Raw genomic sequence first — 56,843 nt, forward strand, 5'->3', positions numbered from 1 at the left:
GCGCCCTCGAACCACTGGGACAGGGTGGCCATGGAGTTCTGGGGGAGCCCTTCTAGAGCTTGCGGAGGAAGTCGGGGTCGTCGTCGGGGCCACGGGGCCCGGGCGGGCGGCCCGGCCCGCGCGGCGCGGGACCGCCCCGCGCGTCGGTGCGACCGGCCACCAGCCAGAAGATCGGCCCGATGACGGGCACGAGGACGGCGAGGAGCCACACGGGCTTCGGCATGATGCGCACGAGTCGCCGGTCGGTCTGCACGCAGTCGACGAACGCGTAGATCGTCGCGAAGACCACCAGGGCGGCGAACACGACGCGCAGCACGGCGGTCTCCTTGTCGGCGACGGGACGGGACACCCCTATCTTGCCACCGCTCAGCCGAGGCCCTGCACCGCTCTGCGGATCGCCGCCCGGTCGGGTTTGCCCGGCCCGCGCTGCGGGATCGCGGTGAGGACGAGCACCCGCCGGGGCAGTGCCGCGTCGGGAAGGATGCCGCGCAGCCGGTCGCGCACCTCGCGGGTGGTCAGGTGGCCGGCCGGGTCGACGAGCGTGACTGCGGCACAGACGGCCTCGCCCCACTCTGGGTCGGGCAGTCCGAGCACGACGACGTCGAGGACGTCGTCGAGATGGCGGGTCAGGGCGTCCTCGACGACGCCGGGGTTGATCTTGAGGCCGCCGCTGTTGATGACGTCGTCGGCGCGGCCGTCGATGACCAGCAGGCCGTCGTCGTCGAAGTGGCCGAGGTCGTCGGTGCGGAACCACCGCACGCCGTCAGGGTCGACGCTGAAGGCGTCGCGGCTCGGCGCCGTCTCGCCGAGGTAGCCATGGGCGACGGTGTCGCCGCCGAGGACGACGTGCCGGTCGTTGTCGACGTGGACCCGGCTCACGGGCAGCGGGACGCCGTCGTAGACGCAACCACCGGCCGTCTCGCTCATGCCGTACGTCAGGCTCAGCCGGACACCGAGGTCGAGGGCCCGCTCGACGAGCGCGGGTGGCGTCGCGGCGCCCCCCACGAGCACGCCGTCGAAGCCGAGCAGGGCCTCTCGTCCGAGGGCGTCGTCCACGAGGCGCGCGAGCTGGGTCGGCACGATCGCCGTGTAGCGGCGCGGTGCTGCGCTGCTCGTGCGCACCATCGCGGAGGCCGCGGCGAACGCCTCGGCGCTGAAGCCGTCGCGCAGGTCGAGCACCGCGGGCGTGACGCCGGAGGCGAGCGAACGCACCAGCACCTGCAGACCGGCGATGTGGTGGGCCGGCATCGCGAGCAGCCACCCGCCGCTCCCGCCGAGCACCTGGTGCGTCGCCCACGCGGACCGCTCGAGCGCCTCGGCCGTGAGCAGCGCCCGCTTGGGACGGCCCGTGGAGCCGGACGTGCCGATGACGAGGGCGAGCCCGTCGGGCAGGCCGTCGGGGTCGTGGGACGGCACCGACGGCTCCGGGTCGCCGGCGGCATACGGCAGCACGGGCGCGCGCCCGGACAGCGCCGCCTCCAGGGCGGGCAGGACGTCGAGCACCGCAGGCCCGGCCGGCACGGCGAGCGGCCGAGGGGACGTCCCACTCATGCGGCCCGCCTCGGGCTCGGTGCCGGAACGGCACGTCGGCGGTGGCGGGCCGCCATGACGACGGTCCACACGAGCGCGACGGCGCACACGGGAAAGCCGATGTAGGGGTTGAGCGGCAGGACGATGCCCAGTGCGCCGCCGACGACCCACAGCACCTGGAGCATCGTCTCGGACCACGCGAACACCGACGTGCGGACGTTCTCCGGGACCTCCCGCTGCACCAGGGCGTCGAAGCACAGTTTGGCGAGCTGCGCCGACATGCCCTGCACGAGACCGAGCAGCACGAGGGTCCACACGCCGTACCAGATCCCCGTCGCGATGCAGCACAGCGTGGCGGCGAGCACCGACACCATCGCGATGCGCTCGGGCCGCTGGTCGCGCACGACGTTGCCCGCGATGCTGCCCAGGCCGTTGCCGACGCCGATGCCCACAGCGATGAAGGCCAGGACGAGCTCGCCGCGCAGGCCGTCGATGGGGTGCTCCTTGGCGAGGAACGCCATGAACATGATGAGGAAGCCGGTCAGCACCCGCGTGCCGCCCGTCGACCACATCGCGTGCATCACCGGCCACGGGATGGCCTGCCGCCTCCGACGGAAGCGACCGAGCGGGCCCGACGAGTCGACGGTGAGGGCCTCACTGCCTGAAGGCGTATGCCGGGGCACCGGCCCAGCGGTCCAGCCGCGTTGGGTGCCGCGCAGCGAGGACGCCCGCACCGGACGCTCGCCGCGCCCCCGGTCACCCGCAGTCGGGTCAGTGCCGCTCGTGCCGCCCGTGCCGCCCCTGCCTCCCGTGCCGCCAGCGCCCGCGTTGCGGGCGCCGCGGACCGTGATGGGACTCGTGTCCTCGATCGACACCTCGCCCGCCGATGAGTCCACTCGCGACGGCAGCCGGATCGCCTGGACGGTGCCGAAGACGAAGACGACGAAGGCGACGCGCAGGGCCCACGACGGCCCGGCGAGCATGGCGACGCCGCCGAGGATCCCGCCGAGGACCGCCCCCACGATGCCCGCCATCGAGACACGGGAGTTCGCCCTGACGAGGGTCGTGCGGGGTGGCAGGAGGCGAGGCACGGCAGCCGCGCGGGTGATCGTGTAGGCGCGGGAGGCCACGAGGCAGCCGAGGGCTGCCGGGAAGAGCCAGCTGCTCTCGGTGTTGATCGCCTCGCCGAGGACCCAGCAGAGGAACCCGCGCAGCGCGAGGGTCGTGCCGATGGCCCAGCGGCGGCCGTGGGAGAACCGGTCGAGCAGCGGCCCGATGAGCGGCGCGACGAGGACGAACGGGACCATCGTCAGCAGCAGGAAGGTCGCGACGGCACTGCGCGCCTGGGCGGTCTGCGGGTTGAAGAAGAGGGTGCCGGCGAGGGCCAGCGTCATGATCGTGTCGCCGGCGGTGTGGCTCGCGTGCAGCTCGGTGACACGGGCCAGCCCCGTCTCGCCGGCGCCACCGGAGTGGGTGTACGCGTGGGCCTTCGCTGCGGCGAAGCGGCCGGTGCGCGTGGTCAGCCGGGCCGTGCCGGACGCGACCCGCCCGAGGCCGCGTCCCAGGGCCCGCGCCCCGTTCGCCGCCGTCGTCCGCGGCGGCTGCCGGTAGCCGGCGGGGCGACCACCCTCGGGCACGCCGGACGTGTCCGGCTCGGTGGTCCCGGGCGCAGGACGGCCGGCACTGCTGCGGCGGTCGTCGCTCGGGTCCACCCCATCATCCTGCACTGTCCGGGTGACGCGCGTGCGTGCGGCGCCGGGACGGTGGGGCAGTCCTCTGGGCGGTGCGGTCGGAAGTACGGCCCGGGTCAGAAGTACCAGGGGAACGGTGACCAGTCCGGGTCGCGCTTCTCGAGGAACTGGTCGCGCCCCTCGACGGCCTCGTCGGTCATGTAGGCCAGGCGTGTCGCCTCGCCGGCGAAGACCTGCTGGCCCATGAGGCCGTCGTCCGTGAGGTTGAAGGCGAACTTCAGCATCCGCTGCGCCTGCGGGCTCTTGCCCATGATCTCCGACGCGACCTGAAGCGCCTCCTTCTCCAGGTCCGCGTGGTCGGCGACGATGTTGACCGCGCCCATCCGGTGCATGTCCTCGGCGGAGTAGGTGCGGCCGAGGAAGAAGATCTCGCGTGCGAACTTCTGCCCGACCATCTTGGCGAGGTAGGCGCTGCCGTAGCCGGCGTCGAACGAGCCCACGTCGGCGTCGGTCTGCTTGAAGCGGGCGTGCTCACGGCTCGCGATGGTCAGGTCGCACACGACGTGGAGCGAGTGACCGCCACCTGCCGCCCAGCCGTTCACGACGGCCACGACGATCTTGGGCATCGTCCGGATGAGCCGCTGCACCTCGAGGATGTGCAGGCGCCCGCCCTGGGCCTTGACCCGCGCCTCGTCGACCGTCTCGGCGGTCTCGCCGACGGCGTACTGGTAGCCCGAGCGGCCGCGGATGCGCTGGTCCCCGCCCGAGCAGAAGGCCCACTTGCCGTCCTTGGGGCTCGGGCCGTTGCCGGTGAGGAGCACGACACCCACGTCAGGGGTCATGCGGGCGTGGTCGAGGGCGCGGTAGAGCTCGTCGACCGTGTGCGGCCGGAAGGCGTTGAGCACCTCGGGCCGGTCGAACGCGATGCGCACGACGCCCGACTCGGCGTGGGCTCGACCGGGCACCGGCCGGCGGCGGTGGTAGGTGAGGTCGGTGAGCTCGAAGCCCTCGACCGCCTCCCACTGGCTCGGGTCGAAGACCTCGGACACGGCGCCAGGACTGGTCTCGCTGCTCACGAGCCCGACCCTATCGGCGGGGTTAGGGTCGGCCGTATGCCGATCCCTCCCTACGTCGCCCACCTGCGTTCGATGGTGGGTCGTGAGCTGCTGTGGATGCCGGGCGTCACGGCGGTCGTGCTGCGTCCGGGGGCCGCGGGCGCTGACGAGGTGCTGCTGGTCAAGCGCTCCGACAACGGGGCATGGACGCCGGTGACCGGGATCGTCGACCCCGGGGAGCACCCGCACGTGACGGCCGTGCGCGAGGTCGAGGAGGAGGCCAGCGTCGTCGCCGAGGTCGAGCGGCTCGTGTGGGTGAGTGCCACGGGCGTCGTCACGCACACCAACGGTGACCTCGCGCAGTACCTCGACCACACGTTCCGGTGCCGCTGGGTGTCGGGCAGCCCGCGGCCCGGTGACGACGAGTCGACGGACGCGGGGTGGTTCCCGCTCGACGGGCTGCCGGAGATGTCGCAGCTGCATCGCGACCGAATCGCGGCCGCGGTGGACAACCCCGGCGACGTCCGCCTCGGCCGGTGACCGCGCCCATGACCGCGCCAGTGACTGTGCCCATGACATCTGTCAGGGGCAGGTCCTGACAGAGGTCGGGGCGGGCGGACGCGCCGGCGGCCTACCGTCGAGGGGACGGGACCGACCGGTCCCCCGACGGAGGAGATCGACGTGTTCTCGCCTCGCACCTTCATCATCGCCGGCGTCGTGCTCATCGCGATCGCCCTCGGTTCGGCGGGCCACGGCTTCTGGTGGCTCTTCGCCCTCCTGTGGGTGCTGCCGCACTCCGGTCGCCGCACGGTCGGCTGCCACGGTCGCACTCGTGACGACCGACGTCACCAGCCGGGTGCGGTCAGCACCCCACCGGTCACGTCCCAGCCCGACCCGACACGTGACCGCCACGAGGCCTTCCCCGTTCGCTGACCGACGTCGGTGATGATGGGGGTATGACGCCCCTGCCCAGCGCCGACGAGCTGCTCGACCGGGCGCATGTCGTCGCGTTGCCCATGCGGGTGCGGTTCCGCGGGGTCGACGTGCGTGAGGTCCTGCTCCTCGACGGCCCTTCGGGCTGGGGGGAGTTCGCACCCTTCGTCGAGTACGCCGACGACGAGTCCGCGCGTTGGCTGGACGCCGCGATCGAGGCCGCGTATGCCGCCTGGCCGGCTCCCGTGCGCGACGCCGTCCCCGTGAACGCCACGGTCCCGGCCGTCCCGGTCGGGCGGGTGCCGGACGTCCTGGCCCGGTTCGACGGCTGCACCACGGCCAAGGTCAAGGTCGCGGAGCGCGGGCAGACGCTCCGTGACGACATCGACCGCGTCGCCGCCGTCCGCGCCGCCATGGGGCCGTCCGCCCGCGTCCGGGTCGATGCCAACGGTGCGTGGGACGTGGAGTCCGCCGCCGACGCGCTGACGCTGCTCGCGGCCTACGACCTCGAGTACGCCGAGCAGCCCTGCGCCACGGTCGAGGAGCTCGTCGAGCTGCGAACGTCCCTCGTACGCAGGGGCACTGACGTCCTCATCGCGGCCGACGAGTCGATCCGCAAGGCGGAAGACCCGCTCCGGGTGGCGCGCCTCGGGGCGGCTGACGTCGTCGTCGTCAAGGTGGCACCTCTCGGGGGCGTGGCGCGCGCCCTCGAGATCGTCGAGGCGTGTGGTCTCCCGGCCGTCGTGTCGTCCGCCCTCGACACGAGCGTCGGCATCGCTGCCGGGGTCGCTCTCGCCGCAGCCCTGCCGACCCTGGACCACGCGTGCGGTCTGGGCACGGTCGGCCTCTTCGAGCGCGACGTCTCGGCGACCCCCCTGCGCCCGACGGCGGGCCTGCTGCCGATCGGGCGGGCCGCGCCCGACCCGGAGGCACTCGCTGCCCTGGCCGCCCCGGCCGACCGCCGGCAGTGGTGGCGCGACCGGCTCGTCCGCTGCCACGCGCTGCTCGCGAGCGGAGGCACGCGGTGATCGTGGCGTGCCTCAACGGCGACCGCAGCCGGGGGCAGCACCGTCGCGTGCCGGTCACCCCCGGCGAGCTCGCCGGGGCGGCGGCCGATGCCGTCGCAGCCGGCGCGTTCATGGTGCATGTCCACCCGCGTGACGACTCGGGCCGCGAGACCTTCGAGACCCGCCACGTCGTCGACGCCGTCCTCGCGGTCCGCGCGGCGACGCCCGGCCTGCGCGTCAGCGTCTCGACCCGCGACGGCATCGTCGACACCGCCCGACGCAAGCTGGCCCACGTCTCGGAGTGGCCGTCGCCCGAGCTCGGCGGCCCGGACTGCGCCAGCGTCAACTGGCACGAGCAGGGTGCGTTGGAGGTAGCGGGAGCCTCGCGCGACAAAGGAATCGGTGTCGAGGCCGGCATCTGGACCCCGCGTGCAGCGAGCCGGTTCGTCGCCACGAGCTGGCCCTGGCAGGTCGAGCGGGTGCTCGTCGAGCTGATCCCCGGCGTGACACCCGGCTCCGACGGCCCGTGGGCGGCGGAGCGGATCCTCGCGGCGCTCGGTATGTCGGCGGCCCCGATCCTGGTCCATGGAGAGGAACGGTGGACGTGGCCGGTGCTCCGCTGGGCCCAGGCCGGCGGCTACGACGTGCGCATCGGCCTCGAGGACACCCTCGTGCTGCCGACCGGGAAGGAAGCCCGCGACAACGTCGAGCTCGTCGCGGCCGCGGTCCGATCCGGGCCGGGCACGCCGTCGCAGTGGCCGGTGCCTGACCCGCTGTAGGGGGTCAGCGCTGCTCGTCGCGGTGCGGCACGACCTGCTGCGCGAGGCCGCGCAGCCACGCGGCTTCCTCGCGCCGGTCGGCACGGGACACCCGAACCTCGAGAACCCTTGTGCCCGAAGATGGCTCGTCAAGCGCTCCGCGAAGCCGATCGAGGTCGTCCACGCGTTCGTATGCCGTGTGGTGCGCCGCGCACAGCGCCTCGAGGTCGGTGCCGTGCGGCGTCCCGAAGACCCGTTCGAAGGCGCTCGCATAGCGGCGGTCGCCCTGCTCGAGCGCGCTGAAGATCGCGCCGCCGTCGTCGTTGAGGACGACGAGGGTGAGGTCGGGTCGTCGCTCCCCTCGGCCCATGAGGAGACCGTTCGTGTCGTGCAGGAACGTCAGGTCGCCGAGGTAGGCGATGGTCCGTGCCGCGCGTGGGCGGCCCAGCGCGATGCCGACGGCCGTCGACACCATGCCGTCGATGCCGGCGAGTCCGCGGTTGCCGACGACGAAGCGGTGCTCGTGCGGCGGCCACGGCCCTGCCATGACATCGAGGTCGCGGACGGGGTTGGACGAGCCGACCACGAGCGTCGTGTCGGCGCCGACCGCACCTGCCACGACAGCAGCGACGGCGAGCGGCGAGACCCCCGCGTCGAGTCCGGGGGCTCGAGACGGATCGCCTTCCGGAGCAGCGAGACCCGCGTCGACGAGGGCGGAGAGTCGGTCGTCGGCGTCACGCCACGCGTCGAACCACGACGCGTCGTCACGGCCCTCGACCCGCGGCACGACATCGAGCACGCGCGCGACACGTCCGGGGTCGGTCGCGACGCCGTCTCGCCCGCGCACCGAGAGCACGTCGACGCCGGGGTCGCTGACGAGGTTGGTGACGGGCCGCGAGAGCGTCGGGTGCCCGACGACGACGACCCGGTCGATGTCGCCACGCAGGTCGGTCGTGAGGAGCAGCCGTCCGGTGCGCAGCGCCTGCCGGCCGATGCGGGCGCCGGACGTGGGCTCGGCGACCAGGGGCCAGTTCGCCGCCTCCGCGAGCAACCTGGCCGCCGGCCCGGCATCGTCTCCGGCGACGACGACGGTGCGCGGACCGAGGGGCAGCACCTCACCGTCGGTCGGCACCGACACGGACGGCTCCAGACCGGCCGAGTCGACGTCTCGCGTCCATCCAGCCATGGCGGGATCGTTGCGGCCGGGCGCTTCGTCTCGCCTCGCCCATCCAGCCATGGCGGGATCGTTGCGGCCGGGCGCTTCGTCTCGCCTCGCCCATCCAGCCGTGGCGGGATCGTTGCGGCCGGCCCCAGGTTCCGGGCGGTGCCACCACGTGTCCGGGTCGGGATCCCGGGGGAGCAGGTCGCCGTCGAGCTGGACGTTGATCTGTGTCGGTCCGCGTCGCGAGCACGCTTGCCTGACAAGGGCGCCCAGCTCGTCGTCCGGCGCGTCGGACGTCAGGTCGTGACAGGATGCGAAGGTCCCGAAGATGCCGGCCTGCTCAGTCGTCTGGTTGGCGCCCGTGCCCCGCAGCCGGTCCGGTCGGTCGGCGCTGACGACGACGAGCCGCCGGCCCGTGTGGTGCGCCTCCATGACGGCGGGCAGCAGGTTGCCGACCGCCGTGCCCGACGTCGTGACGACCGCGACCGGACGACGCGACCCCGTGACCAGCCCGAGGGCGAGGAAGGCCGCCGACCGCTCGTCGACGCGCACGTGCAGGCGCAGGTCGCCAGCGCGGTCCGCGGCGTCGAGGGTCAACGCAAGGGGCGCCGAGCGCGACCCCGGTGCGAGGACGACGTCACGCACGCCCGCCAGCCACAGCTGCTGGACGACCCGCAGCGCGAGCTCGGGAGCCGTGCGGCGACCGGTCACCGTGGTCTCGTCAGTCGCTTGCGAGCGCGTCGCGCATCGGGATGAGCTTGGCGTTCGACTCGGCGACCTCGGACTCCGGATCCGAGCCCGCGACGATGCCGCACCCGGCATACAGGGTGAGCTGCGACGGGTCGTCGGGGGCGTACGCACCGCTGCGCAGGGCGATGCCCCAGGCTCCGTCGCCGTGGGCGTCCATCCAGCCGACCGGCCCGGCATAGCGACCCCGGTCCATGTGCTCGAGCTCGGAGATGAGCGCGACAGCGCGCGCCGTGGGCGTGCCGCCGACGGCCGCCGAAGGGTGCAGCGAGGCGGCCAGCGTCAGGGACGACGCGTCGTCGGCGCTGACGGCCGCGACGTCGGTCGCGAGGTGCATGACGTTGGGCAGGTGCAGCACGAACGGGGCCTCGGGCACGTTCATCGACGAGCAGTGCGGAGCCAGGGCCTCGGCGACCGAGCGCACGGCGTACTCGTGCTCCTCGAGGTCCTTCGACGACCGCGCCAGCGACGCGGCGAGCGCGAGGTCCTTGTCGTCGTCGCCCGTGCGGCGGATCGTGCCGGCGAGCACGCGCGAGGTGATGAGGCCCTGGTCGCGGCGGACGAGCAGCTCGGGTGTCGCGCCGACGAGGCCCGAGACGGAGAAGACCCACGTGTTCTCGTAGCGCTCGGCGAGGCGGCGCAGCAGCCACCGGGGGTCGATCGGACCTGAGGCGGTCGCGACGAGGTCGCGGGCGAGGACGACCTTGTCGACCTCGCCCGCTCCGATGCGGTCGACGGCCTCGGCGACCGAGTGCGCGTAGGCGGCCGGCGAGACGGCTCCGTCGGCGAAGGCCACACCCCGCGGGGGCTCGGGCGCGCTTGCGACAGAGGGCTTCTCGAGGAGGGTCAACTGGGGGTCGAGCGAGACGGTGGTGAGCCAGGTCCGGCCCTCTCGGCGTCCGACGATCGTCGAGGGCACCACGAGCCGGGCCGGCTCGGCGGAGTCGGACGCGAAGGGGAACGAGCCGAAGCACACGAGTCCGCTGCCCGGTCGCTCGACCTCGTCGCGCACGACGGCGTGGCGGCTCACCTCGCGCCACCAGGCCTCGGCCCGGACGAACCGGTCCTCGCCGCTCGCCTCGAACGTCAGCGCCGTGCCCCACCCGACGAGGCCGTCGCCGCGGCGCACCCAGGACACGAGGTCGTCGTGCCGGTGGTCGGCGGGCAGGTAGGCGAGCAGGGGGTCCGCGGCCTCGAGGGGCACCGTGCGGACGACGACCGTCGGTCCAGCGGACGGGGACGGCGCTTCGGAGGCGGGAAGCGTGGACATCGGGTGCAACTCTACGGCTGCGCGTCGGTCGCCCCGCCCGCGGTGGTGGGGACGGGCACGGGTGAAACTGCCCACTCGACCCTCGAGTGGGCAGTTCGCACCGGTCGGTTCCGGGGATTCCGGGGTGGAAGGATGAGCGCATGACCCGTGCCCACCTGGACAAGAAGCCGGTCGACGTCGCGTCGATGTTCGACACCGTCGCCGAGAAGTACGACGTCACCAACGACGTGCTCTCCCTCGGCCAGGACCGGCTCTGGCGGCGGGCCGTCGTCAAGGCGGTCGACGCGAAGCCCGGGGAGCGCATCCTCGACATCGCCGCCGGCACCGGTACGTCGAGCGAGCCGTGGGCCGACCAGGAGATCGACGTCGTGCCGGCCGACTTCTCGCTGGGCATGCTCCGGGTGGGTCGGCGCCGCCGCCCCGACATGGCGTTCACCGCGGCCGACGCGATGAGCCTGCCCTTCGCCGACGAGAGCTTCGACGTCGTGACGATGAGCTTCGGACTGCGCAACGTGGCCGAGCCCGAGACGGCCCTGCGAGAGTTCCTCCGCGTCACGAAGCCGGGCGGACGCCTGCTCGTCTGTGAGTTCAGCCAACCGGTCAACAAGGTGTTCCGCACCGTCTACACGAACTACCTGATGCGCGCCCTGCCACCGGTGGCCCGCCGCACGTCGAGCAACCCCGACTCGTACGTCTACCTCGCCGAGTCGATCCGGGCGTGGCCGCCGCAGGGCGAGCTCGCCCGCGTCGTCGAGGCGGCCGGCTGGCAGCAGGTCGGCTGGACCAACCTCTCCGGCGGCATCGTCGCGCTCCACCACGGCACCAAGCGCTGACTCCCGCAGACGTCGAGTTAGGCATGCCTTATCTGACAACCGTGAAATTGCGGGAATAGACTCCCGGAAGAGTTCGTGAAGATCTTCACAAGCGGTCCGGAAGCTGCAGGGAGAGATGACCAGTTCGAGCGTCGCGCCCAGCCCCTCGAGGGTTGACGGTGCACCCGTCGAGCGGGCCGACGTCGTCGTCGTCGGTGCCGGTCCGGGTGGCAGCGCGACGGCTGCGTACCTCGCGGACCACGGTCTCGACGTCGTCCTCCTCGAGAAGTCGGCCTTCCCCCGCGACAAGATCTGCGGCGACGGCCTCACACCGCGCGCCACCAAGGAGCTGATCTCCCTCGGCGTCGACACGACCGGCTGGCAGCGCACGAAGGGCCTGCGCATCAAGGGCGGCGGGCACACGCTCCAGCTCGACTGGCCCGAGTCCGACGCCTTCCCCGGCTACGGCATGGTGCGCACCCGCGCCCAGCTCGACGAGACCCTCGCGCGTCACGCCGAGCGCAAGGGAGTGCGGCTGCACGAGCGCACGAGCGTGACCGCGCCGGTCCGCAACGGGTCCGGTCGGGTCACGGGCGTCTCGGCCAAGCGACTCGACGACGCCGGCCGCACGACCGGAGAGACCGTCACCTACCGCGCGCCCGTCGTCGTCGCGAGCGACGGGGTCTCGAGCCGCCTCGCCACCGCCGTCGGCCGGCCCAAGCGCGAGGACCGCGTCATGGGCGTGGCCGTCCGCGCGTACTACACGACGCCCCGGCGCGACGACTACCTCGAGAGCCACCTCGAGCTGTGGACCCGCGACGACGCCGGCAACCGCATCCTCATGCCGGGCTACGGCTGGCTCTTCCCGCTCGAGGACGGCCGCACGAACGTCGGCCTCGGCACGCTCGACACGACGGCGGCGTTCCAGAAGACCGACTACAAGGACGTCATGCGCCGCTGGGTCGAGGACATCGACGCCGAGTGGCACCTCGAGCACGACGAGTCGGCCGGCCCGATCCGCGGCGCAGCCCTCCCGATGGGCTTCAACCGCACGCCCCTCTACGCCGACGGCCTGCTCCTCGTCGGCGACTCGGGCGGCATGGTCAACCCGTTCAACGGCGAGGGCATCGACTACGCCCTCGAGGCCGCCCGCGTCGGCGCCGAGCTCGTCGCCCAGGCGATGGCCCGCCCGAGCGACGCCGGGCGCGAGCGGCTCCTCGCGGCATACCCCAGGGTGATGAAGGACGAGCTCGGCGGCTACTTCACGCTGGGCCGCTGGTTCGCCCACGCCATCGGCAACCCCGAGGTCATGCGGCTCGCCACGAGATACGGCCTGCCCCGCACGAAGCTCATGCCGTTCCTGCTCAAGATCATGGCCAACCTCGCCGATCCTGCCGGCAAGGGCGCGAGCGACCGCATCATCCACGCCCTCTCACGACTGGCGCCGGACGCATGACGGGGCCCCTCGTCGGCGCCATTGTGACGCCGAGCACAATCGTCGCCGACGCCCATAGGATGGGTGCGCCGCGCACCTATGCCCCCACCACGCACGTCTCGCACCTCCGAAAGGCACGTGACCTCGGATGAACTCCTACGTCCCGATCCTGTTCATGCTGGGGCTCGGCTTCGCGTTCGCCGCGCTGTCGGTCTTCACCTCGCTCGTGGTGGGCCCGAAGCGCTACAACCGCGCCAAGCTCGAGGCCTACGAGTGCGGCATCCAGCCGACTCCCCACGCGGCCGGCGGCGGGCGCGTGCCGATCAAGTACTACCTGACGGCGATGCTCTTCATCATCTTCGACATCGAGTCGGTCTTCCTCTACCCGTTCGCGGTGGCCTTCAACAAGCTCGGCCTCTTCGCGCTGGTCGAGATGGTCCTGTTCATCATCACGGTGTTCGTCGCGTACGCGTACGTCTGGCGTCGCGGAGGACTGGAGTGGGACTGACGGCCGGAGCGCCGCACCAGCGGCACGCGTCCACCGGGTTCGTCAGGAAAGGTAAGGAGTAAGCAATGGGTCTCGAAGAGAAGCTCCCAGCCGGGTTCCTGCTCTCGACCGTCGAGGGTCTCGCCGGCTACATGCGCAAGGCCTCGATCTGGCCGGCGACGTTCGGCCTCGCCTGCTGCGCGATCGAGATGATGGCCGTCGGCACGCCCGACTACGACATCGCCCGCTTCGGCATGGAGCGCTTCTCGGCGACGCCGCGGCAGGCCGACCTCATGATCGTCGCGGGTCGGGTCAGCCAGAAGATGGCCCCCGTCGTGCGCCAGGTCTACGACCAGATGCCGAACCCCAAGTGGGTCATCTCGATGGGCGTCTGTGCGAGCTCGGGCGGCATGTTCAACAACTACGCGATCGTGCAGGGCGTCGACCACATCATCCCGGTCGACATCTACCTGCCGGGCTGCCCGCCGCGGCCGCAGATGCTGCTCAACGCGATCATCGAGCTGCACCACCAGATCGAGACCTCGCCCCTCGGCGTCAACCGCGAGGCCGCCGCCAAGGCCGCCGAGGTCGCTGCGCTGTCCGCGACGCCGACCCACCAGATGAAGGGCCTGCTCGCATGAGCGACGGCGAGAAGAAGGACGACCCGGGCGCCGTGAACGCCGACACGACCAAGGACCAGAGCTCCGGCCTGACCCCGCACGAGATCGAGATCCGCCAGCGCGCGGTCGCGGCCTCCGAGCCCGTCGTGGTCGGGGTCCGGCGCGGCATGTTCGGAGCGACGCAGGGCGGCGACACCACGGGCTACAGCGGGCTCGTGCGCCCCATCCTCGTCGCGGGCGCGGCCGAGCGACCCTACGGCAGCTACTTCGACGAGATCGCCGACAACCTCGAGCGCGGCCTCGTCGGTGGGACCGCCTCCTACGCGGAGGCCGTCTCGACCGTCGTCGTCGACCGGGGCGAGATGACCATCCACGTGCGCCGCGAGCACCTGCTCGCCGTCGTGCGCGTGCTGCGCGACGACCCGTCGCTGCGCTTCGAGGTGTGCACCGGTGTCTCGGGTGTCCACTACCCCGACCGGGTCGGCGAGGAGCTCCACGCCGTCTACCACCTGCTGTCGATCACGCACGGTGGCCGTCGCGTCCGCCTCGAGGTGTCGTGCCCCGACGACGACCGGCACATCCCGTCCGTCGTCTCGGTCTACCCGGCCAACGACTGGCACGAGCGCGAGACGTGGGACATGTTCGGCATCGAGTTCGACGGGCACCCCGCCCTGACCCGCATCCTCATGCCCGACGACTGGCCGGGCCACCCGCAGCGCAAGGACTACCCCCTCGGCGGCATCCCCGTCGAGTACAAGGGCGCCACCATCCCACCGCCGGACCAGCGGAGGTCGTACACCTGATGAGCACGCACACCGAGTTCACCCAGACCGAGCTGCCGGACTCCGGCGCCAACGACGTCTACGCCACGTCCGTGGCCGACGAGCAGGCCAGCGAGGGCGCGCACGTCTTCAACGCCGCGGGCGGCGACTGGAACGACCTCGTCGACGAGGCCACCTCGCTCGGCGAGGAGCGCATCGTCGTCAACATGGGTCCGCAGCACCCGTCGACGCACGGCGTGCTCCGGCTCATCCTCGAGATCGACGGCGAGACGGTGACCGAGGCCCGCGCGGGCATCGGCTATCTGCACACCGGCATCGAGAAGAACATGGAGTACCGCACCTGGGTGCAGGGCGTCACGTTCTGCACGCGCATGGACTACCTGACGTCCATGTACCAGGAGGCGGCGTACTGCCTCGCGATGGAGAGGCTGCTCGGCATCACCGACCAGATCCCCGAGCGGGCGAGCGTCATCCGCGTCCTGATGATGGAGCTCTCGCGCATCAACTCCCACACCGTCTGCCTCGGCACCGGTGGCATGGAGATGGGTGCGACGACCGTCATGACCGTCGCCTTCCGCGAGCGCGAGCGCGTCCTGCGGATCTTCGAGATGGTCACCGGACTGCGCATGAACAACGCGTACATCCGCCCCGGCGGCGTCGCGCAGGACCTGCCGCCCGGCGCCATCGACGCGCTGCGCGACATGGTGCCCGAGGTGCGCCGTGGTCTCGGTGAGCTCGAGGCGCTGCTCAACGAGAACCCCGTCCTCAAGGGCCGCACCGTCGACGTGGGTGTGCTGAACCTCGCCGGGTGCATGGCGCTCGGCATCACGGGCCCGGTGCTGCGCTCGACCGGGCTGCCGCACGACCTGCGCAAGCTCGACCCGTACTGCGGCTACGAGACGTACGACTTCGACGTCATCACGCGCACGAGCCAGGACGCCTACGGCCGCCTGCGCATCCGCATCGACGAGATGTACGAGTCGCTCAAGATCGTCGAGCAGTGCATCGACCGCCTCCAGGTGGGCGAGGGCCCGGTCATGGTCGAGGACAAGAAGATCGCGTGGCCGGCGCAGCTCGCGCTCGGCGGCGACGGCCTCGGCAACAGCCTCGACCACATCCGCGAGATCATGGGCACCTCGATGGAGTCGCTGATCCACCACTTCAAGCTCGTCACCGAGGGCTTCCGGGTCCCGCCGGGCCAGGCCTACCAGGCCGTCGAGTCGCCGAAGGGCGAGCTGGGCTGCCACCTCGTCTCCGACGGGGGCACGCGCCCCTACCGCGCGCACTTCCGCGACCCGAGCTTCAACAACCTGCAGGCCGTGGCCGCGATGTGCGAAGGCAGCCAGATCGCCGACGTCATCGTCGCCGTCGCCTCGATCGACCCCGTCATGGGAGGTGTGGACCGTTGAGCGGTCACGACGCATCCGGGCACCTGCACGTCAGCCCCGAGTCCAAGGCGCCGTATGCCGCGGACGTCCTCGAGAAGCTGCACGTCGACGCCGCCGCGGTGATCGCGCGCTACCCGCAGAAGCGCTCGGCGCTGCTTCCGCTGCTGCACCTCGTGCAGTCGGTCGACGGCTACGTCACCGGTCGCGGTGTCAGCTTCTGCGCCGAGGTCCTCGACCTCACCGAGGCGGAGGTCAGTGGCGTCGCGACGTTCTACACCCAGTACAAGCGCCACCCCAACGGTGACTACACCGTCGGGGTCTGCACCAACACGCTGTGCGCCATCATGGGCGGCGACCTGATCTTCGAGCGCGTCTCGGAGCACCTGGGCATCGGCCACGACGAGACGACCGAGGACGGCAGGATCACCCTCGAGCGCGTCGAGTGCAACGCGGCGTGCGACTACGCGCCGGTCGTCATGGCCAACTGGGAGTTCTTCGACAACCAGACGCCCGAGAGCACGATCGGCCTCGTCGAGGACCTCCGCGCCGGCAAGGACGTCGCCCCGACCCGCGGCGCCGGCAAGGTCTGCACGTTCAAGGAGGTCTCGCGGGTGCTCGCGGGCTTCGAGGACGGCCGCGCCGACGAGGGCGTGGGCGCCGGCCCGGCGTCGCTGCTCGGCCTCACCATCGCCAACGAGCGCGGCTGGGTCGCCCCCGGCAGCAACGGCTCGAGCACGTCGCACGCGGACCGGAAGGACGGATCGAAGTGACCGACACCCTGACCCCGATCCTCACGAAGTTCTGGGACGACCCGCAGTCCTGGACCCTCGCGACGTACGAGCGCCACGACGGCTACAAGGCCCTGAAGAAGGCCCTCGACATGCAGCCGCAGGCGATCATCGACGCCGTCAAGGACTCCAGCATCCGCGGCCGCGGCGGCGCAGGGTTCCCCACCGGCATGAAGTGGTCGTTCATGAGCCCGCCCGACGGCGGACCGCGCTACCTCGTCGTCAACGCCGACGAGTCCGAGCCGGGCACGTGCAAGGACGTCCCGCTCATGATGGCCAACCCGCACTCGCTCATCGAGGGCGTGGCCATCTCCTCGTATGCCATCGGCTGCGAGCACGCGTTCATCTACCTGCGCGGCGAGGTCGTCCACGTCTACCGCCGCCTGCTGCGCGCGGTCGAGGAGGCCCGTGCGGCGGGCTACCTCGGAGACAACGTCGGCGGCAAGGGCGTCACGGTCGACATCACCGTGCACGCCGGCGCCGGCGCGTACATCTGCGGCGAGGAGACGGCGCTGCTCGACTCGCTCGAGGGTCGCCGTGGCCAGCCTCGCCTCAAGCCGCCGTTCCCGGGTGCCGCGGGTCTCTATGCGCGCCCCACGTCGGTCAACAACGTCGAGTCCATCGCGTCGGTGCCGGGGATCATCCTCGAGGGCGCCGACTGGTTCAAGGGCATGGGCACCGAGAAGTCCACGGGCTTCGGCATCTTCAGCCTCTCGGGCCACGTCACCAACCCCGGCCAGTTCGAGGCGCCGCTCGGCATCACGATGCGCGAGCTCATCGAGCTCGCGGGCGGCATGCGCGGCGGCAAGAAGCTGAAGTTCTGGACGCCCGGTGGCTCCTCGACGCCGATCTTCACCGAGGAGCACCTCGACGTGCCCCTCGACTTCGACTCGGTCGCCGCCGCCGGCTCGATGCTCGGCACGCGCGCGCTGCAGGTGTTCGACGAGACCGTCTCGGTCGTGCGGGCCGTCGCCCGCTGGACCGACTTCTACGCGCACGAGTCCTGCGGCAAGTGCACCCCGTGCCGCGAGGGCACGTGGTGGCTGCGCCAGATCATGAACCGCATCGAGAACGGCCAGGGCACGCAGGACGACATCGACAAGCTCGTCGACATCTGCGACAACATCCTCGGCCGCAGCTTCTGCGCTCTCGGTGACGCGGCCACGAGCCCGATCACCTCGGCCGTGAAGTACTTCCGTGACGAGTTCGAGGCCGGCATGCACACCCCGGCGCACGAGCTCTTCCCGCCGGAGCGGTCGGTGCTCTTCGACGTCCAGCCCAGCGTCACAACCAAGGAGTCCAGCGGGATGGTGTCCGCATGACCGCCACAGCCTCCAACCCCACGGAGACGAAGCCCGACCAGGTCAGCCTGACGATCGACGGCGTGCCCGTCAGCGTCTCCAAGGGCACGCTGGTCATCCGCGCCGCCGAGCAGATCGGCATCGAGATCCCGCGCTTCTGCGACCACCCCCTGCTCGACCCGGTCGGCGCGTGCCGCCAGTGCCTCGTCGACGTCGCGATGCCCGACCGTGAGGGCAACGTGCGGCCGATGCCGAAGCCGCAGGCCTCGTGCACGATGACGGTCTCCGAGGGCATGGTCGTCAACACCCAGAACACCTCGAAGGTCGCCGACAAGGCGCAGCAGGGTGTCATGGAGCTGCTCCTGATCAACCACCCGCTCGACTGCCCGGTCTGCGACAAGGGCGGCGAGTGCCCCCTGCAGAACCAGGCGATGAGCGCCGGTCGCCCGGTGTCGCGCTTCGAGGACGTCAAGCGCACCTACCCCAAGCCGGTCAACATCTCCTCGCAGGTCCTGCTCGACCGCGAGCGCTGCGTGCTGTGCGCCCGCTGCACGCGGTTCTCCGACCAGGTCGCCGGTGACCCGTTCATCGCCCTCGTCGAGCGCGGTGCGCTCCAGCAGATCGGCATCTACGAGGAGCAGCCCTTCGAGAGCTACTTCTCCGGCAACACCGTCCAGATCTGCCCGGTCGGCGCCCTCACGGGTGCGGCGTACCGCTTCCGCAGCCGGCCGTTCGACCTCGTGTCGACGCCGTCGGTCTGCGAGCACTGCGCGAGCGGCTGCGCGATTCGCACCGACCACCGCCGGGGCGTCGTGCTGCGCCGGATGGCGGCCGAGGACGAGGCGGTCAACGAGGAGTGGAACTGCGACAAGGGCCGCTGGGCGTTCACGTACGCCACACTGCCCGACCGCGTCGAGATGCCGATGGTCCGCGACGCCGACGGTGAGCTCCGGGTCGTCGGCTGGCCCGAGGCCCTTGCCGCGGCTGCTGCCGGACTCTCCGGTGCCAAGGCCGCCGGCGTGCTCGTCGGTGGCCGCGTGTCGGCCGAGGACGCATACGCCTACGGCAAGTTCGCCCGCATCGCGCTCGACACCAACGACGTCGACTTCCGCGCCCGCCCGCACTCGGCCGAGGAGGTCGCCTTCCTCGCCGAGCACGTGGCCGCGACCGGCCCCGAGGGCGGCGCCGTGACCTACGCCGACCTCGAGACGGCCCCCGCCGTGCTGCTCGTCGGGTTCGAGCCCGAGGACGAGAGCCCCATCGTCTTCCTGCGCCTGCGCAAGGCGTACCGCAAGCACAGGACCCAGGTGTATGCCGTCGCCTCCCACGCGACGCGCGGCCTCACCAAGCTGGGCGGCACCCTGCTGCCGACCGTCCCCGGTGACGAGGCCCTGGCCGTCGCCGACCTCGGCTCGTCCGAGCTCGGCGCGAAGGCCCGAGAGGCCCTCGCCGGCGGCGGCATCGTGCTCGTCGGCGAACGCCTGGCCACGTCGCCGGGCGCCCTGCGCGCCGCTGCCGACCTCGCCGCCACGACCGGCGCCCGCCTCGCGTGGGTGCCGCGTCGAGCGGGGGAGCGCGGCGCCCTCGAGGCTGGTGCGCTCGGTGCGCTCCTGCCCGGTGGCCGCCCCGTCGCCGACGCCTCGGCGCGGGCCGAGGTGGCTCGCGCGTGGGACGTCGACCAGCTGCCCTCCACCCCGGCCCGTGACACGGCCGGCATCGTCGCGGCAGCCGCGGCCGGCGACATCGACGCCCTCGTCGTCGGAGGTGTCGACCCCGCCGACCTCGGTGACCCGGCCGCCCTCGCGGCGCTCGAGAGCGCCTTCGTCGTGTCCCTCGAGCTGCGCGAGTCCGCCGTCACGGCCGTCGCCGACGTCGTGCTCCCGGTCGCCGCCCAGGCCGAGAAGACCGGCACCTACGTCAACTGGGAGGGCCGCGTCCGCGCCTTCGACGAGGCGCTGACGAGCAACGCCGTCAGCGACCACCGCGCACTCGACATGCTCGCCAGCGAGATGGGCATCTTCCTCGAGACGCGCACCCAGCGAGAGATCCACGCCCAGTTCGAGGCCCTCGGCCCGTGGGGCGGCGCCCGCGCGACGAGCGCCCCCGTCGGTCAGCGTGCCGCGGCTGCGCCCGCCGGCAGCGGCGACTTCGTCCTGTCCACGTGGGCCACGCTCCTCGACGCCGGCCGCATGCAGGACGGCGAGCCGTTCCTCGCCGGCACCGCACCGAAGGCCGTCGCGCGCCTGTCGGTCGCCTCGGCCGCCGCGCTCGGTGTCGCCGACGGCGACGACGTCACGGTGACCGGACCGGCCGGCAGCGTCACGCTGCCCGCCGCCGTCACCGAGGCCATGGTCGACGGCGTCGTCTGGCTCCCGACCAACTCGCGCTCGACCAACCAGGACGTCTCCGTCCGCACGGGCCTCGGCACCGACGCCGGTGGCCGCGTCCACGTCACGAAGGGTGGTGCGGCATGAGCCTCGGCCTGACCGCATACGGGGTGGCGGCGACGCTGCCCATGAGCGAGAACCCCTCGGCCGACTTCAGCGACACCCCCTGGTGGGTCGCCCTGATCAAGGCCGTCGGCATCTTCGTCTACCTGCTGCTGTCGACGCTTCTCGTCATCTGGTTCGAGCGCCGCGTCATCGGTCGCATGCAGCAGCGCCCCGGCCCCAACCGCAACGGCCCGTTCGGCCTGCTCCAGACCCTCGCCGACGGCATGAAGTCGATGCTCAAGGAAGACATCACGCCGGCCAACGCCGAGAAGCTCATCTACACGCTCGCGCCGCTCATCGCCGCGACGATGGCCTTCGTGTCGTTCGCCATCATCCCGCTCGGCGGCACGGTCTCGATGTTCGGCCACGAGACGCCGCTGCAGGTCACCGACGTCCCCGTCGCGGTGCTGCTCGTGCTCGCCGTGGCGTCGGTCGGCGTCTACGGCATCATCCTCGCGGGCTGGAGCTCCGGCTCGACCTACCCGCTGCTCGGTGGCCTGCGCTCGACGGCCCAGGTCATCAGCTACGAGATCGCCATGGGTCTGTCGCTCGTCGCGATCTTCCTCTACAGCGGCTCGATGTCGACGTCGTCGATCGTGGCGGCCCAGAGCTCGCTCTGGTACATCCTCCCGGCGTTCTTCTCCTTCGCCGTCTACGTCATCACGATGGTCGGCGAGACCAACCGCCTGCCGTTCGACCTCGCCGAGGGCGAGGGTGAGCTGACCGGTGGCTTCCACACCGAGTACTCCTCGATGCGCTTCGCGATGTTCTTCCTCGGCGAGTACGTCAACATGTTCACCGTCTCGGCCCTCGCCACGACGCTGTTCCTCGGCGGCTGGCAGGCGCCCCCGTTCATCTCGGCGATCAACGACAACATGTTCGGCGGGGGCTGGTGGGGACTGCTCTGGTTCACCCTCAAGCTGTGGCTCTTCATGTTCGTGTTCGTCTGGCTGCGCGGCTCGCTGCCGCGCGTGCGCTACGACCAGTTCATGCGCTTCGGCTGGAAGTTCCTCATCCCGATCACCCTCGCGTGGGTCGTCGCCGTCGCCTTCATCCGTGGAGCGCAGCTCGGCTTCCTCGGTGACAGCAAGCTGACGATCGCCGGACGCGAGCTCTCGGTGGCGACCGTCGTCATCGTCAGCGTCGTCGCCGTCATGGCGCTCGCCGCGGCCTGGATCTGGGACGACAAGCGAGCCGCGAAGGCCGCTGCCGAGGACGAGGCGCCACCGGAGGAGATCGACCCGTTCGAGGACGGCTACCCCGTGCCGCCGCTGCCGGGCCAGCGCCTTGTCGAGCCGGGGCCACGCCTCGGCGCCGCGCGCGAGCCGGTGCTCACGCCCGCCGGCACCTCGAGCACCTCGACCGCCGTCAAGGAGGAGGACCATGGCTGACGACACCGTCGGCAAGGACGTCACACCCCAGGGCTCGTCGGGCCCGAACGGGGCCCAGGTGGGCTCGCCGCGCCAGCAGCGCTCGGGCTCGGAGCGTGAGAAGGGCTTCCTCTCGGAGCTGTTCGCGCCCGTCGCCGGCTTCGGGGTGTCGTTCTCAACGATGTTCCGCAAGGTCGCCACCGAGGAGTACCCCGAGAAGCCGCGCCCGACCGCTCCGCGCTTCCACGGCCGCCACCAGCTCAACCGTCACCCGGACGGACTCGAGAAGTGCGTCGGCTGCGAGCTGTGCGCGTGGGCCTGCCCGGCCGACGCGATCCTCGTCGAGGGGGCCGACAACGACGACACCCCCGGTGGTGCCGGACGCTTCAGCCCCGGCGAGCGCTACGGCCGCGTCTACCAGATCAACTACCTGCGCTGCATCTTCTGCGGCCTGTGCATCGAGGCCTGCCCGACGCGCGCCCTGACCATGACGAACTTCTACGAGCTCGCCGACAACGACCGCGGCAAGCTGATCTTCACCAAGGACCAGCTGCTCGCGCCGCTCCAGGGCGGCATGCTCCCGCCGCCGTTCCCGATGGCGGACGGCATGGAGGAGCGCGACTACTACCTGGGCAAGGTCAGCGGCCCGACCGACGGGCAGCGGGCCTACGTCGACGCCCACGACGCCGGCACCGACGACGACGCGAGCGACTTCGCCGAGGCGCCCGGCAACGTCGGGGCCTCGGTCCCCGGCCAGCACGACGTCGTGCACGCCGCCCACCCGACCTCCGCCGACACCCGGGAAGGGGCCAACCCGTGACCTCCACCGCCGAAGCCGTCGGCTTCTGGCTGCTCGCCCCGCTCGCGGTCATCGCCGCGCTGGGCCTGCTCTTCGCCAGGAAGGCCGTGCATGCCGCACTGGGCATGGCGCTCGTCATGTGCATCCTCGGCGTCTTCTACATCATGCAGAAGGCCGACTTCCTCGGCATCGTGCAGATCTTCGTCTACACGGGCGCCGTGATGATGCTCTTCCTCTTCGTCCTCATGCTCGTCGGCGTCGACTCGTCCGACTCGATCGTCGAGACGCTCAAGGGGCACCGGTGGGCCTCGTTCCTGCTCGTCATCGGCCTCGCCGGAGTGCTCTTCTTCTCGATCGGTGCCGCCACCGTCGACGAGCCGACCGTCCAGGCGGGCATGGACAAGCTCGTCTCGACGAACGCCGAGACCGGCAACGTCACCGGGGTCGCCGAGCTGATCTTCGGCCAGTACGTCTGGGTCTTCGAGATCACCTCCGCCCTGCTCATCACGGCCGCCCTCGGCGCCATGGTCCTGGCCCACCGCGAGCGCCTCACGCCTCGCATCACGCAGGCCGAGTGGGCCGCCAAGCGCGTCCGCGACAACACCCACGTCGCGGGCCTGCCCGTGCCCGGCGTCTACGCCCGCCACAACGCGGTCGACACCCCGGCGCTGCTGCCCGACGGAACGCCCAGCGACCTGTCCGTCTCGCGCGTCCTCGTCGCGCGCGACCAGGTCGCGACCGCCGACGGCTTCAAGGACGTCGAGCGCCACATGGAGCGCGAGATCGAGGAGGGTCGCAAGTGAGCCCGATGCACTACGTCTACCTCGCGGTGCTGCTCTTCGCGATCGGCGCGGCCGCCGTGCTGACGCGACGCAACGCGATCATCGTCTTCATGGGCGTCGAGCTCATGCTCAACGCGACGAACCTCGCCCTTGTCACCTTCTCCCGGATGCACGGCTCCCTCGAGGGCCAGGTCATGGCCCTGTTCGTCATGGTCGTCGCCGCCGCGGAGGTCGTCGTGGGCCTCGCCATCATCATGGCGATCTTCCGTGCCCGCCGGTCGGCCTCGGTCGACGACGCCAACCTGCTGAAGCTGTAAGGAGCGCCGGCCAGAATGGGAACTCTCGTCCAGACGCTCGCGAGCTCACCGAGCACGCTGAGCACCCTGAGCACGTATGCCACCGGGCTCGCCGGTCACGAAGGTGAGGCGCACGCCGCCACCGGCGTGACGGCATACGCCTGGCTGCTCGTCGCGCTGCCCCTGCTCGGTGCCGCGGTGCTGCTCCTCGGCGGCCGCCGCACCGACAAGGTCGGGCCCGTGCTCGCCACGGCCCTCTCCTGGGGGGCCTTCGTCGTCGGCGCGCTCGTCTTCCTCGCGATGCTCGGTCGTGGCGCCGAGGACCGCGCGGTCGGCATCGACCTCTTCGACTGGGTCGCCGCCGGCTCGTTCAAGGTGAGCGCAGGCCTGCTCGTCGACCAGCTGTCGATGACCTTCGTCCTGCTCATCACCTTCGTCGGCTCGCTCATCCACGTGTACTCCATCGGGTACATGGAGCACGACGTCGACAAGCGGCGCTTCTTCGCCTACCTCAACCTCTTCGTCGCGGCGATGCTGCTGCTCGTCCTGGCCAACTCCTACCTGCTGCTCTATGTCGGCTGGGAGGGCGTCGGCCTCGCGAGCTACCTGCTCATCGGGTTCTGGAACTACAACCCGGCCTACGCGACCGCGGCCAACAAGGCCTTCGTCGCCAACCGAGTCGGTGACTTCGGACTGTCGATCGCGATCATCGTGATGTTCTTCCACTTCGGCGCCGTCGACTTCGCGACCGTCCTGGGCGAGGCGGGCACCAACGCCAACCAGGGCTTCATGACGGCCATCGGCCTCATGCTCCTGCTCGGCGCGTGCGGCAAGTCGGCGCAGTTCCCGCTCCAGAGCTGGCTCGGCGACGCCATGGCCGGCCCGACACCGGTCTCGGCCCTCATCCACGCGGCAACCATGGTCACCGCGGGCGTCTACCTCGTCGTGCGGTCGGCGCCGATCTTCGAGGCAGCCCCGACCGCGCAGCTCGTCGTCGTCATCGTCGGCGCGGTCACGCTGCTCTTCGGTGCCATCGTCGGCTGCGCGAAGGACGACATCAAGAAGGCCCTCGCGGCCTCGACGATGAGCCAGATCGGCTACATGATGCTCGCCGCGGGTCTCGGGCCGGTCGGCTACGCGTTCGCGATCTTCCACCTGATCACGCACGGCTTCTTCAAGGCCGGGATGTTCCTCGGCGCCGGCTCGGTCATGCACGGCATGAACGACCAGGTCGACATGCGCCGCTTCGGCGGCGTGTCCGGCGCCATGAAGATCACGTGGGCGACCTTCGCCCTCGGCTGGCTCGCGATCCTCGGAGTCCCGCCGTTCTCGGGCTTCTGGTCCAAGGACAAGATCATCGAGGCCGCCTTCATCGGCGAGGGTTGGCGCCCGTGGGTCTTCGGCCTCGCCACGCTCATCGGCGCCGGCATCACGGCCTTCTACATGTCACGCCTGTTCTTCATGACCTTCCACGGCAAGAAGCGCTGGACCGACGACGTCCACCCGCACGAGTCCGGCAAGCTCATGACCATCCCGATGATCGTGCTCGCTGCCGGCTCGGCGTTCCTCGGCCTCATCATCGGCCCGACCGGCCTGTTCACCACGTGGCTCGAGCCGGTCGTCGGCGCGCACCCCGAGGACGAGCACCCGGTCCTGCCGGTCGCGGTGATCATGGTGCTGACGCTCGTCCTCGTGGCCGGCGGTGCCGCGTACGCGTGGCTGCGCTACTGGCGCGACGACGTGCCGGTCACGGCCCCCGCGGGCAGCCTCGCGACCCAGGCCGCGCGCCAGGACCTCTACCAGGACCAGGTCAACGAGGCCCTGTTCATGCGACCCGGCATCCACCTCACGCGCTCGCTCGTCTTCGCAGACGGCAAGGGCGTCGACGGTGCGGCCGGCGGGCTCGCCGCCCTCGTCGGCGGCACGAGCTCGCGCCTGCGCAGGCTGCAGAACGGCTTCGCGCGCTCCTATGCCCTGACGATGCTCGCCGGTGTCGTCGCCATCCTCGGTGCACTGTGGGTGATCTCCTGATGACGACCATGTCCAGCGTCCCGTGGCTGACGATTCTCGGGCTCATCCCGCTCGTCGGCGCGCTCCTCGTCGCCTTCGTGCCGGGCACTGCCGAGAACGCCAAGCGGATGGCGCTCGGGTTCTCCCTCGTCACGCTCGTCGTCGGCATCGTCGCAGCCACGCAGTTCGACCGTGCCTCGGCCGCGCAGTTCCAGCTCGGTGAGCAGCACTCGTGGATCCCGCAGTTCGGTGTCTCCTACGCCCTCGGCGTCGACGGCATCGCCCTCGTGCTCATCCTCATGGCGCTCGTGCTGACGCCGGTCTGCCTGCTCGCCGCCTGGCACGACGTGCCGGTGGAGGCCGGGCCGCGCGGTGCCCAGCGGGCCAAGACGTACTTCGCGCTGCTGCTCGTGCTCGAGACGTTCATGGTCGGCGTGTTCGCCGCCACCGACGTGTTCCTCTTCTACGTCTTCTTCGAGGCGATGCTCATCCCGGTCTACTTCCTCATCGGCCGCTTCGGCGGACCGCGCAGGCAGTACGCCGCGATGAAGTTCCTGCTCTTCTCGCTCGCCGGTGGGCTCATCATGCTCGTCGCCGTCATCGCGCTCTACCTGCAGGGCCCGGGTGGCGGCGACGGCTTCCTCATCAGCCGCCTCACGGGCCTCTCGCTCGACCCGACGACCGAGCGACTGCTCTTCTTCGGCTTCTTCTTCGCCTTCGCGGTCAAGGCGCCGATGGTGCCGTTCCACACCTGGCTGCCGGATGCCGCCACCGAGTCGACGCCGGCCACGGCGACGCTCCTCGTCGGTGTGCTCGACAAGGTCGGCACGTTCGGGATGATCCGCTTCTGCCTCCAGCTCTTCCCGGAGGCGAGCCAGTGGGCGACGCCGCTCGTCGTGGCCCTCGCCGTGCTGTCGGTCATCTACGGCGCGCTGCTCGCCATCGGCCAGACCGACATGATGCGCCTCGTGTCGTACACCTCGGTCAGCCACTTCGGTTTCATCGTGCTCGGCATCTTCGCCTTCACCAGCGTCGGGCACTCGGGCTCGAGCCTCTACATGGTCAACCACGGGTTCTCCACGGCGGCGCTCTTCCTCTTCGCGGCCATGCTCGTGCGCCGTCGCGGCAGCAAGCGCATCCCCGACTTCGGCGGCTGGCAGCGCATCACGCCCGCTCTCGCCGGCATCTTCCTCGTCGCAGGCCTTTCGGGTCTGGCCCTGCCCGGCCTGGCGAGCTTCGTCTCGGAGTTCCTCGTGCTCGTCGGCAGCTTCTCGACGCAGCCGGTGGCCGCCGTCATCGCGACGTCCGGCATCATCCTCGCGGCGCTCTACATCCTGCTCATGTACAAGAAGGTCATGACGGGCCCGAAGCCCGAGGGCCTCGTGGGTGCCCGTGAGCACGACCGGCTCGACGAGCCGGGCAGGCGCGGCCTCACCGTCGTGCGTGACCTGACGACCCGCGAGAAGCTCGTGGCCGCGCCGCTCCTGGCCGCGTTCCTCGTGCTCGGCTTCGTGCCGAACCTCGCCCTCGACGTCATCAACCCGGCCGTCGACAAGACCCTGTCGTTCGTCCAGGACGCCATTCCGAACCTCAACCCGGCCGGCACCGTGGCCGAAGGGAGCTCGAAGTGACCGCCGTCGCTCCGCTGGCGCTGCCCGCTCTTCCCGCAGCGTTCCAGCAGTCGAACGTCGACTACCTCGCGATCCTGCCGTTGCTCATCGTCTTCGGCACGGCGCTCATCGGCGTCCTCGTCGAGGCCTTCGTCGCGCGCGAGAGGCGCCACGCCATCCAGGTCGGCCTCGCCGTCGTGGGTCTGCTCGCGGCAGCCGCCTCGCTCATCCTCGCGGCCAAGCACCAAGGCGTCACGATGGGCCTGACCGACGGCGCGACCAACCGGCAGCTGTTCGCCCTGGCCATCGACGGACCGGCGCTGTTCATGCAGGGCACGATCGTGCTCATGGGCGTGCTCGGTGTCCTGACCATGGCCGAGCGGTTCGGTGGTGTGGGTCCCGACGCGTTCACGCCGAGCGGTGCCTCGACGCCGGGCTCGCCGACCGAGACGGCGGCCGCCCGGGCGGGTGCGCTGACCTCCGAGGTCTTCCCGCTCACGATGTTCGCGATCTTCGGCATGATGCTCTTCCCGACGACGAACGACCTCATCGGCATGTTCGTGGCGCTCGAGGTGCTCTCGCTGCCGCTCTACATCCTCTGCGGCCTGGCCCGTCGCCGGCGCCTGCTCTCGCAGGAGGCCTCGCTCAAGTACTTCCTGCTCGGCGCCTTCAGCTCGGCCTTCTTCCTCTTCGGCACGGCCCTGCTCTACGGCTACGCCGGCTCGGTGTACTTCGGCGACCTGAGCAAGGCCATCGCGAGCGGTCCGCTCGCGATGAACGGCCTGCTCCTGCCGGGTGCGTTCCTCGTCTTCGTCGGGCTGCTCTTCAAGGTCGGCGCGGTGCCGTTCCACGCCTGGACGCCTGACGTCTACCAGGGCGCCCCGACCCCGGTCACGGGCTTCATGGCGGCGTGCACGAAGGCCGCAGCGTTCGGCGCGATCCTGCGCCTGGCGTACGTCGGTCTCGACACGGGCCGCTGGGAGTGGACCAACGCGCTCGTCATCGTCGCGCTGCTGACGATGGTCGTCGGCGCGGTCCTGTCGGTGACGCAGACCGACATGAAGCGGCTGCTCGCGTACTCCTCGATCGCGCACGCGGGCTTCATCCTCGTCGGCGTTCTCGCGTTCGACCGCAAGGCCGTCGGCGCCGTGCTCTTCTACCTCGTGGCCTACGGCTTCGCGACCATCGCCGCGTTCGCCATCATCGCCCTCGTACGCCAGAACGGCGCCGAGGCGACGCACCTGTCGCAGTGGGCGGGTCTCGGCAGGCGCTACCCGGTCGTCGCCGGCGCGTTCGCCTTCCTCATGCTCGCCTTCGCCGGCATCCCGCTGACGTCCGGCTTCGTCTCGAAGTTCGCCGTCTTCTCGGCGGCTGTCGGCACGGGTGGCGCGACGGGCACGGTGCTCGCGGTGGTCGGTGTCGTGTGCAGCGCGATCACGGTCTTCGTCTACGCGCGGGTCATCGTGCTGATGTTCTTCAGCGAGGCTCCCGACGACGGCGTCGAGGTCGTCACGCCGTCGGTGTCGACGACGTTCTCGATCGCCATCGGCACGCTCGTGACGCTCGCCCTCGGTGTCCTGCCGTCGGCCCTGCTCGACCTGGCCGACCGCGCCTCGCAGTTCGTCCGATGACGGCCGGCTCGCCGCTGCACCATCACGAGGTTCGATGACGACGCACGCCACCCCCCCGGTGCTCGGGATCCCCGGCGCCACTGCGGACCTGTCGGCGCGCCTGCGCGACGGGCTCGCCCGGGTCGACGCACTCCTCGCCGAGGTCGTCGACCACGAGGACCCGTTCATCGCGCGCGCCTCGGGGCACCTCGTCGAGGCCGGCGGCAAGCGGTTCCGGCCGATGCTCACGCTGCTCGCGGCCGAGCTCGGCGACGGTGTCTCCGACGAGGTCGTGGCGGCGGCGGCCGGGGTCGAGCTGACCCATCTCGCCTCGCTCTACCACGACGACGTCATGGACGAGGCGACGGTGCGCCGCGGCGTCTCCTCGGTCAACGCGGCCTACGACAACTCGACGGCGATCCTCGTCGGAGACCTGCTGTTCGGCAAGGCCTCCGAGCTCGTCGCGGGCCTCGGTGCCGAGGCGGTCCTCATCCAGGCGCAGACGTTCGTGCGCCTGTGCTCCGGGCAGATCCGTGACGACCGGCCGTGCCCCGAAGGGGTCGACCCGGTCGACTACTACCTCGGCGTCCTCGCCGACAAGACGGGCGTGCTCATCGCGACGGCGGGGCGCTACGGCGTCATGTTCAGTGGCGGCACGCCCGAGACGGTCGAGATCATGCGGGCCTACGGCGAGAAGGTCGGGGTGGCCTTCCAGCTCGCCGACGACCTCATCGACATCGCGTCCGACGCCGACGACAGCGGCAAGCTCCCCGGCACCGACCTGCGAGAGGGCGTCGACACGCTGGCCGTGCTGCGCTTCCGGGGGTCAGCCGACCCCGGCGTTCCCGCGGACGCCCGCCTGCTCGAGCTGCTCGAGCGCGACCTGTCGGCTGACGACGTCGCCCTGGCCGAGGCGATCGCGCTGCTCCGCGCTCACCCGGCGCTTGAGCAGGCCCGCGAGGAGACGTATGCCGTCGCCCGCGAGGCGCAGGCCCTGCTCGACCCGCTGCCCCACAGCGATGCGAAGACGGCCCTGCAGGCCCTCGCGATGAGTGTCGTCACCCGCGTCGGCTGACCCACCCCGCGGCTCATCCACCCACCCCCACCACTCAGTCGAGTGGGCAGTTTCACCCGGGTGGCGCCGGTGCAAAGTGCCCACTCGACTTTGCCCACCACTCAGTCGAGTGGGCAGTTTCACCCGGGTGGTGCCGGTGCAAAGTGCCCACTCGACTTGGCCCACCACCCAGTCGAGTGGGCAGTTTCACCCGGGTGGCGCCGGTGCAAAGTGCCCACTCGACTTGGGGGGAGTGGGGCGGTGAGGGCGGGCAGTAAGGTGCTGGGCATGCATCGCCGCCTGTCGCCGCCCGTCGCGGCGCGCCTCTCGGCGGCGACCGCCGACCTGCCCGGTCCTCTCGCCGTCGTCGACCTCGACGCCTTCGACGCGAATGCCGCCACGCTCGTCTCCCTCGCCGGCGGCGTGCCGATCCGGATCGCGACGAAGTCGCTGCGCAGCCGCCCGCTCATCGAGCGCGCGCTCGGCCGCGACGGCTTCGAGGGCCTCATGTGCTACGCCGTACGCGAGGCGCTGTGGTGGGCGCGCGAAGGACACGAGGACCTGCTCGTCGCCTACCCCAGCGTCGACGTCCCGGCCCTGAGCGAGGTGGCCTGCGACCCGGCCCTGAGGCGCGCCATCATGATCATGATCGACAGCGTCGAGCACGTCGACTTCCTCGCCCGCGAGGTGCCGGGACATGAGGGCCTGCGCGTCGCGGTCGACGTCGACGCGTCGCTGCGGGTCGGCCCGGCACACATGGGGGTGCGTCGCTCGCCCGTGCGCACCCCCGCTGAGGTCGAGGCCGTCATCCGCCGCGCGCAGGAGCGTGGCCTCGTCGTCTCGGGCCTGATGTTCTACGACGCGCAGATCGCCGGACTGCCCGACTCCTCGCCAGCCGTGCGCCGGATGAAGGCCTTCTCGGCCAAGGAGCTGCGCAGCCGTCGCGGCGACGTCGTGTCAGCGTCCCGCGCCCTCGCCGATCTCGAGCTGGTCAACGGCGGCGGCACCGGCAGTCTGCACGTCACGCACCTCGACCCGTCCCTCACCGAGCTCGCCGCCGGTTCGGGTCTGTTCGCCCCGACCCTCTTCGACGGCTACAACGACCTGACGCTGCAACCGGCCGCCTACTTCGCCGCCCCGGTCGTGCGCCGGCCCGGCGAGGGGATGGTGACGGCATACGGCGGCGGCTACGTGGCATCCGGCCCGCCCGGGTGGTCGCGCGTGCCGAGCCCGCTGCCCGAGCACGACCTCGGGCTCATCCGCCGGGAGGGGGCCGGAGAGGTGCAGACACCGCTCACAGGCCCCGGCGCCGACCGGCTCTCACTGGGAGATCGGGTATGGTTCCGGCACGCCAAGGCAGGGGAGCTGGCTGAGCGCTTCACGCAGTTTGCGCTGGTCAGTGCGGTCGGGGGCGACCGGGTCATCGGGGTGGCCGCGACCTATCGTGGGGAAGGGCAGTGTTTTGGCTGATCGCGTCAATGGCGTGGCAGGCGTCGTGCGCAGTGTCGAGTGGTCCAACTGGTCCGGCACCGAGAGCTCGAGGCTCGCTCGCGTGGCCACGCCCCGCGGCGAGTCGGAGGTCGTCGAGGAGGTCGAACGCGCGGCCGCGCGCGGCCTACGGGTCAAGGCCATCGGCGCCGGTCACTCGTTCACCGGTGTGGCGGTCACCGACGGCGTGCAGCTGCGCCTCGGCGCCCTGACGGGAGTCACCTCGATCGACTCGACCCGCGGGGAGGCGACGGTGCGGGCAGGCACCCCGCTCCACGTCCTCAACGAGGAGCTGGCGGCGTTCGGCTACGCCCTGCCCAACCTCGGCGACATCGACCGGCAGAGCCTCGCGGGTGCCACGGCCAGCGGCACGCACGGCACGGGTCTGCGGGTGCCCGGCCTCTCGGCGGGCATCAGGGCGCTGCGTCTCGTGCTCGCCGACGGGTCCGTCGTCACGTGCTCGCCGACCCAGGAGCCCGACCTCTTCCAAGCCGCGCGCCTCGGGCTGGGCGCGCTCGGCATCGTCACCGAGATCACCATCGGCGTGGTGCCGGCGTTCCTGCTCCACGCGGTCGAGAAGCCCGAGCCGCTGCTCGACCTGCTCGACCACGTCAACGTCACCGCCGAGGCCAACGACCACTTCGAGTTCTACTGGTACCCGCACACCGACCGCACCCAGACGAAGCGCAACAACCGGGTGCCCGAGGGCACCCTGAAGCGGCCGCTCCCGACGTGGCGCGAGAAGCTCGACGACGACCTGCTGAGCAACCGCTTCTTCGAGCTGACCAACCGGGTCGCGACGCGCCTACCGCGGTCGACGCGCGGCATCAACGCCGTCGCCTCGCGTGCGCTGGCCGAGCGTCAGTACACCGACAGCTCGCACAAGGTGTTCGTCACCGCGCGGGAGGTGCGGTTCATGGAGTCCGAGTGGGCCTTCCCCCGAACGGCCCTCACCGAGGTGCTGCTCGAGCTGCGCGAGTGGGTCAACACGCACGACGAGCGGATCTCGTTCCCCGTGGAGTGCCGCGTGGCGGCGGCTGACGACGTGTGGCTCTCGACGGCGTACGAGCGGCAGAGCTGCTACATCGCGATCCACAAGTACCACCGGCAGGAGCGCGGCGCGTACTTCGACGCGTTCGAGGCCATCGCGGTCAACCACGGAGGTCGCCCGCACTGGGGCAAGATGCACACCCAGGGCGCCGACTACCTCCGATCGGTCCACCCGCGCTTCGACGACTTCGTCGCGGTGCGCGACCGGGTCGACCCGCGACGCCTCTTCGGCAACCCCTACCTCGAGCGGGTGCTCGGCGACTGACGGTCGCGCCGCTCAGCTCGAGCGTGCGGTGCGCTGACGCTCCCAGGCGAGGTGCAGTGCCGCACCCGGCCGGTGCTGGCGGGCGGGTGTCGGCGGCCGCGCCTACCGTGGGGGCGATGCAGTCCGAGATGGAGGAGGATGTCGTGGCCCAGCAGAGGACCTATCCCGAGGGCGTCACCTCATGGGTCGACACCGAGCAGCCAGACGTCGAGGCGGCCGCGGACTTCTACCGCGGGGTCATGGGCTGGTCGTACGCCGAGGCGACGCCGCCGGGCGCGCCCTTCCGATATCTCGTCGCGCAGCTCGACGGCAAGGACGTCGGTGCTGTCGGCGGCCCTGCCTCGCCCGGCCGCGGTGAGGTCGCGGGGACGCGCTGGAACACCTATGTCGCGGTCGACGACGCCGACGCAGCGGCCGCCCGCATCGAGCAGGCCGGGGGCTTCGTCGTGCAGCCCCCGACAGTCGCGGGGGAGGGTGGACGATCGGTGCTCGTGCGTGACCCTCAGGGCTTGGAGATCGGGTTGTGGGAGGCCAAGCGGCGCCTCGGCGCCCAGGTCACCAACGCGCCCGGCGCATGGAACTTCAGCGACCTGCACGTCGAGGACCCGGAGGCCGCGCAGCCGTTCTATTCTTCCGTGTTCGGCTGGGAGTTCTCCGACGTCGGCTTCGCGACGATGATCCGGGTACCCGGCTACGGCGACCACCTCGCCGCCACGGTCGACCCCGACATCCACGAGCGGCAGTCCGGTGTGGGCGTGCCTCCCGGCTTCGCCGACGCGATCGGCTGGGTCGCGCCCGTGACTCCCGGCGAGGCGCCGGGCTGGCACGTGACGTTCGCGGTGGCCGACCGTGACGCGACCGCCGACCGGGTGGCCGAGCTCGGCGGCACGGTGCTGCGCACCGACGACGGCGACTGGACACACACCGCGCTGGTGCGCGACCCGCAGGGCGCGGTCTTCACCGCCAGCCAGTTCCTCGGCTGACGACGGCGGCCGCCGGAGCACGGGCTGCGCTTCGGGGCGAGGACTGCGCGGCGCCCGGTCGCACGTGCCCCGAACGGCAGCCCGTGCCTCGACCCGCGGCCGGTGCCACGACCCAGCCGGTCAGGTCGTCGTGGCGGGCCCGGCCTCGGTTGCGGGCCGGGTCATCGAGAGCACGTCCAGGGCCTCGTCGAGCTGCTGCTCCGTGAGCTTGCCGTCGGAGACGTGGCCCTGTTCGATGACGACCTCGCGGATGGTCCGGCGCTCCTTGACGGCCTGCTTGACGACGGCCGCCGCGGCCTCGTAGCCGATGTACCGGTTGAGGGGCGTGACGATCGAGGGCGAGCCCTCGGCCAGCTCCCGAGCGTGCTCGACCTCGGCCGTGACGCCGTCGACGCAGCGGTCGGCAAGCAGGCGAGACGTGCTGGCCAGCAACCCGATGGACTCGAGCACGTTCTTGGCCATGACCGGCAGCATGACGTTGAGCTCGAAGTTGCCGGCCGCGCCCGCGGTCGTGATGACGACGTCGTTGCCGATGACCTGCGCGCACGCCATGAGGGTCGCCTCGGGCACGACCGGATTGACCTTGCCGGGCATGATGCTCGAGCCGGGCTGCAGGTCGGGCAGGTGGATCTCGCCGAGGCCGGTGCGCGGCCCGGAGCTCATCCAGCGCAGGTCGTTGCAGATCTTCGTCAGGCTCACCGCGACCACCTTGAGGGCGCCCGACAGCTCGACGACGGCGTCCTGCGCCGACTGGGCCTCGAAGTGGTCGACGGCCTCGCGGAAGGGGATGCCCGTGACCGCGGCCACCCGCTCGATGACCTTGCGCGCGAAGCCGGGCGCCGCGTTGAGACCTGTCCCGGCGGCCGTGCCACCCAGCGGCAGCTCGCTCGTGGCGTCTGCCGCAGTGCGCACCCGGCTCGCACCGAGCTCGACCTGGCGTCGGTAGCCGCCGAACTCCTGCCCGAGCGTCACCGGGACGGCGTCCATGAGGTGGGTCCGGCCGGCCTTGACGACGTCGGCGAACTCCAACTCCTTGCGCGCGAGCGCCGTCGCGAGGTGCTCGAGCGCGGGTACGAGCTCGGTGACCGCTGCGGTCGTGGCCGCGATCCGCAGCGCGCTCGGGAACGTGTCGTTGCTCGACTGGCCGGCGTTGACGTGGTCGTTGGGGTGCACGTCGAGGTCGCTCGCGAGGTGCGCGAGCCGGGCGACGACCTCGTTGACGTTCATGTTCGTCGACGTGCCCGAGCCGGTCTGGAAGACGTCGACGGGAAAGTGGTCGTCGTGGTCGCCGTCCGCGACCTCGCCCGCCGCCCGGGCGATGGCTTGGGCGCGGTCGGCATCGAGCACGCCGAGTTCGGCGTTGACCTCTGCCGCGGCGGCCTTGAGCTGCGCGAGCGCGTGGACGACCCCGGCGGGCACCGGTTGCCCGCTGATCGGGAAGTTCTCGACGGCGCGCGCCGTCTGTGCACCCCAGAGGGCGTCGGCGGGGACCTGCACCTCGCCCATCGAGTCGTGCTCGGTCCGGAAGTCCTGCGAGGCGGCGTCGCTCATGCCTCCATCATGCGCCAGCCCGGCATCGGCCACCTTCCGAGCGAGCCGCACCATCGGCCGGCACGCCGGCACGCCGGCACGCCGGCACGCCGGCACGGCGGCACGCCGGGACGCCGGGTCAGGGGCGGGAGGTGGCGTGGTCGTGGTAGCCGTGGCTCGTGCCGGGGCAGCCCTGCGAGCCGGCGCACGACCAGCCGGCCGGAGCCGAGCGCATCGGCCGGGTGGCCGGGCCGGCGACCGACGCGGCCTCACGCGCGGCGCCGGCAGCCGCGAGCTCCTCGCCCCCACCGGCCTCCTCGGCACGCGCCGCCGCCTCGGCTGCCACCGCGGAGTCGTCCGGGTTGCGGATGAGCAGCCATGACACGACACCACCGGCGACGAGCAACCCGGCGCAGAGCAGCATCGCAACTCGGTACGCCGCCGAGAACGCCTCGGGCCGCGCGTAGTCCGTGCCGCTGAGCCCGACGACGGCCGGCAGAGCGGCGACGGCGAGAAGGCTGCCGGCGCGGGCGACGGCGTTGTTGACGCCGCTGGCCACACCGGCATACCGGTCGGGCGCCGCGGCGAGCACCGTGGCGGTGAGCGGCGCCACGAGCAGCACGAGCCCGAGCCCGAAGATGGTGATGCCCGGGAGCACGCCCGCCACGTACGTCGAGCCGGCGCCGACCCAGGCCAGCAGCACCGTGCCGATGCCGCAGACGATCGGCCCGACGGCCATCGGCAGGCGCGGCCCGATGCGCGATGCCAGCTCGCCGCCGCGCGCCGCGAGGAAGAGCATGAGGATCGTCACCGGCAGCGACGCCATGCCCGCCAGCAGGGGGCCGTAGCCGAGCACGGTCTGCAGCTGGAGGGTGAGGAAGAAGAAGACCGCTCCGAGCGCGGCGTACACGAGCAGCGTCATCGCGTTGGCCGCGCTGAACTGGCGCGACCTGAAGAGCGACGGCGGCACCATCGGGTGCCGGGTGCGGCGCTCGCCGATGACGAAGGCGGCACCGATCGCGAGGCCGACCGCGCTGACCGCGGCCGTGAGACCCGGCCCGAGCGACTCGTACTGGATCAGGGCGAAGGTCGCGACGCCGAGCGCCAGCGTGGCGAGAACGGCCCCGGCCACGTCGAAGTGGTGGTCGGCCCTCTCGTCGCGTGTCTCGGGCACGTGCAGCCACGCGATCCACACGGTCGCAACACCGAGCGGCACGTTGACGAGGAACGCCCACCGCCAGCTCGCGTACTCCACGAGCCAGCCGCCGACGAACGGCCCTATGGCAGAAGCGATCCCGCCGAGCCCCGACCACGTGCCGATGGCCTTGCCGCGGTCTTCCGGTCTGAACGACGCCTGGATCATGGCGAGGCTGCCCGGCGTGAGCAGCGCGCCTCCGACGCCTTGGAGCACGCGCGCTGCGACGAGCTGTCCGGGCGACTGCGCGAGCCCGCACGCGGCGGAGGCGAGCGTGAACCACGCGACGCCGACCAGGAAGACCCGGCGCCGGCCGAACCGGTCACCCAGTGAGCCGCCGAGCAGGATGAGCGAGGCGAGCGCGAGCAGGTACCCGTTGGTGATCCACTGCAGGTCGGCGAGGCTCGCGTCGAGGTCTTCTCCGATGCGCACGAGAGCGACGTTGACCACGGTCCCGTCGAGCAGCGCCATGCCCGAGCCGAGGACGGCGGCCGCGATGATGAACCGACCGGTCGTGGACCCCGAGGCGATGACGCTCACCCCGGCAGTCTGTCACTGCAGCCGCGGTGCCCGCTCGTTGCCGCGGGCGTTCAGCGCGGGCAGTCGTCCACCGGCAGGTCGCGGCGGGAGGCGCGGGCGCCGCGCAGGCCGACGAGCGAGTCGACGGTGAGCACGACGAGCGCGAGCCACACGATGCCGAAGCCGACCCACCGTTCGCGCGGCAGGTGCTCGCCGAGGAGCAGCACGGCGCAGAGCAGCTGCAGCACGGGGGTGATGAACTGGATGAGCCCGATCGAGACGAGCGGGATGCGGCGCGCCGCGGCCGCGAAGCAGAGCAGCGGCACCGCCGTGACGACCCCCGAGAGCACGAGCAGCGAGGTGTGCCACGCGCCGTGCTGTCCGAGCGCGAGGCCACCCTGCGCCCCGACGACGAGCAGCAGCACGACGGCGACGGGCGCGAGCACGACGGTCTCGACGGTGAGGCCGTGGATGGCATCGAGGCTGACGCCGACCTTCTTCTTCGTCAGCCCGTAGAGCGCGAACGACACCGCGAGCGTCAGCGCGACCCACGGCACGCGGCCGCCCGTGACGCCGAGGTAGACCGCTGCCACCACGCCCGTCGCGACCGCCAGCCACTGCAGCGGCCGGAGCCGCTCACCGAGCACGACGACTCCCAGCGCGACGGTGACGAGCGGGTTGAGGAAGTAGCCGAGCGCCGCCTCTGAGGTGTTGCCGGACGTGACCGCCGCGACGTAGACGACCCAGTTGACGGCGATGAGGACGGCGGCGACGGCGGTGCCGGCCAGCAGCCGGGGCCGGCGCAGCAGCGGCCGGATCCAGCCGAGGTCGCGCACGACGAGGAGCACGACGACGCAGAAGAGCAGCGTCCAGAGGATGCGGTGGGCGAGGATCTCCCACGGCCCCGCCGGCCGGAGCACGTCGAAGTAGAGCGGGAAGAGGCCCCAGAGCCCGTATGCCGTGAAGCCGAGGAGGGTGCCCCGCCCCACCTCGCCGTGTGGTGCCGTGGGCGGCCTGGATGGCGCCCCGGTGGTGACGACGGCGTCGGTGCGGTCGGTCGAGGTCACGCCCCGGCGACCCCGTTGGCGCCGGCGGGCGTGCCGACCGTCCAGGTGTCGCGACCCGCGAGCAGCGCGTCGATGTCGGCGTCGGTGACCTCACCCGTGCGGGCCGAGGCGATCTGGTCGCGCAGGCCGTCGTCGTAGGTCGGGCGCTGCACGTTGCGGAAGATGCCCATCGGCACGTTGCCGAGGTCGGGGCTGTCGAGCCGCGAGAGCGCGAAGGCGGCAGAGGGGTCGTCGGCCGATACGTCGTGACGGACGATGTGCGCCGGGTCGGCGTCGGCACGGGGCACGACGGCGAGCGAGCCGCGACCGTCGCGGACCACGACGGTGTCGCCCGCGGCGACCTCCTCGCCGTCGGTCAGGTGCAGGATGCGGGCGGCCGCCTCGGTGCGGTCCTTGAGCACGTCGAAGACACCATCGTTGAAGATCGGGCAGTTCTGGTAGATCTCGACGAGGGCCGAACCGCGGTGCTCGGCGGCCGCGCGCAGCACCGCTGTCAGGTGCTGCCGGTCGGAGTCCATGGTGCGCGCGACGAAGCTCGCCTCGGCGCCGAGCGCCAGGGACACCGGGTTGAAGGGTGTGTCGAGCGAGCCGAGCGGCGTCGACTTCGTGACCTGGCCGACGTGTGACGTGGGGGAGTACTGGCCCTTGGTCAGGCCGTAGATCTCGTTGTTGAAGAGCAGGATCTTGAGGTTGACGTTGCGGCGCAGCGCATGGATGAGGTGGTTGCCGCCGATCGAGAGGGCGTCGCCGTCACCGGTGACGACCCACACCGAGAGGTCCTCCCGCGTCGCCGCCAGACCGGTCGCGATCGCGGGCGCACGACCGTGGATCGAGTGCATGCCGTACGTGTCGAGGTAGTACGGGAAGCGCGACGAGCAGCCGATGCCCGAGACGAAGACGATGTTCTCGCGCTTGAGGCCCAGCTCGGGCAGGAAGCCCTGCACGGCCGCGAGGATGGCGTAGTCGCCACAGCCGGGGCACCAGCGCACCTCCTGGTCGGAGGTGAAGTCCTTCTTCGTCAGTGCGGTGCCGTCGGCGAGGCGGGGCACCCCCGCGGTGCCCGTGGCACCTGCCGAGGGGAGCGGCATACCGAGGTCGGTGGTCATTTTGCGGCCTCCTTGAGGGGCGCGGTCGACACGGACGCCACGGCGGTCGCGATGACGTCGGCGAGCTCGCCGGCCTGGAACGGCAGGCCGCGCACCGACGTGTGCGACTCGATGTCGACGAGGTACTTCGCCCGCAGCAGCATCGAGAGCTGGCCGAGGTTCATCTCGGGCACGATGACGCGCTGGTAGGAACGCAGCACGTCACCGGTGTTGGCGGGGAACGGGTTGAGGTGGCGCAGGTGCGCCTGCGCGACGCGGGCACCCGTGGCGCGGGCGAGGCGGACGGCGGCGGCGATCGGGCCGTACGTCGAGCCCCAGCCCAGCATGAGCACGTCGGCGTCGCCCGTCGGGTCGTCGACGCCGAGCGGGTCGATCGTGTCTGCGATGCCGTCGATCTTCGCCTGGCGCAGCCGCGTCATGTGGTCGTGGTTGTCGGGGTCGTAGGAGATGTTGCCCGTGACGTCGGCCTTCTCGATGCCGCCGACGCGGTGCTCGAGGCCCGGGGTGCCCGGGATGGCCCAGGGCCGTGCGAGGGTCTCGGGGTCGCGGAGGTACGGGTGGAAGACCGGCGCGCCCTTGTCGTCGACCGCGTTCGGCTCGGTCGCGAACTCGACCGCGATGTCGGGAAGCTCGGCCGTGCGCGGCAGCCGCCACGGCTCGGAACCGTTGGCGAGGTAGCCGTCGGACAGCACGATGACGGGCGTGCGGTAGGTCGTCGCGATACGGACGGCCTCGACGGCGACGTCGAAGCAGTCGGCAGGGGTCGAGGGCGCGATGACGGCGACGGGCGACTCGCCGTTGCGGCCGAACAGCGCCTGGAGCAGGTCGGCCTGCTCGGTCTTCGTCGGCAGACCGGTGGACGGCCCGCCGCGCTGGATGTCACAGACGATCAGGGGCAGCTCGAGCGACACGGCCAGCCCGATCGTCTCGGCCTTGAGCGCGAGGCCCGGACCGGAGGTCGTCGTCACACCCAGCGCGCCACCGAACGACGCACCGAGCGCCGCGCCGACGCCCGCGATCTCGTCCTCGGCCTGCATCGTCGCGACGCCGTAGCGCTTGAGCCCGGCGAGCGTGTGCAGGATGTCGGACGCCGGCGTGATCGGGTAGGAGCCGAGGAAGAGCGGCAGGTGCGCCCGGTGGGCGGCAGCGACCAGACCGAGCGACAGCGCGACGTTGCCGGTGACGTTGCGGTACGTGCCGGCATCCATCCGCGCGGGGGCGACCTCGTAGGAGACCGCGAAGTCCTCCGTCGTCTCGCCGTAGTGGAAGCCCGCCCGCAGCGCGGCGAGGTTGGCCTCGAGGATCTCGGGCTTGTCGGAGAACTTCGCCTTGAGGAACGCCTCCGTGCCGTCCATCGGGCGCGTGTAGAGCCAGGAGAGCAGGCCGAGCGCGAACATGTTCTTCGCGCGCTCCTTCTCCTTGCGGGTCAGGTCCGTGAACGACGCGAGCGCCTCGACCGCGATCGAGGTCAGCGCGACCGGGTGCACGTGGTAGCTCTCGAGCGAGCCGTCGTCGATCGGGCTCTCGACGTAGCCGACCTTGGACAGGTTGCGCTTCGTGAACTCGTCGGTGTTGACGATGATCGTGGCGCCGCGCGGCAGGTCGCCGAGGTTGGCCTTGAGCGCGGCGGGGTTCATCGCGACGAGGACGTCCGGCCTGTCACCCGGCGTCAGGACGTTGTGGTCGGCGAAGTGCAGCTGGAAGCTCGAGACGCCCGGCAGCGTGCCCTGGGGTGCGCGGATCTCGGCGGGGAAGTTCGGCAGCGTCGACAGGTCGTTGCCCAGCAGCGCCGTCTGCGACGTGAAGCGGTCACCCGTGAGCTGCATACCGTCGCCGGAGTCTCCGGCGAATCGGATGACCACGCGATCGAGCTTCTGGACCAGTTTGGTGCTCATGCTCTGCGACGTCCTCGAACTTCCATACGATTCACTGCCCCGGGCCCTGTGCGGCGGGCAATTTCCATGGTAGATCGCATGGAATTCACATTTGTGGAGGTTGCCATTACGTGGACAACCCGCGGCGCCGATCCGCGGGGCCGCAGGCACCGGTTCGAGACGATCGGCGCGTGAGCGTGATGGGCGGCTCCGGACGGCACCACGCGGCATACGGAAGGTTCGTCTGGATAGGCTGACTGTCATGACCGGGTACGTGGCCGTCGCAGCGGTGCTGGGGGCGGGCGTCCTGCTCGTCACCGTCGCCATGCTCGCCCGACGCCTGCTGGCTCCGCGGGCCCCGCATGCGGCCAAGCTGACGACGTACGAGTCGGGCGTCGACCCCGTCGGCGAGGGCTGGGCGCAGACGAAGGTCCGCTACTTCGTCTTCTCCTTCCTCTACGTCATCTTCGCGGTCGACGCGATCTACCTCTTCCCGTGGGCCACCGTGATCCGCGACGCCGACCTCGGCCGCGCCAGCCTCGTCGAGATGGGCATCTTCATCGGCGTCATCGTGCTCGGGCTGGCCCATGCCGCGCGGCGCGGCCTGCTGAGGTGGGTGTGATGGACCAGCCGACGAGCCAGCCTGCGAGCCGGCCTGTGAGCCTGCCGATGCCGACCATCGGTCCGGCGTCGATGGGGGTGCTCGGAGGCCACGCACCCAAGCCCGTCAAGGTCGTGCTCAACTGGGGCCGGCGCTACTCGCTGTGGGTGTTCAACTTCGGCCTCGCCTGCTGCGCCATCGAGTTCATCGCCGCCTCGATGGGCCGGCACGACTTCATCCGCCTCGGGGTCATCCCGTTCGCGCCCGGACCGCGCCAGGCCGATCTCATGGTGGTCTCGGGCACCGTCACCGACAAGATGGCCCCAGCGATCCGGCGGCTCTACGACCAGATGCCCGAGCCGAAGTACGTCATCTCCTTCGGCGCCTGCTCCAACTCCGGCGGCCCGTACTGGGACTCCTACTCCGTGACGAAGGGCGTCGACCAGATCGTCCCAGTCGACGTCTACGTGCCCGGTTGCCCGCCCCGACCCGAGGCGCTGCTGCACGGCATCATCCGCCTCCAGGAGCAGATCGCGAGCGAACGCCTCTCGGCGCACAGGATGAACGGCCGGTATGCCGGCACGCGGGTCGCGAGCGCCGGTGACCTCAGCCGTCCGTTGGTGCGGCGTGGCGCGAGGTCCCGGGACGGTGGCAGGTGAAGGTCACCGACGTGCGTGACGTGCCCTTCGGGGAGTGGTCGAGCACTGCGCTCGCGCTCCGCGAGGAGGGTTACGCGTACTTCGACTGGCTGACGGCGGTCGACGAGACCGACCGCGAGGGTGACGACGCCGGCTTCGATGTCGTGTGCCACCTCATCGACACCCGCGAGCCCGGGAGCCTGCCGTCGGTGCTGCTGCGCACGCGGGCCCCCGAGGGCCTTCCCGTCCCGTCGCTCACGGGGATCTTCCGCGGGGCCGCGTGGCACGAGCGCGAGACCCACGAGATGTTCGGCATCGAGTTCGACGGCTTCGACGACGGCACCGGCCTCGGCCTGCGTCCGCTCCTGCTGCCCGACGGCTTCGAGGGGACGCCGCTGCGCAAGTCGTTCGTCCTCGCGGCGCGCGCCTCGAAGGCGTGGCCGGGTGCCAAGGAGCCGGGCGAGGGGCATGACTCCGCCCGCGCCCCCGGCCGTCGCCGCGTGCAGGCGCCGGGCGTGCCCGGCCCGGAGTGGGGACCCCGATGAGCGACCTCGCCCCGTGGCTCGAGGTCGTGCTGCGCGCGGCTGCGGTCCTCGCCGCCTTCCTCGTGCTGCCGCTCCTCGTCGGCCAGACCGAGCACAAGGTCATGGCGCACATGCAGGGCCGCCTCGGGCCCATGTATGCCGGTGGCTTCCACGGGTGGGCGCAGCTCGTCGCCGACGGCGTGAAGTTCGTGCAGAAGGAGGACATCACTCCGGCGCGCGCCGACCGGTGGGTCTTCCGGCTCGCTCCGTTCGTCGCGCTCATCCCGTACCTCGTGGCGCTCGCCGTCATCCCGCTCTCGCCGAGGGTCGTCGGCGCCCGCGTCGACGCGAGCGTCGTGCTGGTCCTCGCGGTGATCGGGGTCGGCGTCGTCGGCACCCTCATGGCCGGGTGGGCCTCGGCCAACAAGTACTCCCTCCTCGGCGCGATGCGGGCCGCGGCGCAGCTGGTCTCCTACGAGCTGCCGATGGTGCTCGCGGTGGCCTCCGTCGCGCTCGCAGGTGGCTCGCTGTCCGTCATCGGCATCGCCGAGGCGTGGACCCCGTGGTGGCTGCTCTGGCAGGCTCCCGGGGCGGTCGTCTTCCTCGTGTCGGCGCTCGCCGAGCTGCAGCGGCCGCCGTTCGACATGCCGCTCGCCGACTCCGAGATCGTCTTCGGCGCGTTCACCGAGTACACCGGGCTGCGTTTCGCGTTCTTCCTGCTTGCCGAGTACGCCGGCATCGTCGTCCTGTCGCTCCTCTTCGCTGTGCTCTTCCTCGGCGGGTGGGCCGGTCCGTTGGAGGGCTGGTTCGGGTGGCTGTGGACGCTGCTCAAGGGCTTCCTCGTCGCCGTCGTCATCATCTGGCTGCGCGTCTCGTGGCCGCGCATGCGCGAGGACCAGCTTCAGCGCCTCGCCTGGGTGTGGCTCGTGCCCCTGGCCCTGGTCCAGCTCGCGCTGACCGCCGTCGGGGTGGTGATCTTCCCGTGACCGACGACCGATCGAGGGTGGAGCGACATGGCTGACGGCATCCTGCCCGGGCTGGTCAAGGGGCTCGCGACCACCGCGAGGTCCCTGACCCGGCACACGCACACGGCGGAGTACCCCGACGTCTCGCCGGCGCTGCCCCCGCGGTCGCGCGGCGTCATCGCGCTCACCGAGGAGAACTGCACGTCGTGCATGCTGTGCGCGCGCGAGTGCCCCGACTGGTGCATCTACATCGACTCGCACAAGGAGGAGCTGCCCCCGACGACGCCCGGCGGCCGGGCGCGGCAGCGCAACGTCCTCGACCGTTTCGCCATCGACTTCTCGCTGTGCATGTACTGCGGCATCTGCATCGAGGTGTGCCCGTTCGACGCGCTGCACTGGAGTCCCGAGTTCGAGTACGCCGAGCTCGACATCCGCGACCTGCTCCACGAGAAGGACCGCCTCGGTGCCTGGATGGCGACCGTCCCGCCGCCCGCGGCGCTCGACCCGGGCAGCCCCGACCCCGCCGAGGTCGCTGCGGCCGCGAAGCCCGCCCGCGGGGCGGGCGCCGGACCCGCGGGTACGCGTGGGGCCGGGGCTGCTGCTCGCCCCGCGCGGGTGCGTCCCGAGCGGACCACCGAGCGGGCCACCGAGCGGACGGCCCAGCGGACTTCCGAGCGTGCCGTCGAGCGGACTGCCGAGCGCGCCGTCGAGCGGGGTGTCGAGCGGACAACGGTCATGCCGACCGCGCAGCCGCCGGTCCCGGACCCCTCAGCCGCCGAGCCGGCGGGCACCGTGCCGCCGGCGGTCGACGTCGAGCAGACGAAGGTCCTTCCGGTCTCCGACGCCTCTGAGGCCGCGGATGCCGTTGCAGCAGAAGGCGACTCGACCCAGGTGCTGCCCACGGTGTCGTCCGACGAGTCCACGCGGTCCGCCGGCGAGGCGGAGACACCCGACGAGGAGGGCCGCTCGTGACGACACGCGACATCGTCTTCGTCGCCGTCGGCGCCGTGACCGCCCTGTCGGCCCTGCTGTCGGTGACGACGAAGCACGTCGTGCACGCGGCGCTGTGGCTGCTCGTGTCACTGGGCTCGCTCGCCGGGGCGTACCTCGTGCTCGGCCAGGAGCTGGTCGGGCTCGTGCAGCTGCTCGTCTACGTGGGCGCCATCGTCGTGCTCGTCCTCTTCGCGCTCATGCTCACCCGGGCCCCGATCGGCCCGCACGCCGAGATCGACACCCCGGGCTGGCAGCGCGTCGCCGGTGCCGTGCTCGGGGCCGCGACGACCGTCCTGCTCGCCTCGCTCCTGCTGCCCCTCTTCTTCGGCGCACGGGCCGACCTCGACACGGCGGAGTCGCTGACACCGCAGGTCGCCCAGGCCATCTTCGGCACGTGGGTCTGGCCGTTCGAGCTGCTCTCCGTGCTGCTCCTCGTCGCGCTGATCGGGGCGTTCGCGGTCTCGCGTCTCGTCCTGACCCGAGAGGAGGCGCCGACGGTCCGCGCCGCCACCCGCCCGTCGACGTCGGCCGACGCGACCCAGCCGGCGGGGGAGCGCGCGTGATCCATCTCGGGTTCCCGGCTGCGCTCGTCGCCCTGCTCGCCGGAATCGGCGTCTACGGTGTCCTCGCGCGGCGCAACGCCGTGCTCGTGCTCATCGGCGTCGAGCTCATCCTCAACGCCGCGAACCTTCTTCTCGTGACAGCGGGTTCGCGACCCGGCGCGCCGTTCGCGGCGGGTCCCGTGCTGACCCTCTTCGTCATCACGATCGCGGCGGCCGAGATCACGGTCGCGCTCGCGATCATCCTCGTGCTCTTCCGCCGCAGCGGCAGCATCGACCTCACGGCCGTCCCCGACCTCAGCGACGACGAGGACGTGCCGGCCGGCGAGAGCGTGCAGCCCGCGACGGAGCGGACGCCTGCCCGGGAGGGTGCCCCGTGAGCTGGATCGTGCGCATGGTCGTCGTGCTCCCGGCGCTCGCCGGGCTCCTCGGACTGCTCGCCCGCAGGCAGCGGTCCGTCGCCGCGGCCATCGCGGTCTCGGTGTCGGCCTACGTCACCGTCCTCGCCCTCATCCAGTGGATCGCCCCGTCGCGCACCGCCGACATCGAGACACTGGGGCGGCTGCCTCTCGGAGACCTCGCGGTGCCTCTGCACCTGCTCTCCGACCGGGTGTCGGGGTTGGTGGCGTTCGTCGTGGCCCTCGTCGTGCTGGCGATCCAGGTCTTCACGGCGTGGTACCTGCGCGACGACCCCCGCTACGGCCAGTTCGCAGCGACGGTCTCGCTCTTCGCCTCCGGCATGCTCCTCGTCCTCCAGTCGGCCGACCTCGTCCTCATGCTCGTCGGCTGGGAGATCATGGGCTGGTGCTCGTGGCTGCTCATCGGCCACGACAGCGAGCGTCCCGCGGCCCGCCGGGCGGCGTACAAGGCCTTCCTCGTCACGCGGGTGGCCGACATCGGCATGGTCGTCGGCATCGTCGCGCTCTCCGTCCGGGCCCAGTCGACCGACCTCTTCGCGGTGCTCACGGCAGGTGGAGAGCCCGCTCTGCTGACCGTGGGTCTCGTCGGCGTGGCGATCGGGGTCGCCGGCAAGTCGGGGCTCGTGCCCTTCCACGACTGGCTGCCCGACGCCATGGAGGGTCCCACGCCCGCGTCCGCGCTCATCCACGCGGCGACCATGGTCGCGGCCGGCACCTATGTCATCGCCCGGCTCTTCACGCTGTACGCCGGCCACGACGGCGCGCGCACCCTGCTGGCCGTCCTGGCCGCCGTGACGATGGTGTATGCCGCCCTGCTCGCGTTCGCCCAGACCGACCTCAAGCGCCTGCTCGCCTACTCGACGCTCAGCCAGATCGCGATCATGTTGTCTGCTCTCGCGGCCGCCCCGGGTGACCTCGGCCCCGGACCCGGCATCTCGCACCTCATCGGTCACGCCTTCTTCAAGGCACTGCTCTTCCTCGGTGCAGGGTGGCTGTCGGTGCTCGCGGGAGCCACGGCGATCGCGGCCCTGCGTGGTCGCCTGCGGCGCACGGGAGCGCTGCGCTGGTCGATGGGCATCGGCTTGGCCGCGCTCGCCGGCGTGCCTCCGCTCATCGGCTTCTTCACCAAGGACACCGTCATCGACGCCGCGCTCGAGGGCACGGGCGTCGGTGCCCGCATCGTCGTCGTCGCGCTCTTCGTCACGGTCGTGCTGACCGCCGCGTACTGCACCCGCGCCTGGCTGCTCCTCGACACCCCGGTCTCGGCCGCCGCTCCCGCACCCGAGGGTGAGGCCGCTGTCGTCGCCGAGGAGGACGTGGCCGTCGTGACCACCACGGACAGCGCGGACGACGCGGAGGTGGAGCGGGTCCACGCCCACGGCCACGAGCCGATCACGCTTCCGGCAGCGCTCGTCGTCTCTGTCCTGGCCGCCCTCACCGTCGTCGGCACCCTGTTCCTGTCGAGCCTTCGCGGCGGCGTCCACGTCGGGCTCGTCGGCGCCCTCCTGTCAGTGCTGCTCGTCGTCGGCGCTGCGTCTGCCGTGTGGGTCCTCAGCGACCGGGGCCGCTCCGACGTCGCCGAGCGCCTGCCGGTCCGCTTGCGCGAGTCCGCGGTGCGCGGCTTCGGTGCCGACACGGCATACGCCGGCTTCGGTCGAGGGGTGACGGCGCTCGCCCGCCTCGTCGTCGTGCTCGACCGAGACGTCGTCGACGCCTACCCGCGGGCGACGGCCGCCGCGGCGCGCGCGGCTGGCCGGGTCGGTGAGCGCAGCCACCGCGCGGTGCCGTCCCTGTCGCTCCTCGGGCTGCTCTGCGGCGTCGTGCTCGTCGCGGTCCTGGGGGTGACGGCGTGGCGCTGACCCTCCTGCTCCTCGTGCCGCTGCTTGCGGCGATCGCCCTCATCGCCATCCCCGGCGAGTCCCGCGTCGAGCGGGGTATCGCCCTCGGCTCGACAGTCGTCACGGCGCTGTTGGCCGTGGTCGTCGTGTGGGGCCGCCACGAGGTCGACGTGCCGTGGATCCGCTCGCTCGGGGTGCGCTGGCACTTCGGCGTCGACGGCATCTCGGCGGCGCTCGTCCTGCTCACGGCGCTGCTCACCGTGGCCGTCGTCGCGCACGCGCTCGCGGGCCCGATCCCCAGGGGCGGCACCGGCTCGACGTTCCTCGGCTGCATCCTGCTCATCGAGACGGGCGCGCTCGCGACCTTCCTCGCGCGCGACGCCATCCTCTTCTTCATCGCCTTCGAGGTCGTCCTCGTGCCGATGTGGGTGCTCGTCCGTCGGTTCGGCGACGACCACGTGCGCGACGAGACCCGCGCCGACGCCGCGGGCCGCTTCGTGCTGTTCACCGCGCTCGGCTCGACGCTCATGCTCGTCGGCATCCTGTTCCTCGTGCACCACCAGGGCACGAGCGACCTCATCGTCCTCGCCGACCGCCACGGCGCCGGTATCGCCAGACCCCTCGAGATCGCGATCGCCGCACTCCTGCTGCTCGGCCTCGGCATCAAGGTGCCCCTCTGGCCGCTCCACACGTGGCTGCCGTCGGCGCACACCATCGCGCCGACTGCCGGCTCGGTGCTGCTCGCGGCGGTGCTCCTCAAGATGGGCACCTACGGCATCGTGCGCGTCGTCGTCGCGACCGTCCCGCAGGGGGTCGCGGCGCTCAGCCCGGTCCTCGCGGTCCTGGGTGTCGTCGGCATCCTCTGGGGAGGTCTTGCCTGCCTCGTGGAGCGAGACCTCAAGCGCCTCATCGCCTACAGCTCCGTCGCGCACATGGGTTTCGTCGCGCTCGCGATAGCGTCCGGCAGCGAGACCGGCCTGCAGGCGGCGCTGTTCGGCAACATCGCGCACGGTGTCGTCGCCGCACTCCTCTTCTTCGTCGTCGGTGACCTCAAGGAGCAGTGGGGCTCGTCGGATCTGCGTGTGGCACGCGCAGCCTTGCGCGACAAGGCGCCCCGCTTCGGTTTCGTGCTCGTCGTCGGCCTCGCCGCCGCCCTGGGCCTGCCCGGCCTCGTCAGCTTCTGGGGCGAGTTCCTGGCGCTGTATGCCGCGTGGTCGCCCGCGCCCGACCGCCCGGTAGCGCTCCTGCGGGTCTGCGTGGTGCTCGGTGCCGCCGGTCTGGCGCTGGCGGCCGCCTACTCGCTGCGCGTCGCACGCATCGTCTGGGCCGGCGAGGGCAGCGAGGCCGCCGAGGGGCCGGCCGCCGAGCCGGTCGCCGACGCGCGCGGTGCCCGTTGGGCCGTCGCCATGGCCCTCGTCGTCGTCATCGTCGTGCTCGGCCTCGTGCCGCACCTGCTGCTCGGCCTGTCCGACGCCGCGACCACCGGCCTGCTCGCCGGCCTGGGGGCAATGCCGTGAAGGGCCTCACCATCGACTACGGAGTCCTGCTGCCTGCGCTCGTGCCCGTCTCCGGGCTCGTGCTCGTCCTCGTCGCCGACCTCCTCATGCCTCGGCTGAGGCGGGTGCCGTACGCCATCGCGGGGCTCGCTTCGCTCGGGTCAGCAGCGACGACGCTGCCGGGCCTAGCTCTCGGCGGCGGATCGACGCGCGAGACGTTCTGTGTCACAGGCGGGTTCGGCGCGCCGGCGACGAGCAGCCTGCCCGCCGTCGACGGGCTGCCGCAGGTCTGTCTCTGGCAGGCCGACGCGCTCGGCAGCACGCTCCAGCTGGCCGCCGCCGTCTCGGCTCTCGTCTGCATCGCCATCGCGTGGCCGCTGTCGCGCCGACGTCGCCCGACCGACAGCACCCGCGAGCCCGTGGAGGCGGTCCTGCTCCTCGCGGCCCTCGCCGGCACCGTCGTCGTGGCGGCCAGCCGCGACGTCGGCACGTGGCTCGTCGCGCTCGAGCTCGCGACCCTGCCGGTCATCGCCCTCGTCGCCCTCTCGGGCCGGCGCTCGGCCGTCGCGGGCGCGACCCAGCTGCTCGTCACCTCGCTCGTGTCCTTCGCGCTGCTGGTGCTCGGCGTCGCGCTGTGGTTCGCGGCGACCGGCAGCCCGTTCCTGACGCCGGACGCCGCCTTGTCATCGGCAGGCGCGTTCTCGGCGGCCGGTCCGTCGCCGACCGTCGTCGTGTGGCCGTCGGTGTCGGCCGGGCTCGTCTCGCTCGCCACCGTGCTCGTCATCGCGGGCATCGGCTTCAAGCTCTCGCTCGTGCCGTTCCACGCGTGGACGCCCACGGCCTACGCCGGATCGTCGGTGCCCGTCGCGACCTTCCTCGCCACGGTGTCGAAGATCGCCGCCCTCGCCGCCCTGCTCGTCGTGCTGCGTGCGGTCGCCGTCCTCGGCACGCCGGCGCTGCTCTCGATCGCGGTGCTCGCGTCGCTCAGCATGACCCTCGGCAACGTCATGGCCCTGCGCCAGGACGACGTCGTGCGCCTCCTCGCGTGGTCGACCGTCGCGCAGGCCGGCTGGGTCGTGCTGCCGCTCGTCAGCGTCTCCGCGCTCGGCGTCGGGGCGAGCGCGACGTACCTGCTCACGTACGTCGTCGCCACGCTCGTCGCGTTCGCCGTCGTCGCCGCCACGCTGCGCGACCGGCCGGGTGACGGACGCTCCATCGCCGCGTACGAAGGACTCTGGCAGCGCAGCCCGTGGCGCGCCGGTGCCCTCGCGCTCGCGCTGACCTCGCTCGCCGGTCTGCCCCCCGGCATCATCGGCCTGGTCGGCAAGGTCACCGCCTTGCAGCCCGTCGTCGCCGAGGGGTGGATCTGGCTCGCGGTCGTGGCCGCCGCCAACGCGGTGCTCGGCGTCGCCGTCTACCTGCGCTGGCTGCGCGCCGTCATCACCGCCGACACGTCGGCGACCGCCTTCGGCACGGTGACGCGGCGGCCGGTCATGGTCGCCGGGCTCGTCGTCGCAGCCGCCGTCCTGGTCGTCGTGAGCGTGCAGCCCGACCTGCTCCTGCGCCTCCTGGGCTGAGTTCGCCGGGGCACGGGAAAGGCCCCGGGGGAGTCCCGGGGCCTTTCCCGGTCGAAGACGTCGACCTCGACCGAGCCGTCAGACGGTGTGGGGGACCGGCTGCCTGCCGGAGATGGGCACCGTCGCCTCGTCGACGTGCTTCGCGTGGCGCAGGCCCAGCAGGCCGAGGACGAGCAGGAGGGCTGCCGCGATGAAGGCTCCGATCCCGGCGTACAGGGCGATCGTGCCCATCGTGCCGAAGGCGTAGGCGTTGAGAAGCAGGCCCCGCAGCGTGTTGCCCATGAACAGGCTCTGGCGCAGCTCGCCGAGCGCCTGGACCTGGGCCGGGTCGGCCGCCGCGTTCTTGGACGCCTTCATGAACTCACCCGAGACCTCGGAGTACGTCTTGTTGTTCGACTGCGTGTTCATGTGCACGAGGATGTAATGGTCCGCGAAGGCCTTCGCCTGCGCGCCGGTCTCCATCTTCTGGCCGGCGTACTGCAGGAGGGCGTCCTTCTGCTCCTGGGTCTCGAGCGCGGCGGCTGCCGGCATCGTGATGTTCTGCTGGCTCAGCTGCTCCTTGACGTTGCCGGCGACGAAGCTGCTGGCGTAGGTCAGCAGGCCGCCCGCGACGAGGAGTACCGCGGCCATGATGAGGCCGGTCCAGGAGATCAGCCTGTCGAGTGTCTTGCGCATCGTTCGCTTCCTTCATCGTGGGGTGTCGGTTGTCCCAACACCGCCAAACTACTACGGAACGTAGTAGTTCAGGTCGTGTTCCACGGGCAGGGCCGCGAGATCCCCGTCACAGCGGCCGGCTCCCAGCAGCCTCCCCGCGCGCTGCCAGCGAGCTCCCAGTGGGAACGCCCTCCCGCACCTGCTCGTTCACCCGACATGCACAACCACTTCAACGGGCTCAAGACGGCCGCCCTCTTCGGCGGCATCTGGGCCCTCCTGCTCGGCATCGGCGCGCTCGTCGGCGGTGGGCGGTTCATCTGGTTCTTCGCGCTCATCGGCGTCGCGACGACCTTCTACGGCTACTGGAACAGCGACAAGCTCGCGATCCGCGCCATGCACGCCTACCCGGTCTCCGAGGCGCAGGCGCCGGCGATGTACCGCATCGTCCGTGAGCTCTCGACCGCCGCCGGCAAGCCGATGCCGCGCCTCTACATCTCCCCGACCCAGGCGCCCAACGCGTTCGCGACGGGACGCAACCCGCAGAACGCCGCCGTCTGCTGCACCGAGGGCATCCTCGGACTGCTCGACGAGCGCGAGCTGCGCGGAGTCCTCGGCCACGAGCTCATGCACGTCTACAACCGCGACATCCTCACCAGCTCGGTCGCGGCCGCCATCGCGGGCGTCATCACGTCGGTCGGGCAGATGCTGATGTTCACGAGCATGTTCGGCGGCGGCAGCTCCGACGAGGACCGCCCCAACCCGATCGCGCTGCTCGCGATGAGCCTGCTCGCACCGATGGCCGCTGTGCTGATCCAGATGGCGATCAGCCGCACCCGCGAGTACGACGCCGACGAGGACGGTGCGAGGCTCACGGGTGACCCTCTGGCCCTCGCCTCGGCACTGCGCAAGCTCGAGTCCGGTGTGGCGCGGGCGCCCCTCGCCCCGCAGCAGGACATCGTCAACGCGAGCCACATGATGATCGCCAACCCCTTCCGGGCCCAGGACGTCACGCGCTTCCTGTCGACGCACCCGCCGATGGACCAGCGCATCGCGCGCCTCGAGAACCTCGCCGGCGGCCCGCGCTGGTCGTGAGCGTCATGACGCCGGGCTTCCCGGGCCACGGCGAGCCTGCCGATCTGGCAGGCTCGCTCCCATGCGCAGTCTCACCCTGGTCGAAGCCCGCGAGCGATCCTCGCTGATCACCGTCACGTCGTATGCCGTCGAGCTCGACCTCGACCGAGGTGACGAGATCTTCGGCTCGCACACGGCCGTCCGCTTCACGTGCGCAGAGCCCGGCGCGGCCTCGTGGGTCGACCTCAAGGCGCGCTCCGTCGAGGCGGTGTCGCTCAACGGGGAGGCGCTCGACCCGGCCGCCGTCCTCGACGGGCGCCTGCCGCTCACCGGCCTGCAGGCCGACAACGAGCTCGTCGTCGCCTCCACCATGGCCTACAGCCACGACGGACAGGGTCTGCACCGCGCGACCGACCCCGCCGACGACCGCGACTACGTCTACGGCCACCTGTTCCTCGACGCCGCGCCCAGCGTCTACGCGTGCTTCGACCAGCCCGACCTCAAGGCCCCCTACGACGTCACGGTCCGGGCCCCCCTCGACTGGGTCGTCCTCGGCAACGGCGCTGCGACGCAGAGCGGCCCGGGCCGGTGGACCCTCGCCACGACGAAGCCGCTCGCGACGTACTTCATGACGGTGTGCGCCGGACCGTACGTCTCCGTGAGCGACGAGCACGACGGCATACCCCTGGGCATCCACGCGCGGGCGTCGCTGCGTGAGCCGCTCGAGCGGCACGCCCCCGAGCTCTTCGACGTGACGAAGCGGTCGTTCGACTACTTCCACGGGCTGTTCGGCATCCGCTACCCGTTCGGCGAGTACCACCAGGTCTTCGTGCCCGAGTTCAACGCCGGCGCGATGGAGAACCCCGGCTGCGTGACCTTCCGCGACCAGTACCTCTTCCGGGGTGCGGCCACCCGTGACGAGCTCCTCGGTCGCGCCAACACGGTCGCGCACGAGATGTCGCACATGTGGTTCGGCGACATCGTGACGATGAAGTGGTGGGACGACCTGTGGCTGAACGAGTCGTTCGCCGAGTACATGTCTCACCGCTGCCTCGTCGATGCGACCGACTACACCGACGCCTGGGTCGACTCCTCGATCGTCCGCAAGGTGTGGGGCTACGGCGCGGAGCGCTCACCCTCGACCCACCCCGTGGCCGGCGTCGAGGCACTCGACGCGCAGAGCGCACTGCAGAACTTCGACGGCATCTCGTACGCGAAGGGCGCGGCCACGCTGCGCCAGCTCATCGCGTACGTCGGTGACGAGCCCTTCATCGAGGGCGTGCGCGCCTACCTGACCGACAAGTCCTACGGCAACGGCACGCTCGCCGACTTCCTCGGCGCCATCGAGGCCGCGAGCGGCAAGGACCTCGAGACGTGGTCGCGCGCCTGGCTGCTCACGGCCGACCGCGACACGATCTCGGTCGACGTCGAGGAGCAGGGCGGCGTCATCCAGTCGGCGGTTGCGCGGCGCGAGTCGCCCACCGACCGCCCCGCCGACCGGCCGCACGCGTTCGACGTCGCCGGCTGGACGGACGGGCGCGAGCTCGGCCGGGTCACGACGACGATCACCGGCCCCGAGACGGCGCTCGCCGACCTGGAGGGCACTCCCGAGCCGGCGCTGCTCGTGCCCAACGCGTCCGACCTGACGTGGGCGCGGGTGCGCCTGTCCGACTCCACGGTGGCGGCGCTGCCGACCCAGCTCGCGCAGGTCCCCGACGACCAGGCGCGCGCCGTCGTGTGGTCGGCGCTCATCGATGGGGTGCACGGCGCGACCGTCTCGCCCGGCGCCTTCCTCGACGTCTTCGACGCGGCGTGGCCGCACGAGACGAGCTCGTCGATCCTGACCCGTATCGCGGCGTACGCAGAGCACCGGATCGTGCCGTGGTTCGTACCGCGCGAGGCGCAGGACCGGGCGCTCGCCCGGCTCAGCACGGCCGGCGCCGGGCTGCTCGAGCGGTCGACGCCGGGCACGACCGAGTCCCTTGCCGCCGCGCGCCTGGTCGCCGGCACGAGCGCCGACGCGACGCTGCTGCGCGCGTGGGCCGACGGCGAGGGACTGCCGGCCGGCCTCGAGGACGACGGCGACTTCCGCTGGATCGTCGTGCGCAACCTCGCCTCACGTGGGCTCATCGGGGTGCCCGAGATCGAGGCCTACCACACCAAGGACGACACGCTCCAGGGCAGCCTCAACGCGCTCATGTGCCGCGCGAGCCTGCCCGACGCCGAGGTCAAGGCGTGGGCGTGGGCCCAGCTGACCGGGCAGGAGGGACGCTCCAACTACGAGATGGTCCACCTGGCGCGGGGGTTCTGGATGGCGCCCGACGACGACCTCGTCGTCGACTACGTGCCCCGCTACTTCACCGACGTGCCCGCCATGTCGGAGTGGGTCGGCGAGGACGCCCTGTCCCGCGTCGTGCTCGTCGCGTTCCCGCGCGTCTTCACCGAGGAGACGGCTCGCCTCAGCGCTGCGACCATCGCTCGTGACGACCTGACGCCCGCCGTGCACCGCTCGCTCGTCGACGCCGACGCCGAGCTGCGCGAGGCTCTCGCGTCACGGGCGACGTTCGGCGCACCAGTGTGACGGGCGTGCCCGCCCCCACCCGAGACGAGCTGCCCGAGTTCGTGCGCACGGTGTGCGACGCCCACGCCGCCCTGCTCGAGGAGCGCCTCCCGGGTCTGCTCGAGGGACTGCACCTGCACGGCTCGGTCGGATTCGAGGGCGAGTTCCACGGAAGCAGCGACATCGACTTCGTCGCAGTCACGAGCCGGCGCCCCGGCGACGGCGAGGTCGACGTCCTCCGGCAGGTGCACGCCGAGCTGGACCGACGGTGGCCCGAGCCGGCATACGACGGCTTCTACGTCGTCACTGACGACCTCGCGCGCAGCCCCGACGTCGTGCCGGAGGTACCGGGCGTGCTGCACCAGTGGTTCGACCTCGGCACGCACTGCGACATCAAGCACATCACCTGGCGCGAGCTGCGCGACCACGGGATCACGATGCGCGGCAAGGCTCTTCGCGACCTGACGATCTGGAGCGACGACGCCGCGCTCCACGCCTCGACCCGCGAGAACCTCGACACCTACTGGCGCTCACAGCTCGAGGCGATGCACCACCACCCGCGCGAGGCGTCCCTGCCGCAGGCTGCGGAGTGGGGCGCGCTCGGGGCGCCGCGCCTGGTCCACCTGCTCCTGACCGGTACACCGACGTCGAAGTCCGGCGCGGGCCGCTGGGCCCTCGGCGCGTACCCGCACCACCGCGAGATCGTCGAGGAGGCCCTGCGCGTGCGCGAGCGTCCCGACGACGCGTCGACGTATGCCGCCGACCCCGACAGGCGCCGTCGTGACCTCATCGCGTTCATGGACGAGGTCATCGCCGACGGCGTCGGGATGACGACACCTCCGCAGCGGTGAGTGCACGCTGCAGGCGTCAGGCCGGCGCCCAGGCGTCGACGAGCTCACGGAAGGCGGCCGCGGCCCGGCGCCGACGCGCCCCGACGGGTGAGAGGTCGCCGTCGTAGCGGTCCCGCGCGTCAGCCAGCTGCTCCTCGATCCATCGGACGACGACATCGTCCACGCGCCCCGTCCCGAGCTCCCGGGTGACTGCCTTCGCCGTGACCATCCGCTCGACCGCCTCCCGCAGGGCGGGAGGCGGTGGCGCCTCGTCGAACAGCTCCATGAGGTTCATGGGTGGTGTCGCGGACCCGTGCGCCCTCATCCAGTGCAGCGCGGCGGCTGGACGTAGCGCGTAGAAGACCCGCTTGAGGACGACGTCACGCCCCCGATCGGCTCCACTGCGCTGCCACTGCCCCTCGCCGACGTGGAGGTAGTGACGTCCGACGCGGTGGACGTCGACGAGGGCCTCACAGGCCTCGAGCAGGGCGTCGCGGAAGGCCGGGTCGCCGTCGTAGACCAACGGCGAGCGCAGCCACTCGGCGACCGTCGCGTTGCCGTTCTCGGCGAGACGAACCGCCTTGACGAGGTCCCAGCCGTTGACGTCCAACACTGCGTCGAGCGGCGTCTCGATGACGTCGCGTGGCGGCCACGGGTCGAGGTAGGCGTCACGGTGGCGGACGAAGAAGAACCTGCAGTCGTAGTCGCTGTCAGGAGAAGGGAACCCCCAGGCGCGGCTGCCGCTCTCGATCGCCCACGGAATCGCGACTGCGTGCTCGTCGCTGGCCCGCGCGAGACGCGCGTCGATCTGCGCCACGACCTCCGGATCCATGTCCGGGGCGAGCCTGCGCACGTTGCCGTCCCTTCTTCTCAGCGGTCGTAGGCCGTGGTGTGTCGCGGCTCGTAGAGCTGGATGTCATCCGCACCCGGCACGGCCAGCATGACGACGAGGCCGTACCCGTGGTCGGCCGGCTCGGTCGTGAAGCTCGCACCGCGCGAGGCCAGGTCGTGCATCGTGGCCTGCAGGTTGTCGCACATCAGCGACATCGCGTGGTGGCGCGGAGCGCCCCAGGACGAGCCCTCAGGACCGCGTGTCGGGTGGACGCCCACCTCGCTCGGTCCGGTCCCGAAGATGAGCCACGCGTCCGCGCCCGTCGCCTCGTCTTCGGTAGACGCAGAGTCGCTGACGAAGGGCCACTGGAGGACGTCGCGGAAGAACGCGCGTGTCGCTGCGGCGTCGTCGGAGTAGAC

52 protein-coding genes (2 of these 52 running past the window's edge) are annotated in these 56,843 nt (G+C 71.6%); 37 read left to right on the forward strand and 15 right to left on the reverse strand.

Annotated elements, in window-relative coordinates; genetic code table 11:
• From ACFQU3_RS10050 to ACFQU3_RS10070, 5 genes are all read right to left on the reverse strand, one after another.
• Positions 1-32: the 5' end (the start) of a 1,4-dihydroxy-2-naphthoate polyprenyltransferase gene (locus ACFQU3_RS10050; RefSeq protein ID WP_385909261.1), read on the reverse strand. The gene continues 844 nt to the left of window position 1, outside the view; the window shows 32 of its 876 coding nt (coding positions 1-32); the start codon lies at positions 30-32; its stop codon lies beyond the left edge, outside the window.
• A gap of 20 nt (positions 33-52) precedes the next feature.
• Positions 53-349, reverse strand: a complete 297-nt coding sequence (locus ACFQU3_RS10055; protein WP_385909263.1) for a PLDc N-terminal domain-containing protein — start codon at positions 347-349, stop codon at positions 53-55.
• Positions 350-366: 17 nt separating this feature from the next.
• A complete protein-coding gene (gene menE, locus ACFQU3_RS10060) occupies positions 367-1,551 on the reverse strand; it encodes an o-succinylbenzoate--CoA ligase (protein WP_385909265.1) in 1,185 nt (394 codons plus the stop codon).
• Positions 1,548-3,242, reverse strand: coding sequence for an MFS transporter (locus ACFQU3_RS10065; RefSeq protein WP_385909267.1), 1,695 nt, complete (start codon positions 3,240-3,242; stop codon positions 1,548-1,550). The genes menE and ACFQU3_RS10065 overlap by 4 nt, the downstream gene beginning before the upstream one ends.
• Positions 3,243-3,337: 95 nt before the next feature.
• A complete protein-coding gene (locus ACFQU3_RS10070) occupies positions 3,338-4,297 on the reverse strand; it encodes a 1,4-dihydroxy-2-naphthoyl-CoA synthase (RefSeq protein ID WP_385909269.1) in 960 nt (319 codons plus the stop codon).
• A 36-nt stretch (positions 4,298-4,333) separates the two neighbouring features.
• On the opposite strand from ACFQU3_RS10070, the gene ACFQU3_RS10075 reads away from it, so the two are divergent.
• From ACFQU3_RS10075 to ACFQU3_RS10090, 4 genes are all read left to right on the forward strand, one after another.
• Positions 4,334-4,816, forward strand: coding sequence for an NUDIX domain-containing protein (locus ACFQU3_RS10075; protein ID WP_385909270.1), 483 nt, complete (start codon positions 4,334-4,336; stop codon positions 4,814-4,816).
• Positions 4,817-4,957: 141 nt separating this feature from the next.
• Positions 4,958-5,209 (forward strand): hypothetical protein, encoded by a 252-nt coding sequence (locus tag ACFQU3_RS10080; RefSeq protein WP_385909272.1) that lies wholly within the window; start codon positions 4,958-4,960, stop codon positions 5,207-5,209.
• Positions 5,210-5,232: 23 nt separating this feature from the next.
• Complete coding sequence (locus tag ACFQU3_RS10085) at positions 5,233-6,237, forward strand: o-succinylbenzoate synthase (RefSeq protein WP_385909274.1); 1,005 nt, start codon at positions 5,233-5,235, stop codon at positions 6,235-6,237.
• Positions 6,238-6,284: 47 nt separating this feature from the next.
• On the forward strand, positions 6,285-6,995 hold the full coding sequence (locus ACFQU3_RS10090; protein WP_385909276.1) for a 3-keto-5-aminohexanoate cleavage protein: 711 nt from the start codon (positions 6,285-6,287) through the stop codon (positions 6,993-6,995).
• Positions 6,996-6,999: 4 nt separating this feature from the next.
• Here ACFQU3_RS10090 and menD read toward each other — a convergent pair whose 3' ends face one another.
• Both menD and ACFQU3_RS10100 read right to left on the reverse strand, forming a co-directional pair.
• Entirely contained in the window at positions 7,000-8,847 is a 1,848-nt protein-coding gene (gene menD / locus ACFQU3_RS10095) for a 2-succinyl-5-enolpyruvyl-6-hydroxy-3-cyclohexene-1-carboxylic-acid synthase (RefSeq protein ID WP_385909278.1), read from the reverse strand.
• A gap of 10 nt (positions 8,848-8,857) precedes the next feature.
• Complete coding sequence (locus ACFQU3_RS10100) at positions 8,858-10,153, reverse strand: isochorismate synthase MenF (RefSeq protein WP_385909279.1); 1,296 nt, start codon at positions 10,151-10,153, stop codon at positions 8,858-8,860.
• Positions 10,154-10,293: 140 nt separating this feature from the next.
• On the opposite strand from ACFQU3_RS10100, the gene ACFQU3_RS10105 reads away from it, so the two are divergent.
• The 20 genes from ACFQU3_RS10105 (at position 10,294) to ACFQU3_RS10200 (ending at position 33,575) form a co-directional block, all read left to right on the forward strand.
• Positions 10,294-10,986 carry a demethylmenaquinone methyltransferase gene (locus ACFQU3_RS10105; protein ID WP_385909281.1) on the forward strand — a complete coding sequence of 231 codons (693 nt, stop codon included), beginning with the start codon at positions 10,294-10,296 and terminating at the stop codon, positions 10,984-10,986.
• Positions 10,987-11,101: 115 nt separating this feature from the next.
• The gene (locus tag ACFQU3_RS10110) at positions 11,102-12,421 is read left to right on the forward strand and encodes a geranylgeranyl reductase family protein (RefSeq protein WP_385909282.1); all 1,320 of its coding nucleotides are present in this window, start codon (positions 11,102-11,104) and stop codon (positions 12,419-12,421) included.
• A 127-nt stretch (positions 12,422-12,548) separates the two neighbouring features.
• Complete coding sequence (locus ACFQU3_RS10115; protein ID WP_188030842.1) at positions 12,549-12,908, forward strand: NADH-quinone oxidoreductase subunit A; 360 nt, start codon at positions 12,549-12,551, stop codon at positions 12,906-12,908.
• A 65-nt stretch (positions 12,909-12,973) separates the two neighbouring features.
• Positions 12,974-13,528, forward strand: a complete 555-nt coding sequence (locus ACFQU3_RS10120) for a NuoB/complex I 20 kDa subunit family protein (RefSeq protein WP_385909285.1) — start codon at positions 12,974-12,976, stop codon at positions 13,526-13,528.
• Positions 13,525-14,310 carry an NADH-quinone oxidoreductase subunit C gene (locus tag ACFQU3_RS10125; RefSeq protein ID WP_385909287.1) on the forward strand — a complete coding sequence of 262 codons (786 nt, stop codon included), beginning with the start codon at positions 13,525-13,527 and terminating at the stop codon, positions 14,308-14,310. The genes ACFQU3_RS10120 and ACFQU3_RS10125 overlap by 4 nt, the downstream gene beginning before the upstream one ends.
• Positions 14,310-15,698 carry an NADH-quinone oxidoreductase subunit D gene (locus ACFQU3_RS10130; protein ID WP_385909289.1) on the forward strand — a complete coding sequence of 463 codons (1,389 nt, stop codon included), beginning with the start codon at positions 14,310-14,312 and terminating at the stop codon, positions 15,696-15,698. The genes ACFQU3_RS10125 and ACFQU3_RS10130 overlap by 1 nt, the downstream gene beginning before the upstream one ends.
• The gene (nuoE, locus tag ACFQU3_RS10135; RefSeq protein ID WP_385909291.1) at positions 15,695-16,447 is read left to right on the forward strand and encodes an NADH-quinone oxidoreductase subunit NuoE; all 753 of its coding nucleotides are present in this window, start codon (positions 15,695-15,697) and stop codon (positions 16,445-16,447) included. Before ACFQU3_RS10130 ends, nuoE begins: the two co-directional genes overlap by 4 nt.
• A complete protein-coding gene (gene nuoF / locus ACFQU3_RS10140; protein ID WP_385909293.1) occupies positions 16,444-17,787 on the forward strand; it encodes an NADH-quinone oxidoreductase subunit NuoF in 1,344 nt (447 codons plus the stop codon). Before nuoE ends, nuoF begins: the two co-directional genes overlap by 4 nt.
• Positions 17,784-20,240 (forward strand): NADH-quinone oxidoreductase subunit G, encoded by a 2,457-nt coding sequence (locus ACFQU3_RS10145; RefSeq protein WP_385909295.1) that lies wholly within the window; start codon positions 17,784-17,786, stop codon positions 20,238-20,240. The genes nuoF and ACFQU3_RS10145 overlap by 4 nt, the downstream gene beginning before the upstream one ends.
• Positions 20,237-21,649 (forward strand): NADH-quinone oxidoreductase subunit NuoH, encoded by a 1,413-nt coding sequence (gene nuoH, locus ACFQU3_RS10150; protein WP_385909297.1) that lies wholly within the window; start codon positions 20,237-20,239, stop codon positions 21,647-21,649. The genes ACFQU3_RS10145 and nuoH overlap by 4 nt, the downstream gene beginning before the upstream one ends.
• A complete protein-coding gene (nuoI, locus tag ACFQU3_RS10155) occupies positions 21,642-22,448 on the forward strand; it encodes an NADH-quinone oxidoreductase subunit NuoI (protein WP_385909299.1) in 807 nt (268 codons plus the stop codon). Before nuoH ends, nuoI begins: the two co-directional genes overlap by 8 nt.
• Complete coding sequence (locus tag ACFQU3_RS10160; protein WP_385909300.1) at positions 22,445-23,230, forward strand: NADH-quinone oxidoreductase subunit J; 786 nt, start codon at positions 22,445-22,447, stop codon at positions 23,228-23,230. The genes nuoI and ACFQU3_RS10160 overlap by 4 nt, the downstream gene beginning before the upstream one ends.
• 5 nt (positions 23,231-23,235) lie before the next feature.
• The gene (gene nuoK / locus ACFQU3_RS10165) at positions 23,236-23,526 is read left to right on the forward strand and encodes an NADH-quinone oxidoreductase subunit NuoK (RefSeq protein ID WP_385909521.1); all 291 of its coding nucleotides are present in this window, start codon (positions 23,236-23,238) and stop codon (positions 23,524-23,526) included.
• Positions 23,527-23,541: 15 nt separating this feature from the next.
• Positions 23,542-25,536 (forward strand): NADH-quinone oxidoreductase subunit L, encoded by a 1,995-nt coding sequence (nuoL, locus tag ACFQU3_RS10170; protein WP_385909302.1) that lies wholly within the window; start codon positions 23,542-23,544, stop codon positions 25,534-25,536.
• An 8-nt stretch (positions 25,537-25,544) separates the two neighbouring features.
• On the forward strand, positions 25,545-27,146 hold the full coding sequence (locus ACFQU3_RS10175) for an NADH-quinone oxidoreductase subunit M (RefSeq protein ID WP_385909523.1): 1,602 nt from the start codon (positions 25,545-25,547) through the stop codon (positions 27,144-27,146).
• Positions 27,143-28,756: an NADH-quinone oxidoreductase subunit NuoN gene (gene nuoN, locus ACFQU3_RS10180; RefSeq protein ID WP_385909304.1), complete on the forward strand. Its 1,614-nt coding sequence runs from the start codon at positions 27,143-27,145 to the stop codon at positions 28,754-28,756. Before ACFQU3_RS10175 ends, nuoN begins: the two co-directional genes overlap by 4 nt.
• Positions 28,757-28,790: 34 nt before the next feature.
• Positions 28,791-29,810 (forward strand): polyprenyl synthetase family protein, encoded by a 1,020-nt coding sequence (locus tag ACFQU3_RS10185; RefSeq protein ID WP_385909306.1) that lies wholly within the window; start codon positions 28,791-28,793, stop codon positions 29,808-29,810.
• 267 nt (positions 29,811-30,077) lie between these two features.
• Positions 30,078-31,259: an alanine racemase gene (locus ACFQU3_RS10190; protein WP_385909308.1), complete on the forward strand. Its 1,182-nt coding sequence runs from the start codon at positions 30,078-30,080 to the stop codon at positions 31,257-31,259.
• A 25-nt stretch (positions 31,260-31,284) separates the two neighbouring features.
• The gene (locus ACFQU3_RS10195; RefSeq protein ID WP_385909525.1) at positions 31,285-32,592 is read left to right on the forward strand and encodes a D-arabinono-1,4-lactone oxidase; all 1,308 of its coding nucleotides are present in this window, start codon (positions 31,285-31,287) and stop codon (positions 32,590-32,592) included.
• A 116-nt stretch (positions 32,593-32,708) separates the two neighbouring features.
• Positions 32,709-33,575 carry a VOC family protein gene (locus tag ACFQU3_RS10200; protein ID WP_385909310.1) on the forward strand — a complete coding sequence of 289 codons (867 nt, stop codon included), beginning with the start codon at positions 32,709-32,711 and terminating at the stop codon, positions 33,573-33,575.
• A gap of 120 nt (positions 33,576-33,695) precedes the next feature.
• Here the strand turns inward: ACFQU3_RS10200 and ACFQU3_RS10205 are convergent, their stop codons facing one another.
• From ACFQU3_RS10205 to ACFQU3_RS10225, 5 genes are all read right to left on the reverse strand, one after another.
• Positions 33,696-35,126 carry a class II fumarate hydratase gene (locus ACFQU3_RS10205; protein WP_385909312.1) on the reverse strand — a complete coding sequence of 477 codons (1,431 nt, stop codon included), beginning with the start codon at positions 35,124-35,126 and terminating at the stop codon, positions 33,696-33,698.
• A gap of 118 nt (positions 35,127-35,244) precedes the next feature.
• On the reverse strand, positions 35,245-36,840 hold the full coding sequence (locus tag ACFQU3_RS10210) for an MFS transporter (protein WP_385909314.1): 1,596 nt from the start codon (positions 36,838-36,840) through the stop codon (positions 35,245-35,247).
• 50 nt (positions 36,841-36,890) lie between these two features.
• Entirely contained in the window at positions 36,891-37,886 is a 996-nt protein-coding gene (gene rarD, locus ACFQU3_RS10215) for an EamA family transporter RarD (protein WP_385909316.1), read from the reverse strand.
• Positions 37,883-38,992, reverse strand: coding sequence for a 2-oxoacid:ferredoxin oxidoreductase subunit beta (locus tag ACFQU3_RS10220; protein WP_385909318.1), 1,110 nt, complete (start codon positions 38,990-38,992; stop codon positions 37,883-37,885). Before ACFQU3_RS10220 ends, rarD begins: the two co-directional genes overlap by 4 nt.
• Positions 38,989-40,887, reverse strand: coding sequence for a 2-oxoacid:acceptor oxidoreductase subunit alpha (locus tag ACFQU3_RS10225; protein ID WP_385909320.1), 1,899 nt, complete (start codon positions 40,885-40,887; stop codon positions 38,989-38,991). The genes ACFQU3_RS10220 and ACFQU3_RS10225 overlap by 4 nt, the downstream gene beginning before the upstream one ends.
• A 241-nt stretch (positions 40,888-41,128) precedes the next feature.
• Here ACFQU3_RS10225 and ACFQU3_RS10230 point away from each other — a divergent pair, with 241 nt between their 5' ends.
• Genes ACFQU3_RS10230 through ACFQU3_RS10275 form a run of 10 tightly spaced genes read left to right on the forward strand, consistent with a single transcriptional unit; the run spans position 41,129 to position 50,477 of the window.
• Positions 41,129-41,488, forward strand: coding sequence for an NADH-quinone oxidoreductase subunit A (locus ACFQU3_RS10230; protein WP_385909322.1), 360 nt, complete (start codon positions 41,129-41,131; stop codon positions 41,486-41,488).
• A complete protein-coding gene (locus ACFQU3_RS10235) occupies positions 41,488-42,126 on the forward strand; it encodes an NADH-quinone oxidoreductase subunit B (protein WP_385909324.1) in 639 nt (212 codons plus the stop codon). Before ACFQU3_RS10230 ends, ACFQU3_RS10235 begins: the two co-directional genes overlap by 1 nt.
• A complete protein-coding gene (locus ACFQU3_RS10240) occupies positions 42,123-42,650 on the forward strand; it encodes an NADH-quinone oxidoreductase subunit C (protein WP_385909326.1) in 528 nt (175 codons plus the stop codon). Before ACFQU3_RS10235 ends, ACFQU3_RS10240 begins: the two co-directional genes overlap by 4 nt.
• The gene (locus tag ACFQU3_RS10245; RefSeq protein WP_385909328.1) at positions 42,647-43,615 is read left to right on the forward strand and encodes an NADH-quinone oxidoreductase subunit H; all 969 of its coding nucleotides are present in this window, start codon (positions 42,647-42,649) and stop codon (positions 43,613-43,615) included. Before ACFQU3_RS10240 ends, ACFQU3_RS10245 begins: the two co-directional genes overlap by 4 nt.
• Positions 43,616-43,642: 27 nt before the next feature.
• Entirely contained in the window at positions 43,643-44,566 is a 924-nt protein-coding gene (locus ACFQU3_RS10250; RefSeq protein WP_385909330.1) for a NuoI/complex I 23 kDa subunit family protein, read from the forward strand.
• Positions 44,563-45,150, forward strand: a complete 588-nt coding sequence (locus ACFQU3_RS10255) for an NADH-quinone oxidoreductase subunit J (RefSeq protein WP_385909332.1) — start codon at positions 44,563-44,565, stop codon at positions 45,148-45,150. The genes ACFQU3_RS10250 and ACFQU3_RS10255 overlap by 4 nt, the downstream gene beginning before the upstream one ends.
• Complete coding sequence (nuoK, locus tag ACFQU3_RS10260) at positions 45,147-45,527, forward strand: NADH-quinone oxidoreductase subunit NuoK (RefSeq protein WP_385909333.1); 381 nt, start codon at positions 45,147-45,149, stop codon at positions 45,525-45,527. Before ACFQU3_RS10255 ends, nuoK (ACFQU3_RS10260) begins: the two co-directional genes overlap by 4 nt.
• Positions 45,524-47,425, forward strand: coding sequence for an NADH-quinone oxidoreductase subunit L (locus ACFQU3_RS10265; protein ID WP_385909335.1), 1,902 nt, complete (start codon positions 45,524-45,526; stop codon positions 47,423-47,425). Before nuoK (ACFQU3_RS10260) ends, ACFQU3_RS10265 begins: the two co-directional genes overlap by 4 nt.
• A complete protein-coding gene (locus tag ACFQU3_RS10270) occupies positions 47,416-48,921 on the forward strand; it encodes a NuoM family protein (RefSeq protein ID WP_385909337.1) in 1,506 nt (501 codons plus the stop codon). The genes ACFQU3_RS10265 and ACFQU3_RS10270 overlap by 10 nt, the downstream gene beginning before the upstream one ends.
• Entirely contained in the window at positions 48,918-50,477 is a 1,560-nt protein-coding gene (locus ACFQU3_RS10275) for an NADH-quinone oxidoreductase subunit N (RefSeq protein ID WP_385909339.1), read from the forward strand. Before ACFQU3_RS10270 ends, ACFQU3_RS10275 begins: the two co-directional genes overlap by 4 nt.
• Before the next feature lie 78 nt (positions 50,478-50,555).
• Here ACFQU3_RS10275 and ACFQU3_RS10280 read toward each other — a convergent pair whose 3' ends face one another.
• Positions 50,556-51,152, reverse strand: a complete 597-nt coding sequence (locus ACFQU3_RS10280; protein ID WP_385909341.1) for a hypothetical protein — start codon at positions 51,150-51,152, stop codon at positions 50,556-50,558.
• 195 nt (positions 51,153-51,347) lie between these two features.
• On the opposite strand from ACFQU3_RS10280, the gene htpX reads away from it, so the two are divergent.
• The 3 genes from htpX (at position 51,348) to ACFQU3_RS10295 (ending at position 55,613) form a co-directional block, all read left to right on the forward strand.
• On the forward strand, positions 51,348-52,223 hold the full coding sequence (gene htpX / locus ACFQU3_RS10285) for a zinc metalloprotease HtpX (protein ID WP_385909343.1): 876 nt from the start codon (positions 51,348-51,350) through the stop codon (positions 52,221-52,223).
• Positions 52,224-52,284: 61 nt separating this feature from the next.
• Positions 52,285-54,783 carry an aminopeptidase N gene (gene pepN, locus ACFQU3_RS10290; protein ID WP_385909345.1) on the forward strand — a complete coding sequence of 833 codons (2,499 nt, stop codon included), beginning with the start codon at positions 52,285-52,287 and terminating at the stop codon, positions 54,781-54,783.
• 5 nt (positions 54,784-54,788) lie between these two features.
• Complete coding sequence (locus ACFQU3_RS10295; RefSeq protein ID WP_385909347.1) at positions 54,789-55,613, forward strand: hypothetical protein; 825 nt, start codon at positions 54,789-54,791, stop codon at positions 55,611-55,613.
• 16 nt (positions 55,614-55,629) lie between these two features.
• Here the strand turns inward: ACFQU3_RS10295 and ACFQU3_RS10300 are convergent, their stop codons facing one another.
• The gene (locus ACFQU3_RS10300) at positions 55,630-56,445 is read right to left on the reverse strand and encodes a DNA polymerase beta superfamily protein (RefSeq protein ID WP_385909349.1); all 816 of its coding nucleotides are present in this window, start codon (positions 56,443-56,445) and stop codon (positions 55,630-55,632) included.
• Between the two features lie 17 nt (positions 56,446-56,462).
• Positions 56,463-56,843, reverse strand: partial view of a VOC family protein gene (locus tag ACFQU3_RS10305; RefSeq protein ID WP_385909351.1) — the 3' portion only. It continues 24 nt past the right edge of the window; 381 of the gene's 405 nt are visible here — the last part of the coding sequence; its start codon lies off the right edge, out of view — the gene reads right to left on this strand; the stop codon is at positions 56,463-56,465.

The sequence above is a fragment of the Terrabacter sp. GCM10028922 genome, from assembly GCF_042666095.1.
In the GTDB taxonomy this organism is placed as follows: domain Bacteria; phylum Actinomycetota; class Actinomycetes; order Actinomycetales; family Dermatophilaceae; genus Terrabacter.

What these genes read in the sequence shown, in the direction of transcription:
- nuoI (WP_385909299.1), top strand. Translation starts at nt 21,642, where the DNA reads ATGGCTGACGACACCGTCGGCAAGGACGTCACACCCCAGGGCTCGTCG.
- ACFQU3_RS10110 (WP_385909282.1), top strand. Translation starts at nt 11,102, where the DNA reads ATGACCAGTTCGAGCGTCGCGCCCAGCCCCTCGAGGGTTGACGGTGCA.
- ACFQU3_RS10120 (WP_385909285.1), top strand. Translation starts at nt 12,974, where the DNA reads ATGGGTCTCGAAGAGAAGCTCCCAGCCGGGTTCCTGCTCTCGACCGTC.
- ACFQU3_RS10075 (WP_385909270.1), top strand. Translation starts at nt 4,334, where the DNA reads ATGCCGATCCCTCCCTACGTCGCCCACCTGCGTTCGATGGTGGGTCGT.
- nuoL (WP_385909302.1), top strand. Translation starts at nt 23,542, where the DNA reads ATGGGAACTCTCGTCCAGACGCTCGCGAGCTCACCGAGCACGCTGAGC.
- htpX (WP_385909343.1), top strand. Translation starts at nt 51,348, where the DNA reads ATGCACAACCACTTCAACGGGCTCAAGACGGCCGCCCTCTTCGGCGGC.
- ACFQU3_RS10220 (WP_385909318.1), bottom strand. Translation starts at nt 38,992, where the DNA reads ATGACCACCGACCTCGGTATGCCGCTCCCCTCGGCAGGTGCCACGGGC.
- ACFQU3_RS10100 (WP_385909279.1), bottom strand. Translation starts at nt 10,153, where the DNA reads ATGTCCACGCTTCCCGCCTCCGAAGCGCCGTCCCCGTCCGCTGGACCG.
- ACFQU3_RS10205 (WP_385909312.1), bottom strand. Translation starts at nt 35,126, where the DNA reads ATGAGCGACGCCGCCTCGCAGGACTTCCGGACCGAGCACGACTCGATG.
- ACFQU3_RS10230 (WP_385909322.1), top strand. Translation starts at nt 41,129, where the DNA reads ATGACCGGGTACGTGGCCGTCGCAGCGGTGCTGGGGGCGGGCGTCCTG.
- ACFQU3_RS10235 (WP_385909324.1), top strand. Translation starts at nt 41,488, where the DNA reads ATGGACCAGCCGACGAGCCAGCCTGCGAGCCGGCCTGTGAGCCTGCCG.
- ACFQU3_RS10280 (WP_385909341.1), bottom strand. Translation starts at nt 51,152, where the DNA reads ATGCGCAAGACACTCGACAGGCTGATCTCCTGGACCGGCCTCATCATG.
- ACFQU3_RS10175 (WP_385909523.1), top strand. Translation starts at nt 25,545, where the DNA reads ATGTCCAGCGTCCCGTGGCTGACGATTCTCGGGCTCATCCCGCTCGTC.
- ACFQU3_RS10185 (WP_385909306.1), top strand. Translation starts at nt 28,791, where the DNA reads ATGACGACGCACGCCACCCCCCCGGTGCTCGGGATCCCCGGCGCCACT.
- ACFQU3_RS10250 (WP_385909330.1), top strand. Translation starts at nt 43,643, where the DNA reads ATGGCTGACGGCATCCTGCCCGGGCTGGTCAAGGGGCTCGCGACCACC.
- ACFQU3_RS10125 (WP_385909287.1), top strand. Translation starts at nt 13,525, where the DNA reads ATGAGCGACGGCGAGAAGAAGGACGACCCGGGCGCCGTGAACGCCGAC.
- ACFQU3_RS10085 (WP_385909274.1), top strand. Translation starts at nt 5,233, where the DNA reads ATGACGCCCCTGCCCAGCGCCGACGAGCTGCTCGACCGGGCGCATGTC.
- ACFQU3_RS10200 (WP_385909310.1), top strand. Translation starts at nt 32,709, where the DNA reads ATGCAGTCCGAGATGGAGGAGGATGTCGTGGCCCAGCAGAGGACCTAT.
- ACFQU3_RS10115 (WP_188030842.1), top strand. Translation starts at nt 12,549, where the DNA reads ATGAACTCCTACGTCCCGATCCTGTTCATGCTGGGGCTCGGCTTCGCG.
- ACFQU3_RS10105 (WP_385909281.1), top strand. Translation starts at nt 10,294, where the DNA reads ATGACCCGTGCCCACCTGGACAAGAAGCCGGTCGACGTCGCGTCGATG.
- menE (WP_385909265.1), bottom strand. Translation starts at nt 1,551, where the DNA reads ATGAGTGGGACGTCCCCTCGGCCGCTCGCCGTGCCGGCCGGGCCTGCG.
- ACFQU3_RS10130 (WP_385909289.1), top strand. Translation starts at nt 14,310, where the DNA reads ATGAGCACGCACACCGAGTTCACCCAGACCGAGCTGCCGGACTCCGGC.
- ACFQU3_RS10245 (WP_385909328.1), top strand. Translation starts at nt 42,647, where the DNA reads ATGAGCGACCTCGCCCCGTGGCTCGAGGTCGTGCTGCGCGCGGCTGCG.
- nuoH (WP_385909297.1), top strand. Translation starts at nt 20,237, where the DNA reads ATGAGCCTCGGCCTGACCGCATACGGGGTGGCGGCGACGCTGCCCATG.
- ACFQU3_RS10190 (WP_385909308.1), top strand. Translation starts at nt 30,078, where the DNA reads ATGCATCGCCGCCTGTCGCCGCCCGTCGCGGCGCGCCTCTCGGCGGCG.
- ACFQU3_RS10145 (WP_385909295.1), top strand. Translation starts at nt 17,784, where the DNA reads ATGACCGCCACAGCCTCCAACCCCACGGAGACGAAGCCCGACCAGGTC.
- nuoK (WP_385909521.1), top strand. Translation starts at nt 23,236, where the DNA reads ATGCACTACGTCTACCTCGCGGTGCTGCTCTTCGCGATCGGCGCGGCC.
- ACFQU3_RS10225 (WP_385909320.1), bottom strand. Translation starts at nt 40,887, where the DNA reads ATGAGCACCAAACTGGTCCAGAAGCTCGATCGCGTGGTCATCCGATTC.
- pepN (WP_385909345.1), top strand. Translation starts at nt 52,285, where the DNA reads ATGCGCAGTCTCACCCTGGTCGAAGCCCGCGAGCGATCCTCGCTGATC.